At 59.8% G+C, this 55886-nt stretch carries 57 protein-coding genes (2 of these 57 cut by a window edge); 22 read left to right on the top strand and 35 right to left on the bottom strand.

What is annotated here, in order from left to right:
* The 4 genes in view from KGB14_RS22540 to KGB14_RS22525 are tightly spaced (at most 33 nt apart) and all read left to right on the top strand, a layout consistent with a single transcriptional unit that may run on beyond the window.
* A protein-coding gene (locus KGB14_RS22540; RefSeq protein ID WP_223488894.1) for an Lrp/AsnC family transcriptional regulator crosses the window boundary here: on the top strand, positions 1-398 show its 3' portion. 106 nt of this gene lie to the left of the window's left edge; only the last 398 of its 504 coding nucleotides appear in the window; the start codon falls outside the window, past its left edge; its stop codon occupies positions 396-398.
* A 26-nt stretch (positions 399-424) separates the two neighbouring features.
* Positions 425-1603, top strand: coding sequence for a heme d1 biosynthesis radical SAM protein NirJ (gene nirJ, locus KGB14_RS22535; RefSeq protein WP_223488893.1), 1179 nt, complete (start codon positions 425-427; stop codon positions 1601-1603).
* Between the two features lie 33 nt (positions 1604-1636).
* Positions 1637-2476, top strand: coding sequence for a uroporphyrinogen-III C-methyltransferase (gene cobA / locus KGB14_RS22530; protein WP_223488892.1), 840 nt, complete (start codon positions 1637-1639; stop codon positions 2474-2476).
* The gene (locus KGB14_RS22525) at positions 2473-3966 is read left to right on the top strand and encodes a cytochrome D1 domain-containing protein (RefSeq protein WP_223488891.1); all 1494 of its coding nucleotides are present in this window, start codon (positions 2473-2475) and stop codon (positions 3964-3966) included. Before cobA ends, KGB14_RS22525 begins: the two co-directional genes overlap by 4 nt.
* Positions 3967-4855: 889 nt before the next feature.
* On the opposite strand, the gene KGB14_RS22520 is transcribed toward KGB14_RS22525, so the two are convergent.
* The 12 genes from KGB14_RS22520 to KGB14_RS22465 all read right to left on the bottom strand — a co-directional run bounded on the left by KGB14_RS22520 (position 4856) and on the right by KGB14_RS22465 (position 18855).
* The gene (locus KGB14_RS22520) at positions 4856-5599 is read right to left on the bottom strand and encodes an SDR family NAD(P)-dependent oxidoreductase (protein ID WP_223488890.1); all 744 of its coding nucleotides are present in this window, start codon (positions 5597-5599) and stop codon (positions 4856-4858) included.
* 115 nt (positions 5600-5714) lie between these two features.
* A complete protein-coding gene (locus KGB14_RS22515; RefSeq protein ID WP_223488889.1) occupies positions 5715-6242 on the bottom strand; it encodes a nitrous oxide reductase accessory protein NosL in 528 nt (175 codons plus the stop codon).
* Positions 6243-6273: 31 nt separating this feature from the next.
* Positions 6274-7104, bottom strand: a complete 831-nt coding sequence (locus KGB14_RS22510) for an ABC transporter permease (protein ID WP_223488888.1) — start codon at positions 7102-7104, stop codon at positions 6274-6276.
* Positions 7101-8024: an ABC transporter ATP-binding protein gene (locus KGB14_RS22505; RefSeq protein WP_223488887.1), complete on the bottom strand. Its 924-nt coding sequence runs from the start codon at positions 8022-8024 to the stop codon at positions 7101-7103. The genes KGB14_RS22510 and KGB14_RS22505 overlap by 4 nt, the downstream gene beginning before the upstream one ends.
* Complete coding sequence (locus KGB14_RS22500; RefSeq protein WP_223488886.1) at positions 8021-9313, bottom strand: nitrous oxide reductase family maturation protein NosD; 1293 nt, start codon at positions 9311-9313, stop codon at positions 8021-8023. The genes KGB14_RS22505 and KGB14_RS22500 overlap by 4 nt, the downstream gene beginning before the upstream one ends.
* Before the next feature lie 27 nt (positions 9314-9340).
* Positions 9341-11260 carry a TAT-dependent nitrous-oxide reductase gene (nosZ, locus tag KGB14_RS22495; protein ID WP_223488885.1) on the bottom strand — a complete coding sequence of 640 codons (1920 nt, stop codon included), beginning with the start codon at positions 11258-11260 and terminating at the stop codon, positions 9341-9343.
* A 54-nt stretch (positions 11261-11314) separates the two neighbouring features.
* A complete protein-coding gene (gene nosR / locus KGB14_RS22490; RefSeq protein WP_223488884.1) occupies positions 11315-13495 on the bottom strand; it encodes a transcriptional regulator NosR in 2181 nt (726 codons plus the stop codon).
* A gap of 109 nt (positions 13496-13604) precedes the next feature.
* Positions 13605-14993: an oxygen-independent coproporphyrinogen III oxidase gene (gene hemN / locus KGB14_RS22485; RefSeq protein WP_223488883.1), complete on the bottom strand. Its 1389-nt coding sequence runs from the start codon at positions 14991-14993 to the stop codon at positions 13605-13607.
* 22 nt (positions 14994-15015) lie between these two features.
* Positions 15016-16362, bottom strand: a complete 1347-nt coding sequence (locus tag KGB14_RS22480) for a coproporphyrinogen III oxidase (protein WP_223488882.1) — start codon at positions 16360-16362, stop codon at positions 15016-15018.
* Positions 16363-16477: 115 nt separating this feature from the next.
* Positions 16478-16921, bottom strand: a complete 444-nt coding sequence (locus tag KGB14_RS22475) for a CopD family copper resistance protein (protein WP_223488881.1) — start codon at positions 16919-16921, stop codon at positions 16478-16480.
* Positions 16922-17100: 179 nt separating this feature from the next.
* Positions 17101-18000: a proline iminopeptidase-family hydrolase gene (locus tag KGB14_RS22470; RefSeq protein WP_223488880.1), complete on the bottom strand. Its 900-nt coding sequence runs from the start codon at positions 17998-18000 to the stop codon at positions 17101-17103.
* Positions 18001-18093: 93 nt separating this feature from the next.
* Positions 18094-18855, bottom strand: coding sequence for a LuxR family transcriptional regulator (locus tag KGB14_RS22465; protein ID WP_223488879.1), 762 nt, complete (start codon positions 18853-18855; stop codon positions 18094-18096).
* A gap of 180 nt (positions 18856-19035) precedes the next feature.
* Here KGB14_RS22465 and KGB14_RS22460 point away from each other — a divergent pair, with 180 nt between their 5' ends.
* From KGB14_RS22460 to KGB14_RS22430, 7 genes are all read left to right on the top strand, one after another.
* A complete protein-coding gene (locus KGB14_RS22460) occupies positions 19036-19923 on the top strand; it encodes a proline iminopeptidase-family hydrolase (RefSeq protein WP_223488878.1) in 888 nt (295 codons plus the stop codon).
* 3 nt (positions 19924-19926) lie between these two features.
* Positions 19927-20874, top strand: a complete 948-nt coding sequence (locus KGB14_RS22455; RefSeq protein ID WP_223488877.1) for an ABC transporter permease — start codon at positions 19927-19929, stop codon at positions 20872-20874.
* The gene (locus tag KGB14_RS22450) at positions 20871-21725 is read left to right on the top strand and encodes an ABC transporter permease (RefSeq protein WP_223488876.1); all 855 of its coding nucleotides are present in this window, start codon (positions 20871-20873) and stop codon (positions 21723-21725) included. The genes KGB14_RS22455 and KGB14_RS22450 overlap by 4 nt, the downstream gene beginning before the upstream one ends.
* Positions 21722-22708, top strand: a complete 987-nt coding sequence (locus tag KGB14_RS22445) for an ABC transporter ATP-binding protein (RefSeq protein WP_223488875.1) — start codon at positions 21722-21724, stop codon at positions 22706-22708. Before KGB14_RS22450 ends, KGB14_RS22445 begins: the two co-directional genes overlap by 4 nt.
* Entirely contained in the window at positions 22705-23676 is a 972-nt protein-coding gene (locus tag KGB14_RS22440) for an ABC transporter ATP-binding protein (protein ID WP_223488874.1), read from the top strand. The genes KGB14_RS22445 and KGB14_RS22440 overlap by 4 nt, the downstream gene beginning before the upstream one ends.
* Positions 23677-23708: 32 nt before the next feature.
* Positions 23709-25223 carry an ABC transporter substrate-binding protein gene (locus tag KGB14_RS22435; RefSeq protein WP_223488873.1) on the top strand — a complete coding sequence of 505 codons (1515 nt, stop codon included), beginning with the start codon at positions 23709-23711 and terminating at the stop codon, positions 25221-25223.
* Between the two features lie 376 nt (positions 25224-25599).
* A complete protein-coding gene (locus tag KGB14_RS22430) occupies positions 25600-26535 on the top strand; it encodes a glycosyltransferase family 2 protein (protein ID WP_223488872.1) in 936 nt (311 codons plus the stop codon).
* 770 nt (positions 26536-27305) lie between these two features.
* On the opposite strand, the gene KGB14_RS22425 is transcribed toward KGB14_RS22430, so the two are convergent.
* Positions 27306-27500, bottom strand: coding sequence for a hypothetical protein (locus tag KGB14_RS22425; RefSeq protein ID WP_223488871.1), 195 nt, complete (start codon positions 27498-27500; stop codon positions 27306-27308).
* 188 nt (positions 27501-27688) lie between these two features.
* Between KGB14_RS22425 and KGB14_RS22420 the strand changes: the two genes are divergently transcribed.
* Positions 27689-27883: a hypothetical protein gene (locus tag KGB14_RS22420; protein ID WP_223488870.1), complete on the top strand. Its 195-nt coding sequence runs from the start codon at positions 27689-27691 to the stop codon at positions 27881-27883.
* A gap of 250 nt (positions 27884-28133) precedes the next feature.
* Here the strand turns inward: KGB14_RS22420 and KGB14_RS22415 are convergent, their stop codons facing one another.
* The 4 genes from KGB14_RS22415 to KGB14_RS22400 form a co-directional block, all read right to left on the bottom strand.
* A complete protein-coding gene (locus tag KGB14_RS22415; RefSeq protein ID WP_223488869.1) occupies positions 28134-28364 on the bottom strand; it encodes a hypothetical protein in 231 nt (76 codons plus the stop codon).
* Between the two features lie 114 nt (positions 28365-28478).
* Positions 28479-28814: a hypothetical protein gene (locus KGB14_RS22410; protein WP_223488868.1), complete on the bottom strand. Its 336-nt coding sequence runs from the start codon at positions 28812-28814 to the stop codon at positions 28479-28481.
* Between the two features lie 76 nt (positions 28815-28890).
* Positions 28891-29127 (bottom strand): hypothetical protein, encoded by a 237-nt coding sequence (locus tag KGB14_RS22405; protein ID WP_223488867.1) that lies wholly within the window; start codon positions 29125-29127, stop codon positions 28891-28893.
* A 103-nt stretch (positions 29128-29230) separates the two neighbouring features.
* Positions 29231-30457: an RtcB family protein gene (locus KGB14_RS22400; protein WP_223488866.1), complete on the bottom strand. Its 1227-nt coding sequence runs from the start codon at positions 30455-30457 to the stop codon at positions 29231-29233.
* Positions 30458-30549: 92 nt separating this feature from the next.
* Between KGB14_RS22400 and KGB14_RS22395 the strand changes: the two genes are divergently transcribed.
* Positions 30550-30789, top strand: a complete 240-nt coding sequence (locus KGB14_RS22395; protein WP_223488865.1) for a hypothetical protein — start codon at positions 30550-30552, stop codon at positions 30787-30789.
* Positions 30790-30800: 11 nt separating this feature from the next.
* Entirely contained in the window at positions 30801-31160 is a 360-nt protein-coding gene (gene osmE / locus KGB14_RS22390; RefSeq protein ID WP_223488864.1) for an osmotically-inducible lipoprotein OsmE, read from the top strand.
* 51 nt (positions 31161-31211) lie between these two features.
* Here the strand turns inward: osmE and KGB14_RS22385 are convergent, their stop codons facing one another.
* Positions 31212-31430, bottom strand: a complete 219-nt coding sequence (locus tag KGB14_RS22385; protein ID WP_223488863.1) for a DUF2188 domain-containing protein — start codon at positions 31428-31430, stop codon at positions 31212-31214.
* Between the two features lie 221 nt (positions 31431-31651).
* Here KGB14_RS22385 and KGB14_RS22380 point away from each other — a divergent pair, with 221 nt between their 5' ends.
* Positions 31652-32014 (top strand): NUDIX hydrolase, encoded by a 363-nt coding sequence (locus KGB14_RS22380; protein ID WP_223488862.1) that lies wholly within the window; start codon positions 31652-31654, stop codon positions 32012-32014.
* Between the two features lie 44 nt (positions 32015-32058).
* Here KGB14_RS22380 and KGB14_RS22375 read toward each other — a convergent pair whose 3' ends face one another.
* From KGB14_RS22375 to KGB14_RS22340, 8 genes are all read right to left on the bottom strand, one after another.
* Entirely contained in the window at positions 32059-32832 is a 774-nt protein-coding gene (locus KGB14_RS22375) for a 1,6-dihydroxycyclohexa-2,4-diene-1-carboxylate dehydrogenase (protein ID WP_223488861.1), read from the bottom strand.
* Between the two features lie 198 nt (positions 32833-33030).
* Positions 33031-34044 carry a benzoate 1,2-dioxygenase electron transfer component BenC gene (benC, locus tag KGB14_RS22370; RefSeq protein WP_223488860.1) on the bottom strand — a complete coding sequence of 338 codons (1014 nt, stop codon included), beginning with the start codon at positions 34042-34044 and terminating at the stop codon, positions 33031-33033.
* A 10-nt stretch (positions 34045-34054) separates the two neighbouring features.
* Positions 34055-34543: a benzoate 1,2-dioxygenase small subunit gene (benB, locus tag KGB14_RS22365; RefSeq protein ID WP_223488859.1), complete on the bottom strand. Its 489-nt coding sequence runs from the start codon at positions 34541-34543 to the stop codon at positions 34055-34057.
* Positions 34540-35904, bottom strand: coding sequence for a benzoate 1,2-dioxygenase large subunit (gene benA / locus KGB14_RS22360; protein ID WP_223488858.1), 1365 nt, complete (start codon positions 35902-35904; stop codon positions 34540-34542). Before benA ends, benB begins: the two co-directional genes overlap by 4 nt.
* 241 nt (positions 35905-36145) lie before the next feature.
* Positions 36146-37105, bottom strand: coding sequence for an AraC family transcriptional regulator (locus tag KGB14_RS22355; protein WP_317851047.1), 960 nt, complete (start codon positions 37103-37105; stop codon positions 36146-36148).
* Between the two features lie 118 nt (positions 37106-37223).
* Positions 37224-38153, bottom strand: coding sequence for a catechol 1,2-dioxygenase (catA, locus tag KGB14_RS22350; RefSeq protein WP_223488857.1), 930 nt, complete (start codon positions 38151-38153; stop codon positions 37224-37226).
* A gap of 51 nt (positions 38154-38204) precedes the next feature.
* Positions 38205-38495 (bottom strand): muconolactone Delta-isomerase, encoded by a 291-nt coding sequence (catC, locus tag KGB14_RS22345; protein ID WP_223488856.1) that lies wholly within the window; start codon positions 38493-38495, stop codon positions 38205-38207.
* 10 nt (positions 38496-38505) lie between these two features.
* Positions 38506-39654, bottom strand: coding sequence for a muconate cycloisomerase family protein (locus KGB14_RS22340; protein ID WP_223488855.1), 1149 nt, complete (start codon positions 39652-39654; stop codon positions 38506-38508).
* A gap of 127 nt (positions 39655-39781) precedes the next feature.
* On the opposite strand from KGB14_RS22340, the gene KGB14_RS22335 reads away from it, so the two are divergent.
* Entirely contained in the window at positions 39782-40687 is a 906-nt protein-coding gene (locus KGB14_RS22335; RefSeq protein WP_223488854.1) for a LysR family transcriptional regulator, read from the top strand.
* Positions 40688-40809: 122 nt separating this feature from the next.
* Here the strand turns inward: KGB14_RS22335 and KGB14_RS22330 are convergent, their stop codons facing one another.
* From KGB14_RS22330 to KGB14_RS22315, 4 genes are all read right to left on the bottom strand, one after another.
* Positions 40810-41709, bottom strand: coding sequence for a polysaccharide deacetylase family protein (locus KGB14_RS22330; protein ID WP_223488853.1), 900 nt, complete (start codon positions 41707-41709; stop codon positions 40810-40812).
* Positions 41710-41976: 267 nt separating this feature from the next.
* Positions 41977-42135 (bottom strand): hypothetical protein, encoded by a 159-nt coding sequence (locus KGB14_RS22325; RefSeq protein ID WP_007895518.1) that lies wholly within the window; start codon positions 42133-42135, stop codon positions 41977-41979.
* Positions 42136-42203: 68 nt separating this feature from the next.
* Positions 42204-42515: an AzlD domain-containing protein gene (locus KGB14_RS22320; RefSeq protein ID WP_162830927.1), complete on the bottom strand. Its 312-nt coding sequence runs from the start codon at positions 42513-42515 to the stop codon at positions 42204-42206.
* Positions 42515-43213, bottom strand: a complete 699-nt coding sequence (locus KGB14_RS22315) for an AzlC family ABC transporter permease (protein ID WP_223488852.1) — start codon at positions 43211-43213, stop codon at positions 42515-42517. Before KGB14_RS22315 ends, KGB14_RS22320 begins: the two co-directional genes overlap by 1 nt.
* Positions 43214-43349: 136 nt before the next feature.
* Between KGB14_RS22315 and KGB14_RS22310 the strand changes: the two genes are divergently transcribed.
* On the top strand, positions 43350-43736 hold the full coding sequence (locus tag KGB14_RS22310; RefSeq protein ID WP_223488851.1) for a DUF2784 domain-containing protein: 387 nt from the start codon (positions 43350-43352) through the stop codon (positions 43734-43736).
* 12 nt (positions 43737-43748) lie between these two features.
* Here KGB14_RS22310 and KGB14_RS22305 read toward each other — a convergent pair whose 3' ends face one another.
* Both KGB14_RS22305 and KGB14_RS22300 read right to left on the bottom strand, forming a co-directional pair.
* Positions 43749-45323, bottom strand: coding sequence for a sensor domain-containing diguanylate cyclase (locus KGB14_RS22305; protein ID WP_223488850.1), 1575 nt, complete (start codon positions 45321-45323; stop codon positions 43749-43751).
* A gap of 150 nt (positions 45324-45473) precedes the next feature.
* Positions 45474-46001 carry a DUF3087 domain-containing protein gene (locus KGB14_RS22300; protein ID WP_223488849.1) on the bottom strand — a complete coding sequence of 176 codons (528 nt, stop codon included), beginning with the start codon at positions 45999-46001 and terminating at the stop codon, positions 45474-45476.
* A 215-nt stretch (positions 46002-46216) separates the two neighbouring features.
* Here KGB14_RS22300 and ppnN point away from each other — a divergent pair, with 215 nt between their 5' ends.
* Positions 46217-47590, top strand: coding sequence for a nucleotide 5'-monophosphate nucleosidase PpnN (gene ppnN / locus KGB14_RS22295; RefSeq protein WP_223488848.1), 1374 nt, complete (start codon positions 46217-46219; stop codon positions 47588-47590).
* Between the two features lie 156 nt (positions 47591-47746).
* Here the strand turns inward: ppnN and KGB14_RS22290 are convergent, their stop codons facing one another.
* From KGB14_RS22290 to KGB14_RS22280, 3 genes are all read right to left on the bottom strand, one after another.
* Positions 47747-49171 (bottom strand): FAD/NAD(P)-binding protein, encoded by a 1425-nt coding sequence (locus KGB14_RS22290; RefSeq protein WP_223488847.1) that lies wholly within the window; start codon positions 49169-49171, stop codon positions 47747-47749.
* A gap of 202 nt (positions 49172-49373) precedes the next feature.
* On the bottom strand, positions 49374-49787 hold the full coding sequence (locus tag KGB14_RS22285) for a hypothetical protein (protein ID WP_223488846.1): 414 nt from the start codon (positions 49785-49787) through the stop codon (positions 49374-49376).
* Between the two features lie 130 nt (positions 49788-49917).
* Positions 49918-50481 (bottom strand): helix-turn-helix domain-containing protein, encoded by a 564-nt coding sequence (locus KGB14_RS22280; RefSeq protein WP_223488845.1) that lies wholly within the window; start codon positions 50479-50481, stop codon positions 49918-49920.
* Here KGB14_RS22280 and KGB14_RS22275 point away from each other — a divergent pair.
* The 4 genes from KGB14_RS22275 to KGB14_RS22260 form a co-directional block, all read left to right on the top strand.
* Positions 50476-51504, top strand: a complete 1029-nt coding sequence (locus KGB14_RS22275; RefSeq protein WP_223488844.1) for a DMT family transporter — start codon at positions 50476-50478, stop codon at positions 51502-51504. The two genes, KGB14_RS22280 and KGB14_RS22275, sit on opposite strands and share 6 nt — an antisense overlap.
* A 226-nt stretch (positions 51505-51730) precedes the next feature.
* Positions 51731-54661, top strand: coding sequence for a monovalent cation/H+ antiporter subunit A (locus KGB14_RS22270; RefSeq protein WP_223488843.1), 2931 nt, complete (start codon positions 51731-51733; stop codon positions 54659-54661).
* The gene (locus KGB14_RS22265) at positions 54661-55005 is read left to right on the top strand and encodes a Na+/H+ antiporter subunit C (protein ID WP_007895429.1); all 345 of its coding nucleotides are present in this window, start codon (positions 54661-54663) and stop codon (positions 55003-55005) included. The genes KGB14_RS22270 and KGB14_RS22265 overlap by 1 nt, the downstream gene beginning before the upstream one ends.
* Positions 55002-55886, top strand: the 5' portion of a protein-coding gene (locus KGB14_RS22260) for a monovalent cation/H+ antiporter subunit D (protein ID WP_223488842.1). It continues 801 nt past the right edge of the window; only the first 885 of its 1686 coding nucleotides appear in the window; its start codon is at positions 55002-55004; its stop codon lies off the right edge, out of view. The genes KGB14_RS22265 and KGB14_RS22260 overlap by 4 nt, the downstream gene beginning before the upstream one ends.

The following is a 55886-nucleotide window of genomic DNA, read 5'->3' as shown; positions in this document are numbered from 1 at the left end:
AACAGCTGGAGCTGAGCATCGAATCCACCCTGGACTTGCTCAAGCGTTTGCAGGCCGAGGGCGCGATCCGGCGCATCGCCGCCGTCCCCAACCACTATCGCCTGGGCTATCGCTACAACGGCATGACGGTCTGGGATGTGCGCGACACAGACATGCCGCGCCTTGGCGCGCTGATCGGTGCGCAGCCCTTCGTCAGTCATTGCTATCGACGCCCGCGACGAACCGCGTGGCGCTACAACCTGTTCGCCATGGTCCACGGCCGCAGCCGCGAGGAAATCGACAGCTACCGCGAACACCTGCGCTACTTGCTGGGAGATGCCTGTGCCGCCGACGAGATGCTGGTGAGCAGTCGCATCCTGAAGAAAACCGGTTTACGGCTACCACCAGCGCCACGCTGAACACACGCTTGTTCAAGGAGATTTGCATGTTGAGGATCAGCCAATACCTGCGTGCCCTGACCGGCCAGGCGCCGGCCCCCAGAACCAGCCCACCGGGCAGCAACCGGCCGCCAGTGGTGATCTGGAACCTGCTCAGGCGCTGCAACCTGACCTGCAAACACTGCTACGCCACTTCCGCCGACAGTGTCTTTCGCGACGAACTGGATACGCCCGCCGCGCTGACCGTGATCGACGACCTGCACGATGCCGGGGTGAAGGTATTGATTCTTTCCGGCGGTGAACCCTTGCTGCGCGACGATCTGTTTGTGCTCAGCGCCTACGCCCGCACCAAGGGTTTCTTTGTGGCGTTGTCCACCAACGGCACGCTGATCAATGAGCAGAACATCGCGCAGATCCGCGCAGCGAATTTCGACTATGTCGGGATCAGCATCGATGGGCTGGAAGCCACCCATGATGCCTTCCGCCAACTCAAGGGCAGCTTCGCCAGCTCCATGCGGGCGATCCGCCTCTGTCGCGAACAGGGTATTCGTGTCGGCCTGCGCACCACCCTGACCCAAGAGAACCATCAACAACTGCCCCAATTACTGGCGCTGATGCGCGAGTACGACGTGCAGAAGTTTTATCTGTCGCACCTCAACTACAGCGGTCGCGGCAAACGCAGCCGCAAGCTTGACGCCCGGCAGCAGATGAGCCGCGAGGCAATGACATTGATCTTCGAACAGGCCTGGGAAGACATCGAGCAGGGTCGCGACAGCGATTTTGTCAGCGGCAACAACGATGCCGACGCGATTCTCTTGCTGCAATGGGTGGGCGTGCATTTCCCCGAACATTCCCCGCGCCTGGAACACATGCTCCGGGCCTGGGGCGGCAACGCCTCGGGCAGCGGCATCGCCAATATCGACAACACCGGCGAGGTACACCCCGACACCTATTGGTGGCAGCACTCGGTAGGCAACGTCCGGCACACGCCGTTTCGCACGCTCTGGCTGGACCAACCGGACGCCTTGTTGCAGCAACTGCGTGAACATCCGCGCGCCGTCGGTGGCCGCTGTGGCCAATGCCGCTGGTTGAACATCTGCAATGGCAATACCCGCACCCGCGCCTGGGCCGAAGGCGACCTCTGGGGCCAGGACCCCGGCTGCCACCTCAGCGATGAAGAAATCGGTATGCCGCCATTAACGACCATCCCTTGCGTGGTGCACTGAAGCACCCGCCTGATGAAACACCAAGGACGTCCCATGCACCCATCGATAATTTTACCGGCCGCACTTGCGTCCCCGTTCAGACCGGGCGAAGTGGCCCTGGTCGGCGCCGGCCCCGGCGATCCACGCCTGCTGACCCTGCGTGCCTGGAGCCTGTTGATGCAGGCCGACGCCGTGGTTTACGACCGTCTGATCAGCCCCGAGCTGCTGACGTTGATCCCCCTCACCTGCGCCCGGCATTACGTCGGCAAGGCCAGCGGTTGCCACAGCCTGCCCCAGGAACAGATCAACGAACTGCTCGCCGACCTCGCCGATCGGGGGCAGCGTGTGGTCCGCCTCAAAGGCGGCGACCCGTTCATATTCGGCCGTGGCGCCGAGGAGCTGGATTATCTGCTGCAACGCGACATCGACTGCCAGGTGGTCCCCGGGATTACCGCCGCTTCCGGGTGCAGCGCTTACGCCGGCATTCCGCTGACTCACCGGGATCTGGTCAACTCCTGTCGATTCATCACCGGCCATCTGCAACACGATGGCGAGTTGAAACTGCCCTGGCTCGACTTGGCCGACAGCAGCCAGACCCTGGTGTTTTACATGGGGTTATCGAACCTCGGAATCATCGCCCAGCGCCTGATAGAAGCCGGAATGCCCGCCGATACGCCGGCGGCGCTGATCAGCAATGGCACCCGCCCCGACCAGCACGTCGCCCGAGGCATGCTGCACCAGTTACCGAACCTGGCGCTGGATTGCCCACCGGGCATTCCGACGCTGACGGTGATCGGCACAGTGGTTGATCTGTTCGCTACCCATCAGCAGGAATACCCGGCACGCTTTTACTCCGCGCAAGCGCTGCAACGCCACAGCAAGGTGGCGATATGAGGCGCATGCTGCTTGCCCCATTGTTATGGGTCGCTGCAGCCCATGCCGGTGCAGCGGTTCCGTCCTCCGACGCGGCCGCCGATCTCTACCAACAGCATTGCCAGCGCTGCCATGGCGCCAACCGTTTCGGCGGTACGGGGCCGGCCTTGCTGCCGGAGAGTCTGAGCCGGATCAAACCCGACGAAATCCGCAGCGTCATCCAGAACGGTCGCCCCGCGAGTCAGATGACCGGGTATGCCAACCTGTTCAACCCCGCGCAAATCGATGCGCTGGTGGATTACCTTCAGCAACCACCCGCCACCCCACCCACCTGGAATAACGACGACATTCGCAGCAGTCATTCCATTCTCGCCGACATCAGTAAACTGCCCGCCACGCCCCAGCATGGCGCCGATCCGCTGAACCTGTTTGTGGTGGTGGAAGCCGGCGACCATCACATCGACATCCTCGACGGTGATCGTTTCGAAGTACTGGCGCGGTTTGCTTCGCACTTTGCGGTGCATGGCGGGCCGAAGTTCTCGCCGGATGGACGCTTCGTCTACGTGGCCTCACGCGATGGCTGGGTCAGCCTGTACGACTTGCACAACCTGAAGCTCATCGCCGAGGTCCGCGCCGGGCTCAATACCCGCAACCTGGCGGTGAGCAAGGATGGCCGCTGGGTGCTGGTGGGCAACTATCTGCCGGGCAATCTTGTGGTGCTCGATGCCCGCGATCTGTCGCTGGTCAAAACCATCCCCGCAATCGGCCTGGACGGCACCGCGTCACGGGTCAGCGCGGTCTACACCGCGCCGCCAAGGGACAGTTTCATCGTGGCGCTCAAAGATGTGAAGGAAGTCTGGGAGCTGTCGAGCGCCGGCACGCCGGACTTCGAACCGCGCCGCATCCAGGCCGAGGATATGCTGGACGACTTTTCCTTTTCACCGGACTACAAGCAACTGCTGGCGACATCGCGCAAGGCCAAGGGTGGTCAGGTGATCGACCTCGACACCGGCAAGGTGGTCACCAACATACCGTTGCCGGGCATGCCGCATCTTGGGTCCGGGACCTACTGGAAACGTAACGGTGAATGGGTGTTCGCCACGCCGAACATCAGCAAGGGACTGATCTCGGTCATCGACTTCAAGACCTGGAAGTTGATCAAGGAAATTCCGACCCTGGGGCCGGGTTTCTTCATGCGCAGTCACGTCAACTCGCGGTATGCCTGGACCGACGTGTTCTTCGGCCCCGACAATGATGCGATCCACCTGATCGATAAACAGACCCTGGAAATTGCTCACACCTTGCGCCCGATGCCCGGCAAGACGGCCGCCCACGTTGAGTTCACTCGCGATGGTCGCTACTTGTTGCTGAGCATCTGGGCCACCGATGGCGCGCTGATTGTGTATGACAGCAATACCCTCAAAGAGATCAAGCGACTGCCGATGAACAAGCCGTCGGGCAAGTACAACGTGGGCAATAAGATTGAGTTTGTGGAGGGGACTTCGCATTAGGGCTTCGGCTTGGGCTTGGGTGTATATCCGTTTCTGCGGTCACGGCGGCTATTGGTTCCGCTCTTACAGCGGGTTACTTGGAAAAGCGCCAAGTAACCAAGCGCTTTTGCCCCTGACGTTCGGTGGCTCGCCCAGGCTCGCCATGCCCTCGCTCCGGTCCTGCTCCGTGGGCCCGCCGCCATCGGCCATCCATGGCCGGGGGCGGCTAACCCGGCATCCATGCCGGGTTGCCCACTGCGCAGAACCTCCTCTCGGCCTCTCGAGGGGGCGTGCACCGCAACGACACTGCGAGGCGGCCTACCGGCCGGCCTCTCTCTTCCAGCGTACGCATTCCCCTGTGGGAGCGAGCCTGTTCGCGAAGAGGCCCTGTCAGTCGACATCAATGTTGAATATAAGTCCGCCTTCGCGAGCAGGCTCGCTCCCACAGTTGGATTTTTGGCGGGCATGACATAGGTGTCCACCGCCGCTGACCTTGACGGACATCAGGTCGGCTATCAGGCCGCCTCGCTTTGGCTTTGGCTTTTGATCTTGATCTTGATCTGCCCCGTCGGAAGGCCGAGTGGAGGTTCTGCGCAGTGGGCACCGCGGCAAGGATGCCGCGGTAGCCGCCCCCGGCCAGGGATGGCCGATGGCGGCGGGCCCACGGAGCAGGACCGGAGCGAGGGCATGGCGAGCCTGGGCGAGCCACCGTACGTCAGGGGCGAAAGCGTTTTGGTTACTTTGGCGCTTTTCCAAAGTGACCCGCCGCAAGGGCGGAACCAATAGTAGTCGTTACCGCAGCAACGGATATGTACACCATCAAAACCTATGTCACCCGACACGCCGCTTTCGCGAGCAAGCCCGCTCCCACAAGGTTCCGGGCTCATCCGCAAAATTGTAAGTTCACCCATCACCCCAACGTATAACCATTATCGACCTTCCAATCCTGCCCATAGACACCCCGGGCGCCTTGGGACAGTTGAAAGATAATCACATTGGCCACCGCCGACGCATCGAGAAAATGACCAGGCAGCAGACGTTTGCCAAGGGCATCAGCGACGTCATCAAGCTCACCATCGCTCAACCCCAGGTTGTCCCACATCGAGGTCGCGGTCGGCCCCGGCGAAACAAGGTTGATGCGCACATCGTAACGTGCAAACTCCACCGCCAGGGTGCGCGCCTGTGCCGCCAACGCGGCCTTGCTGGCGATGCAGGCAGCCAGACCAGGAAAGCTCGAACCCGTCAGGAAACTACCGACAAACACCACCGAGGCCGGGCTCGCCAACTCACCGCGCAACGCCGCCAGCGTGTTCAACGCCCCGGCACCGTTGACCGCCCATTGGCGTTCGAAGGCGGGCATGTCCAGGCTGTCGGCCATTTCGGCAATACCCGCGTTGGGCACCAGATAATCCACCCGCCCTAGCGCCGCCGCCCGGCGGGCCAGCTCCTGCAAATCTTCTTCGCACGTGACACTCCCTGCAAACCATTGCAGCCGCTCACCGTAGATCTGTTGCAAGGTCGGCAAATCACCGATAGTACGTGACATCGCCAGCACCTTGACGCCACGCGGCAATAGCGCGGCGCACAACGCCAGGCCAATCCCGGAGCTGGCGCCGGTAATCACCGCCAGACGATCCTGAAACTCGGTTTGCATCATGTTCTCCTGGGCATCGTGAATGCCAAGCACTGGGGACGTTGTGAGCCCCTATCTTTGAACAGACGCAGAAATACTGACTTGACGGCGATCACTTTTCTCGAGGGGGCGCCGGTCAATGAGTCGAGTGCGACATTGCTGGCTGCTGCTGAAGTACCGCCTGATCGATCTCGCTGAAGCGCAGTACACGACCGCCCTGGTCGGCGGCCAGTTTTTCCGCAGCCTGCTGGCTGGAGAAGGACGCCAGCACCACCCCCATGGCGCCTTTGAGTCGGGTGCCGACCACGTAAAACGCATCCTTGGCATCGATCAGATGGGCATCATTGGGGGCGCTCCACAGACTGCGGCCCATATCGTGGACATACAACCTGGCCTCGCCATGATGATTTTCCGGCTGCAGCCACCAACCGATCATTTCCGCCGTGGAGCAGAATTTCTTGATGCCGCTGCGCTCGACCACTTCGCCCTTGGGCCCGGGGAAGCCGTCGATGATCATGCCGCAAACATGGCATTCATCGCTGGGATGAAAGGCAGCGGGGGCGTCGCTGTAGGTGGCTTGCACGGGTTTGTCGCAGGCCGCCAGCAGCAGACAGACCATCAGGCCCGCCACGGCGCGTACCGTCGTCGAATACAGATTACTCATCGTCAGGTGCTCCAAAAACCAAAGTGTGAATTCATGTCGCCCGTCGACGGAACAGCAACCAGGCCAAGCCCAAAGGCACCGCCACCCATAGCAACAGGCACAACCAGAGCATCGAGCCCGGCACAGGCAAATCGCTGCCCAGGGTCAGCACGCCAGCGCTACCGGCGCCGGGCTCGAAACCGGAGAGATTGATCAGGCGATAGACGTCGGCGGGGTTGAGCAGCAGTAACCACGGCAGCACCTTCGGGTTGAACTGCCCTTCGCTGAGCACCAGCAGTGCCAGCAGCGCCAGGTCGAACACCAGCACGAAGAAGAACCACACCCCCAGCGCCAGCCCGGCGGCGGTGGATTTCTCGGCGGACACGCTGCTCAGCACATAGGCCAGCCCAAGAAAGCCCCAGCCCAGTAACGTCGACGACAGCATGAATCGTCCAAACGCCCAGAGCAGCAGGTTCAGTTCGACGTCTTCCACCAGCACGGCAATCGCCAGCATCGCGCAGCCAAAGCCGATGAGGGTCGCCAGGGCCAGGATCAATCCGTGGCCGACGAACTTGCCGAGCAGGATGTGCCCGCGTCCCAACGGATAGGTCAGCAACAGCAACAACGTGCCGCTTTCGTCTTCGCCGACGATGGCGTCATAGGCCAGCAGCAAGGCAATCAGTGGCATCAGGAATGTCGCCAGGCTGGCCAGGCTGGCGATGGTGGCGGGCACCGAGGTGAAGCCCAGTTGCCCGGAAACCGCCGCACCCAACCAGGCGATGCCGGTCGCCAACACGGCGAACAACAGGCTGATCGCCAACAACCAGCGGTTGCGCAAACCGTCATTGAATTCCTTGCGGGCCATGTTCCAGATCGGGTTCATACGGTCTCTCCACTGGGGGTCGCACCGGCCCGGCCCATGTAATAGCGGTAGATGTCCTCCAGGGACGGTGGGTCGATTTCCACGTCGGCCGGTTCGTGTTCATTGAGCAATTGGCGCAACAGGCCCAATTTGCTGCCATTGAGCGCGGCCACTTCAAGGCCCTCCACGCCCCAGCGCTGAGTGACGTGCCCGGCGTTGTTCCAGGCTCGCTGCAACGGCCCGGCGTGCTTGAGCCCGTTGGCGCGAATCAGCGTCGGCAACCCGGCTTCCTCGCGCAGACTGCGCAGACTGCCGAGGGCCAGCAGGCGCCCCTGGGTCAAAATCGCTGCACGGTTGATATGCGCCTCGACCCCCGGCAATACGTGGGAACAGAGAATGATGCTGGTGCCCTGGCTGCGCAGCCGGTCGAGCAACCGATACAGGTCTTGAGTGGCAATCGGATCGAGGCCAACGGTCGGCTCGTCGAGCAGCAATAAGCGCGGCTCACCGAGCAAGGCTTGCGCCAATCCCAGGCGCTGGCGCATGCCCTTGGAGTAGGTCTTGACCCGTCGATGCGCCGCATTTGCCAGGCCGACTTCCTCCAGCAGCACATCCACCTGGGCGAACGCGGCGCCTTTGAGTCGGGCGAAATGATGCAAGGTCTCCAGGCCGCTCATCTGCGGATAAAAGGTCACGTTCTCCGGCAGATAACCCAGCAAACGCCGAACCTGCGGATCACTGGGCAAGCGACCGAACACCCGGACCGATCCTTCACTGGCCTGAAGCAGGCCGAGCACCAGTTTCATGCTGGTGGTCTTGCCCGCACCGTTGTGCCCGAACAAACCCAGCACTTCGCCTTCGGCCAGGCTCAGGTTCAACTGATGCAACACGGTGGTGTGCCCATAGCGCTGGCTGACGCCTTCCATGTCAATGACGTTCATGCGGTGGGCTCCTGGGTCAGGGGTTGGGTGGTGGGATTCATCAGCGGATGGCGGTCCAGGACGCCCGGCGATTTCATCACCGGAAAGGCCCGTTGCACCCAGCGCAGCAACTCGATCCCGGGGCTGTTCATCAACAGCCGCACCTGCGGGTACAGCCACAGCAGGCGGTCGACGTTGTCGTTGGGTTCATAGGCGATATCGCCCAGGCCATCGTTGTTGCGATCCCAGCCCAGGTAATCGCTCCAGTAATTGCCCCGGCCATCCGCCGACCATTCCTGCAAGCGGGTGGCGACGTATTTGACCTGCCGTTGGTTGCCGATAAACGCGTTGTCGGCGATGCGGTTGTCTTCGGAGCCGGCGGTGAGGTGAATGCCCACGGCGCTGTGCTCGAAGTGGTTGTGTTCGATGGTATTGAACAGCGAGTTGTAGATGAACAGCGCCTTGCCTTCGGCGCCGCTGATCATGCTGTCGCCGGTCGAGCCGTCGCGCACGTCCGTGACGAAGTTGTCGCGCAAGGTTGAATAGGTGATGTAGTTCATCAGGATGCCGTAGTTCTGATCCTGTTCGGAGCGGTTGCCGATCACCGTGAGCTTGCGGCTTTGCATCAAGGCGTAGCCGGTGCGGGTGCGGCGAGTGGTGTTGCCGATCAATTGGTTGTCGTTGGCGAACATGTAATGCACGCCGTAACGCAGGTCCTCCAGGGTGTTGCCCTGCAGCAAGTTGCCGTTGGAGGTGTCGATGTAGATGCCATCGCGGGTGTCGCGCACCTGGTTGCCGATGACCCGGGCGCCATGCACCGCATACAGATGAATACCGTTGCCGCGATCCTGGGAGCGCAGCGCCGGATCCCCCTGGATGCGGTTGTCGATCAGGCTCGCATCCTGCGTACCGTCGACCCAGATACCGAAACCCTGGCCCTGCAGGCGATTGCCTTTGATCACCGCGCCACGGGCCTTTGGCTGAATAAACACCGCCGCATTCATGGCGGTGAGGTCATGCCCCCAGTCCAGAAAAGTGCAGCCCTCGATCCGCACATCAGGCGCGCTGACGATCACCCCGTTGCCCTGCCCTTGCGCCTGAAACACCGCGCCGGGCTCGCAAACAATCTGCATCGGTTGATCGACGCTGAACGAACCACGGTACTCGCCCGCCGGCAGGTGCCAGCGTTGTTCAGCGTCAACCCGCAACGGCAAGGTGGTGATCGGTTGCACCGCCGCCAGCGCGCCGCCTGACATCAACAGGAGCACAAAGGCCATGACCTTCACCGGGTTTTCCTTGATATCGGTCATCGGCTCACTCCCGTTGATTGGTAACCGTCAGGCCCGCTCGACCTTCATGCGCCCGACCATCTCCATGTGCAGCGCATGGCAGAACCAGCTGCAGTAGTACCAATGCAGGCCGGCCTTGTCGGCGGTAAAGGTGATGGACGAGGTTTGCTGCGGGCTGATCTCCATGCTGGCGCCATGGTTGGTCATGACGAAACCGTGGGTCACGTCCTCAATCTGGTCGATGTTGGTGATGGTCACGGTCACTTCGTTGCCCTGCTTGACCGTGAACTCATTCAGACCATAGGCCGGCGCCATGGAGGTCATGTAGACCCGCACATGATTGCCGTCGCGGATGACCTTGTTGTCGGTCTCCAGGTTGATCCCGTCTTTCTTGGCCAGCTCCACGGTGGCGGCGAAGAACGGGTCGTTGCGGTTCCAGATTTTTTGGGTCTTGATCTGGTCCCGGCGCGCCAGGATGCAATCGTGAGGTTCGGCAAACGCAGGACCGTCGTGCACCAGCTTCATCTCTTCGCCGGAAATATCGATCAACTGGTCGTTTTCCGGGTGCAGCGGCCCGGTCGGCAGGAAGCGGTCCTTGGAGAATTTGCACAACACCACCAGCCACTTTCCATCCGCTTCATTGGTTTCGGTCAGCGAAGCATGGTTATGGCCAGGCTGGTACTGCACGTCGAGCTTCTGCTTGATGTAATTGACCTTCTCGCCCTTGTAGGCACGTATCGCTTCCTCCATGTTCCACTTCACCACCTGACTGTCGATGAACAACGTGGTGTAGGCGTTGCCGCGACCGTCGAAGGTGGTGTGCAGAGGCCCCAGGCCCAGTTCCGGCTCGGCGACGATCACCTCGCGCGGGTCCTTGAATTTGTCGGCGAACAGGTCGTCCAGGCGGTCGATGGCAATCATCGAGACCGTTGGCGACAGCTTGCCGTTGGCAATGAAGTACTTGCCATCGGGTGAGGTATTGAGGCCGTGGGGGTTCTTCGGCACCGGGATGTAGCGAGTGAATTCGGAGTCTTTGCCATCGGTTTTACGACCGTCGACCACGGGCACTTTCGAGTCTTCCAGGGTGATGAACTTGCCGGCCTTGATCGCAGCCTCGATGCGCGGGATGTTGAACACCACGACCCAGTCGCGCTCGTTGCGCATCATGCCGCCAAGGTCGTAAGCCTTCTCCGAGTTGTAGCAGGTGGACGCCGCGTACTTGCCGGTGTAATCGGCGTCGGAGTTATCCAGGTTGCCGTCGACGATCACCTGGAAAGCCATCTCCATTTTCTCGGCATCGATGGCGTTGAACATGGTGAAGCTGTTCTTGTCTTGCAGGTCGAAGGTGCGGCCGTCATTGGGGTGCGGAATGACGAACTCGGCATTGGCGAACACGTACTTGGTGTAGGGCACTTTTTGCAGACGCAGGCCGTGAATGGCTTGTACGTTCGGCACGGTGAGGATCTTGTCGCACTTCATGATGTCCAGGCGGATGCGCGCGACCCGGGAGTTGGCCTTGTCGTTGATGAACAGGTACTTACCGTCGTACTTACCATCGGTCATGGAGATATGCGGGTGATGGCAATCGCCATTCTGGAATTTTGCACTGTCGCCCAGGATCCGTTTGCTTTCGTTGGTCAGGCCCCAGCCGGTGGCCGAGTCGACGTTGAACACCGGAATACGCATCAACTCCCGCATCGACGGCACGCCCAGCACTCGCACTTCGCCCTGATGACCACCGCTCCAGAAGCCGTAGTATTCGTCCAGCTCACCGGGGCCGACATGGATTTTCGACTGCGCATCCTTGACCGCCGCGGCCCAGGACTCACGGCTGAACACCGCGCCGCCGAGGGTCGTGGCGCCCGCCAGCACCGCACCGGTGACGGCACTGCTGCCCAGAAAACCGCGACGGCTGAGTCCCGCCGGCTCCGCTTCCTGCACGGGTTTTGTGGATTCTGTGTCAGTCATGTTGCGTACTCCTTGAAGGGATTAAAACGGTCACTGCAGACGTGCTCGCGAGCTTCATTCAGCCGCCGGCACTTCCACGACAGGTATCAGCTGCACCGCCACGGGGGCCGGTTTGCCGCGCTTCTTGCGTTTGTTGATCAGCGGCGGGCATTTGTCTTCGTTGTGGTAGGTCATCTGGCAATCGAGGCAGTAGTGACACTCGTTGGCATTGATCCGGCCATCGGGATGAATCGCCTGGATCTCGCATTCCTTGGCGCACAACTGGCAGGGGCTGCCACATTCCTTGCGGCGCTTGAGCCAGTCGAACAGGCGCAATTTGGTCGGAATCGCCAGCGCCGCACCCAAGGGGCAGATGTAGCGGCAATAGACTTTTCGCGTGAAAAGATTGATGACCAGCAGCGCCACCGCGTAGAGCACGAACCACCACTGGCGGTCGAACTTGAGGGTGATGGCGGTCTTGAACGGTTCCACCTCGGCGAACAGTTCAGCGGTGGACATCGATTCCAGGGAGATGCCAAAAAGCAGGAGCAAGATGATGTATTTGATCGCCCACAGCCGCTCATGGACCGCGAACGGTAATTCGTACTGGGGAATTTTCAATTTGCGCGCGGCTTCGTTGATCAACTCTTGCAAAGCGCCAAACGGGCACAACCAGCCGCAAAACACGCCACGCCCCCACAGCAAAACACTTGCGGCGGTGAAGACCCAGAGCATGAAGATCAGCGGATCGGTGAGAAACAACTCCCAGCGAAAATGCTCGAACAGCGCGTGCACAAAGGTCAGGACATTGACCACCGACAACTGCCCCAGGGCGTACCAGCCCAGAAAGACTACGGTGAAGAGCAAGTAACCACGGCGCAGCCAGTGCAGAAAGCGTGGCCGGCGAGTGAGTTTGTCTTGCAGGAACAGAATGGCCGTCAGCAGCAGCAACGCGCTCGCGAGTACGGCGATCTGGAAGTGTTTCTGGTACCAGATGGTCAACCACATCGGCCGGCTGGCTTCCTCGATGGCCGCCCGTTCTTCGGCACTGGGCGCGGGTCGCTCAAGGTAGGGTTCGGGCAGTTGATAAGACAGTTCGAAGCTGCTGAAGGTGCCGCTGACCGGGCCGGTCTGACGCCGCACCAGAAGCTCCAGGGACCAGGGTGATCCCGGGTCGAATCCGGCCGGTTTGCGCACAATGAAAATCGACATTTCATTGAACTCGGGCATGCCCTCGGCAAACACGTCGGAGAGCCGCTGATGGTCCATGTCGCGAAAGCTGATGACGTTGCCGAACTGGCGCAATTGCACCCGATCGAATATCCCGCCGCGCACATAACCCGAGCCTTTATAGGAAAACAGCCCACGACCCAGCACCACGATGGCTTGCTCGCCGGGTTTGAGTTCCTGCATGAGGAAGCGATATTGATTGTCGCCCAGCAGCGCGCGGCCAATGGTCGGTGGGTTCAAGTCGGCGGTGTACAGCTCGATAAAGGTGTCATCGACTTGATCCGGGCCGGCGTTGTCGACGCCTTCGGCTTCGGTGCCCTTGAAGGCTGCATCGACCTGCCCACGGGTCAGGTTCAACCGGCGAATGGCGCCGTTACCGGTCAGTTGCTCCCAGGTGGCAGGCTGGAAATAATCCTGGCGCACGATGGCGGGCTTGTTCACCACCCCGCCCCTGTCCTCGATCAGTTTCAGCGATACGGCCACCTCATGGGCGGCACGCATGATGACCTCATTGACGACCATGGCGGTGACGGTTGCGCCGGCGATGGCATCCACGGTGACCGCACTCGGGTCGCTGGAATGGCCGACCACCACCCGCTGGCTGACCTTGATCCCTTTGTATCGGGCGCTGAAGCCGTGAAGTTTTTCTTCAGGAATGCCGATCAGCAGAATCGGTTCGTGGTGCTCCAGCACATAGGCGTCCTGAATCACGCCAGCGGTGTCGAGGATCACCTGAGTGTTGATGGGTTTGCCCGAGTAGGCCGGAATGTCCACCACATCCAGGCTCTGGAACACATAACCGATGGCCTTGCCGGCCGCCGACAGCGTGCGCACCTTGAATTGGCCTTCGGGTGCGGACACTGAATCGGTTTGCGGGAAGACCTTCTCGATGCGCTGCTGCTCGATGTCGCCGTATGACTTGGCCTGCACCGTCGCGAACATCGCGATCATCAGCAAGACCATCACCACCAGCCCGATACTCCAGAGGCGCGGGTTGCCATGTATCGAAGGCTGATGGATTGTCATGAGCTCGCTGATTTCAAAGGGGCTTGCGGCCATGTTAGGGAGCGTTGTGTGCCCCGCCCTTGATTGAAATCAACTTGAGAAAATACCCCTGAAGGCCACGCTACAGGTCTCAAACAGTGCGTGAAAACTGCCCTTTTTGCTCCCCTCCCAGATAGGCGTCAAATGCCATCGCGGCACTGCGCATCATCAAATGCCCTTGCGGCAACAGCACCAGTTCATCGCTGTGAATCTGCAGGAGCCCGTCACGCACATGCTCGTCCAACTGCGCCAGCGCCTCGGCAAAATACTCGGTAAAGCGAATATCATGACGCGCTTCAAACTTACCGAAATCGATCCGCCCGTGGCACATCAGGTCGCTGATCACCTCACGGCGCAACAGGTCGTCGGCGCTCAATCGGTACCCTCGATGCACCGGTAACAGGCCTTGATCGATACGGGCGTAGTACTGCGAAAGCTCCTTGACGCTCTGGCTGTAGCTGTCGCCAACCTTGCCGATTGAAGACACCCCAAGGCCGATCAAGTCGCAGTCGGCATGGGTCGAGTAGCCCTGAAAATTGCGTTGCAGGGTGCCATGGGTGCGGGCCAGCGCCAGCTCATCGTCCGGCAAGGCGAAATGATCCATGCCGATATAGACATAACCGGCTTCGGTCAGACGGCGGATGGTCAGCTCCAGCAACTCCAGCTTGCGCTCCGGTGGCGGCATGTCCGCCGGGCGAATCAACCGTTGCGCGCGCACCAGCTCGGGTAAATGGGCGTAGCTGTAGGCGGCGATCCGGTCCGGGCGCAGGGCGATGATCTTGCCCAGGGTAACGTCGAAACTGTTCACGGTTTGCAGTGGCAGGCCGTAAATCAGATCGACGCTGATCGACTTGAATTGCGCCTCACGCGCCGCAGCAACCAACGCATAAATCTGCTCTTCACTTTGCTGACGATTGACCGCCGCCTGCACGTCGGGATCGAAGTCCTGCACGCCAAAGCTCAAGCGGTTGAAGCCCAGTTGGCGCAGTGACTGGATCTGCTCGGTGCTGATGGTGCGCGGATCGACCTCGATGGAAAACTCATGGGCATTGCTGTCGTCCATGTCGAATGCCTGATGCAGGCAGTCCATCAGATCCGCCAGTTGTTCACGGGTCAAATAGGTGGGCGTACCTCCGCCCAGGTGCAGTTGCGTGAGTTTGCGCGTGCTGTCGAACAAGGCTGCCTGCATGACGATTTCACGCTTGAGGTACGTCAGGTATTCAACGGCCCGATGGGTTTTCTGGGTAATGATTTTGTTGCAGGCGCAGTAGTAGCAAAGGCTTTTGCAGAACGGAATGTGGATATACACCGACAAGGGCTTGGGCACCGCCGCCAGGTTGCTGTCGGAGGCGGCACGCTGATAGTCGTCGACGGCAAACGCCTGATGAAACTGCGGCGCCGTGGGGTAAGAGGTATAGCGCGGCCCGGGACGGTCATACTTTTCGACCAGGGCTCGATCGAAATCGAATGCAGGTTTCATGATCAATCGACTCGCAGGTGGGTTAATGCCTTGCACTGCCCAAATCCTTTTCGAACAGGTTGCAGATGGCATCCACTTCCGGCCGGCCGGCGGGAAGAATGCTGATGAAACGGTCCGACAACTCAATCAACCCCTCGCGACTCAATTGCTCCAGCAACGGCCAGACCGATGAGAAGTACTGGGAAAAACTCAGCCCATAGCGCCGCTCGATGGCGCGGATATCCAGCTCTTGATCACACGCCAGTCGCTCCATGACCATGTGCCTTATCTGATCCCCCGCCTCAAAACGCCAGCCACGGCACGTTGGCAATTGGCCCCGGTCCAGCTGCTGCTGATAACGCTCGATGGCGTCGGTGTTTTGCGTGTACAAATCGTCGATCTGACTGATGGCCCCCAGACCGAACCCGATATGGTCGCAATAGCCGTGGCGGGTAAAACCGTCACAGGTGCGACGCAACCGGCCCCGCTCCTGAGCGATCGCCAGATCATCATCGGGCCGCACGAACTGCCCCATCCCGATGTAGTGATAACCGGCGCCCATCAACTGTTCGAAGCAGATCTGGCGCATCGCGCCTTTATCGTCCTGGCTGCACGATTCTCTGGCCTGGTCGCCGAGCATCGGCCGATAGCGGCGTGGTGGCCGGGCATAGTCGAACACCATCAGCCTGTCCGGCTCCAGCTCGATAATGGTCGTCAGTTTCAGCGCGAAGCTTTCTGGCGTCTGCCAGGCATGGCCAAAACCCAGATCGACGTTGATGGATCGATAACCAAAAGTGCGGGCCGCATCGATCAGTGAATGAACGGGGGCCGGGTTCTGGTAGCAGGCCACGGACATGCCGCAGTCGCTATCGATATCCGGAACGCCGATGCTGACATGAGTGAACCCTTGGCCGCGCAACGCACCCATGGTCGACCAATCGGTGTGGTGAAGGTCGACGTCAACGCTGTAGTCGCCGCACTCATGCTCGAGAAAGTTGAACCGGCCACGCAGATGACTCATCAGCCGCTCGAGATGAGCGATGGTGGGTGTTCCGCCACCCAGATGAAATTGCTCGACCCGCTGCTCCGAACTCAAGTGGCAACCGACGAGGTCGATCTCCTGTTCCAGGCGCTGAAGGTACTGTTCGATGTCGCCGTGCTCGCAGGAGGCATCGCGCGGGGAACAAAAGGATGGCTTGAGCCTGGAAGGCAGCTGCACGTTCAGGGCTATCGGGCGTCGTTTCTGGCGGCTGACGCGCAAGGCACGCAGCAAATCCAGAGAGCCGATGCCGTCATGAAACTTCTGCGTATCGGCATGACCGTTGGGGTCGAGTACGCCCTGATCGCACCGAGCGATCAGCTCGCCAGGGGGGTGAGAAAAATCGAGCATGACAGGTCTCCGAGACTGGCTGCGGATCAGCAGTGTCCGGGATTGGCGATCAATGCTCCTTGATTTGCATCAAGCGCGAGCCAAGTGCTGCAGGGCAGACCTCTGGGCAGGCCGGTCACCACGTCAGGTAAAACATCCCCTTGGCCAGCAACACGATGACGACCATATGGCAGAACACACTGCCATGGATGAAATGCAGGTATCGAGCGTTCATTCGGCCGCTTTTGAACAAAAACATGGCCGCCAGGAAGTGCAGGAGCACGCTCACGGCGACCACGATTTTCAACAGCAACAAGGTGCTGAACGATGAGGCCATTGGTGTTGCAAGGACGGGCAAATAGCGCAGCCAGACCATGCCCAGCCCTGCGCCGAACAATACCAGCAGCACCCACGGCATCAGGGTGCGGGCGCGGCGGCCAATACCCTCCTCGACCAGCAGCATCACTTTGGCGGGCAACTGTTTGCGGATGCTTTCCAAAAAGAGGACTTCGAAGAACACCGTGCCGATAAAGATCAGGGCGGCAAACAGATGAAAGGTCAGCAACAGTGGATAGAGCATGGGATTCTCGCCCTCCATTCAGACCGTTGCTCAATACCTCATCGAGCCCACACATGCCGGGCCAGCCTGGCCCTTCGAGCGGTCGGTGTCTTGCGAGAATACAGAGCAGGCCGGCTCACCCGGTTGACCTCAATCAAGGAACCCGAAAATCCCGATTCACGCACAAACAAGAAAGCCGCCTACAAGCACTCATCCAGGAAACTCACCACCGTCCCCATGCAGCCGACCCGCTCCTCGACATGAGGCATATGGCTGGAATTTTCGAACAGCGCCCAACGCACATTCGGGATCTGCTCCAGATAGGGTTTGACCACCGTCGGCGTGGCTTCATCGTAGCGACCCGAAATCACCAGTGTCGGCACATTGATGTGCCGCAAGCGGTCGACAATGGTCCAGTCTTTCAGGCTGCCGATTACATGAAACTCCGTCGGCCCGCTCATGGCGTGGTAAACGGTGGGGTCGGCATCGACCTGGGCGAAAGTACGCGCCACCTCATCGGGCCAGGGAATGACGCGACACACATGGTTGTCGTAAAAAACCCTCGATGCTTCCTGATAGGCGAGCGCTTGAAAATCCCCTGCCCGTTCGTGCTCCAGCAATGTTTCATGTACGCCGCCAGGCAGCAGTTTGCGTAAACGGTTGGCTTCCTCAACCCAGACGCGCATATCCGAAGGGGAATTGGCGGCGATCAAGGCCCGTAACCCCGCAGGTTGCCGTACGGCGTGTTCACTGGCGAGCATGCCCCCCCAGGATTGCCCCAGGAGCGCGTAATTGTCGCTGATTTCCAGATGATCCAGCAGGTTGTCCAGTTCATCGAGAAACAGCGCGACAGTCCAGAACGAGGCGTCTTTTTCCGGCAGATGGGTCGAGCGACCGTTACCCAGTTGGTCGTAATGAACCACCGGATACCCGCTCGCGGCGATGTCCTTGAATGCGTCGACGTAATCATGCGTGCAGCCCGGACCGCCATGCAGAATCACCAGTGGCGTGCGTTTACCGTCGAAGTGACCCGTGATGCGATACCAGGTCTGATAGAGACCAAAAGGTGCGAAGCCTTCGCGTATTCCGATAGATTCCATTTCTTTGTGCCGTTCCTGAAAAACCATACGGCACACGATAGCGGGATCGGCTCCTCGAAATAACTAGAGAAACAGATAGGTTTCTGCCCTGTTTCAACTGTCGAGCAATCGATAGTGGGTAGCCCGAACCACGGCCTGGACCCGATTCTTGGCCCCAAGCTTATGCATGGCCGAGGTCAGATGGAGGCTGATGGTGGCCAATGAGCGATTCAGTTGTTTGGCAATCTCGGCGGCGGTCAGGCCTTCAGCCGCCCATTTAAGGCACTCGCGTTCACGCTTGGTCAGGTGAATGGGAGGCGTGTGAGTCTCCTTGCCAAGCAACGGATAGGCCGCTTCCTGCAAGGCATGGGAAATCAGGCTGAAATCCGCCAGGGTCTGCCGGGCATCGCTCAGCATACTGGTGCTGTTGCCGGTACGCAGCCCCGTCAAGGACGCAAAACCGCCTCTGGGCAAATGAATCGGGACCGATACCCCACAGGTCATCTGTGAGTCTTCCAGATAATTCACCACAGGCGCATGGCATTGACTGATGACCGGCTCCAACAGGGTGTCAGTCCCGGGTTTATAGGACCAGACAAAGGGTGAAACACAATTGAGTGCTACCTGCTGAACGGGGTCGATCTGGTAGTAACCCTCTGCGCACCAACGCGTATGCCAATCGTCTGGCGTATTGCGCAATTTGAGCACCGACGGCGTGATCAACTTGCCTTCGTGGTCCAGCGGCACCGGGCTGTAGTCGTACACCAAGGCATCAAAGCCCAGCTCATTAGCCAGTAGCAAGGCATTGTCCAGTTGCTCATCCAGGCTCTTGCCCGACAACAGACGGAGATTGAGGTCAGACAGCTTGCTCTGCATCCATTGCGCTCCCTAAATAATTTCAATCCTGAAATTCAGCACGTAGAATGCCACGCCTCGGCGAGGGACTGCCAGACCAAACCTATAACAAATACTAGCTTTTGGGCACATGACTTACTCAGTAAGGTAAGCAGTTTAGTCAGCATCCGAACCGGTCAGCATCATCAAGGGAGAGTTGCGATGTGGCGTGAAATCGAGCCGGACCAGCAGTACAACGTCGAGGTCGATGGCCACAATCTGGTGGTTTACAGCTTTGGCGAGGGCGATGAGGTCCTGCTGTGCCTCAATGGCGGCCCGGGGCTTCCCTGCGATTATCTGCGTGACGCCCATGGCTGGCTCAAGGACCAGGGGTTGCGGGTTGTCGCCTTCGACCAACTCGGCACCGGAGCGTCCGACAGACCTGAAGACCCGTCCCTCTGGGACATCACCCGTTATGTCGCTGAAGTGGAAACCGTGCGTCAGGCCCTCGACCTGGGCCGAGTGCACTTGATGGGGCACTCCTGGGGCGGCTGGCTGGCGATCGAATATGCCATTCACCACCCTCATGCACTCAAAACCCTGATTCTGGAAAACACGGTAGGCGACATCCCGCATCTGTCGCAGGAACTGGAGCGTCTGCGTGGCGCGTTGGGCAGCGAAACCGTGGCCATGATGCAACGCCATGAAGCCATGGGCACCCTCGATCACCCGCAATACCAAGCGGCGATCACCCTTCTCAACTACCGCCATGTCTGCCGCCTGGACGAATGGCCGGCACCGGTCACGCGCTCTCTGGGCGACTGGAACATGGGGCCCTACACAACCATGCAGGGGCCAAACGAGTTTCTTTACATCGGCAACCTGAAAAACTGGAACCGTCTGCAGGAAATGGCCGACTTCACCATGCCGGTGTTGATTACCACCGGCCAGCACGACGAACTCACGCCGGCCTGTGCCATGCGCATGAAAATGGCGCTCAAGGATGCCTCACTGCATGTGTTTCCCAACAGCAGCCACATGCCCTTCTACGAAGAACCTCACGCCTATTTTCCGGTGTTGCTGGATTTCCTCCAGCAGCACCGAGGTTAGTCGATGAATCTGTCGCGTTACCGTTTCATCCTGTTACGGCCTCTGCAATTGCTGCCGGTGCTGTTCGGCATCAGTCTCATCACGTTTGTGCTGGTGCGCTCGATTCCCGGCGACCCGGCCCGCGCCCTGCTCGGCTCACGCAGTACGCCAGAGGGGTTGATCAGGATTCGCGCTCAGTTCGGCCTCGATCAGCCGCTGTGGATGCAGTACTTCTACTTCCTGAAAAACCTGTTCAACGGCGACCTCGGCCAGTCGTTGCTGTACAAGGTCGACGCCTTGAAACTGATCAGCACACGCATCGAGCCCACGCTGTTTCTGGTGCTTGGCAGTGTGCTGCTGGCCATGTTGATCGCCGTGCCCCTGGCCACCGTTGCGGCCCGTGACAAGGGCGGCTGGGGCGACAACCTGATCCGCCTGTTCACCACCGCCGGCCTCGGCATGCCGGCGTTCTGGCTGGGGATCATGTTGATCCTGCTGTTCAGTGTGCAACTGGGCTGGTTCCCGGTGTCCGGCTATGGCCGCGACTGGCTGGACAAACTGCACCACATGGTCCTGCCCTGTCTGACCATCGCCCTGGCGTTATCCGCCGTATTGGTGCGCAATCTGCGGGCGAGCATGCTGATTGAATTGCAAGCCGACCACGTCACGGCGGCCCGGGCTCGCGGCTTGTCTGAAGGCGCGGTGTTTCGTCGCCATGTGCTGCCCAACTCGCTGGTACCCGCGGTCAACTTGCTTGCGGTGAACATCGGTTGGCTGATCAGCGGCACGGTGGTCATCGAAAGTCTGTTCGCCATTCCCGGGATTGGCCAGTTGCTGGTCCGAGGCATCTTCACCCGTGACTATATGGTGGTCCAGGGTGTTGCAATGGTGCTGGCCTGCGCCACCGTGGCGGTGAACTTTCTCGCCGATGTGATCACAGTCGCCATCGATCCACGGGTGAACATCCGATGAGCAGTCCGGCAACCACGGGCCCCCGACTGAACCTCGGCCTGGGTGTGCGCAACCGTCGTTTGGCCATGGGGTCGGGTTTGGCGATCCTGCTCGGCTGGCTGTTGCTGGCCATCTTCGCCCCCTGGATCGCGCCCTACGATCCGATCGCCCAGAACACCGATATTCGCCTGCTGGCGCCCCATCTGGCCCACCCGTTCGGCACCGACAATTTTGGCCGCGACGTCTTGTCTCGAGTGATCTGGTCGGCCCGCATCGATTTGCAGCTGGCAGTGATCGGGGTGATTTTCCCGTTTCTGATCGGCACCTGTGTCGGGGCCTTGTCCGGCTACATCGGCGGGCGTTTCGACACGTTCTGCATGCGCCTGATCGATATCATCCTGGCCTTCCCGTTCCTGGTGTTGATGCTGGCGATCATGGCAATCCTCGGCCCCGGCCTGATGAGTTTCTATATCGCCATGGCCCTGGTGGGTTGGGTGTCCTACGCACGGTTGATCCGCTCGCAGATCCTGATACTCAAGGAAAGCGATTTTGCCCTGGCCGCCAAGAGCCTCGGTTTCGGCCATAGGCGCATTCTGTTTCGGCACCTGCTGCCGAACGCGATGTTCGGCTCGATCGTGTTTTCCATGTCCGATGCGGTGCTGGTATTGCTCAACGGCGCGGCGGTCAGCTACCTCGGCCTCGGGGTTCAACCACCGACCGCCGAGTGGGGCACGATGGTCGCCGAGGGCCAGAGCTTCATCACCTCCGCCTGGTGGATCTGCACCTTTCCGGGGTTGGCGATCGTGACGCTGGCCATGGGTTTCAGCCTGCTGGCTGACGCGGTTGCCGAATACCTGGGTGAACGCTCATGAGTACGCCGGTGCTGAAGGTCGAAGGACTCAGCGTCATCGCCCGTAAGGGGGAGCACGAGGTGACCCTGGTGGATCGTCTGTCCTTTGACCTGGCCGAGGGTGAAGTGCTCGGACTGGTGGGGGAAAGCGGCTCCGGCAAAACCATGGCCTGTCGCGGTTTGATGCGCCTGCTGCCGTCGCCAGACCTGCGAGTCGAAGGCACCACCGTGCAGTTGGCCGGGGAAAATCTGTTGCGCCTGGACGAGGCCGGCATGCGCCGCATGCGTGGGCGCCAATTGGGCATGATCTTCCAGAACCCCAGCAGCCATCTTGACCCGTTGATGCGTATCGGCGAGCAGATTGGCGAAGGCATTCGTCTGCATCAGGGCGCCAGCAAGCGCGAAGCCCGCGCCCAGGCCATCGACGTACTTCGGCAAGTGGGTATTCCCGATCCGCAGCGGCGAGTCGACAGTTACCCTCACGAATTTTCCGGCGGCATGCGCCAGCGAGCGATGATCGCCGTGGCCCTGGGTTGCAACCCGAACGTGCTGATCGCCGACGAACCCACCACCGCCCTCGACGTTACGGTGCAAGCACAAATCCTGCGCTTGCTGCTCGATCTGCGCGACCAGCGTGGCCTGTCGATCATCATGATCACCCACGACTTGGGGGTCGTTGCCCAGACCTGCGACTCGATGGCCGTGATGTACGCCGGCCGCTTGTGCGAGCACGGCAACAAACATGAGGTGCTGGCCCATCCGCGCCACCCTTACACCGCTGGGTTGATCGACTGTCAGCCAGCCACCAGTCACGGTCACGCATTGCTCAAAACCATCGCCGGGCAACCGCCCCTGCTCGACGCCCTGCCCCAGGGTTGTCGCTTCAATCCGCGCTGCCAGCAAACCGGCAGCCAATGCACAACACTGATGCCGGGGTTGCAGCCCGTCACCCACGGACACCGCATCGCTTGCCATTACCCCTTGGCCGTCGGAGGCCGCTCATGACCCTGCTCAAGGTCAAGGATCTGCAGGTGCGCTTCGCCGCTCCGGGCACCGGTCTGCTGGGCATGAACCGGCAATGGCTGACAGCCGTCAACAGCGTTTCGCTGACCCTCTCGGCCGGTGAAACGCTCGGACTGGTCGGCGAGTCGGGCAGCGGTAAAAGCAGCCTGGGCCGAGCGATCCTGCACCTCAATGAGATTTTCGCCGGGCAAGTGCTGTTCGATGGCGTCGACATGGCTCACGCCGGGAAGATCGATATCCAGAGGCTGCGTCGTGAGACGGCGATGGTTTTTCAAGACCCTTACGCCGCCCTCAATCCACGCCTGAGCATCGGTCAGACCCTGGCGGAAGTGCTCCGGGTACAGCGCAAGGTAGCGGAACCGCTGATCGCCGCCCGAGTCGATGAACTGCTGACCCTGGTCGGTCTGCACCCGGAATTGGCCTCGCGCAAACCGCACGCCTTGAGTGGCGGCCAATGCCAGCGTGTCGGGATCGCCCGCGCGCTGGCCGTGGAGCCGCGCCTGATCGTTGCCGATGAATGCGTGGCCGCGCTGGACGTGTCCATCCAGGGGCAGATCATCAACCTGCTGCTGGAGCTGCGTCAGCGCATGAACCTGGCGATTGTGTTCATCGCCCATGATCTGGCGATCGTTCGCCGGCTCTGTGATCGGGTGGCGGTGATGTACCTGGGCAAGATCGTCGAAGAAGGACCGGTGGAAGCGGTGTTCCGCTCGCCGCGACATCCTTATACCGCCGCACTGATCCAGTCGATTCCGGAAATCGACCCGACCCGGTCGCTACCCGTCGACCCTTTGCCCGGTGAACCACCCAGCCCTTTGCAGCTGCCATCCGGTTGCGCCTTTCACCCGCGCTGTCGCTACGTTCGTCCCACTTGCAGCCAAGTGGCGCCCCCTACCCGTCAACTCGACGCTCGCCGTTACGACTGCGTGCTCGAAGAGCCACTGCTTTAAATACAACGCACTCATCAAGAAGGAGTTTGACCATGCGAACCCGGCATTTGAAATTGCTCACCGCAGCCACATTGACCGCTTGCACACTTGCCAGCGGTATTGCCCAGGCGGCCGGTGTACTCACCATTGGTTGCCGTGAAGAAAGCACCACGTTCGACCCGATCAAGAGCGCGCAAAACCGCGATACCTGGGTGTTTTCCAATGTCTACGACACGCTGATCCGGGTCGACAAAGCTGGCAGCAAGATGGAGCCCGGCCTGGCTGAAAGCTGGAAAGTCTCCGACGATGGCCTGACCTACACCTTCAAAATGCGCGCGGCGAAATTCTCCGACGGCTCGCCGATCACGGCCGATGATGCGGCATTCAGTCTGTTGCGCACTCGCGATAACAAGGCCTCGCTGTGGAGCGATGCCTACAAGCTGATCGACACGGCGAAAGCGGCCGATCCGCAAACCCTGGTGGTCACTCTGACCGCCCCGTCGGTGCCGTTCCTCTCGCAACTGGCCTCGCCGACCGTGTCGGTTCTGTCGCAGAAGGCCATCGACCGCATGGGCGAAGATGCCTATGCGCAGGAGCCTGTGGTGTCCGGGGCATTTTTCGTCAAGGAGTGGCTGCGCGGCGATCGCGTGAAGCTGGAGAAGAACCCGCACTTCTGGCAGGCCGACACGGTCAGCCTGGATGGCGTGGAGTGGATTTCCATTCCCGACGACAATACCCGGATGCTCAAGGTGCAGGCAGGCGAGCTGGATTCAGCGATTTTCGTACCCTTTTCGCGAGTCGATGCGTTGCGCAAAGACCCCAACCTGACCATTCATTCCGACCCTTCCACTCGGGAAGATCACCTGTTGATCAACCATGAGCACGGATTGCTGAGCAAGCCTGAAGTACGTCAGGCACTGGACATGGCCATCAACAAAAAATCGGTGGTCGATACCGTCACGTTCGGTCATGGCCAGGAGGCTTACTCCTACATTCCCAAGGGCTCGCTTTACCACTACGCCGACAACTTGAAGCGTCCATACGACCCGGCCAAAGCCAAGCAGATGCTGAGCGATGCCGGCGCAGCGGGCATGAAGCTCAATTACGTAGTCAACGCCGGCAATGAAGCCGATGAGCAGATTGCCGTGCTGGTTCAACAGCAGCTGGCGGCGGTCGGTGTGACCGCGAACCTGCAAAAGGTCGACCCCACCCAGAGCTGGCAGATGCTGGTCGACGGTAATTACGACCTGTCCGTGATGTACTGGACCAATGACATCCTTGACCCGGACCAGAAGACCACTTTCGTTCTGGGCCATGACACCAACATGAATTACATGACCCGCTACAAGAACGACAAGGTCAAGAATCTGGTGTCGGCTGCCCGAGTGGAGGCGGACCCGGTCAAGCGTGAACAGATGTACGTCGACCTACAGAAGATCGCCAAACAGGACGTCAACTGGATCGACCTCTACTACAGCCCGTACATCAACATTTCACGCAAGAACATCGAAAATTTCCAGCAAAACCCACTGGGACGTTTCTCTCTTGAGGAGACGGTGAAGAACTAAGCAACAGTGGCGCTGGAGCAAGCAGCTCCAGCGCCACCAGACTACCCACTCCAGAGCAATGACCGAAGTGCAGACTCACCGAGGATGAACACCATCATCAGCAGCCATGATAGTTACAGCCAGCCAAACTCAAGGCTATGGCTACGTCGGCGCTCAGAAACCCTGAATATTTGCTTTGTTTAGCCAAAACCCGGCGGACCATTCGTCAGATGGGCACTTTATTTAATAAACCTATGGTTTTGTAGAAGCCTCCATTGACTACCCACCTGAACCGAAAAGGAAGGGTGAGGTAGCTGTTTGCGCAGTCCCCCCTGTTTCTGGACTCCGTCTCGCTCAAGGACGTACTCGCCGAGGCTATGCCCAAGGAGAGAAGTACGTGTTTAACGACGTCGCTCAACCACCTTGTTCGGTGTGTGTAGTCATTCCGATGCACAACGCCGCGGGCAGCGTCCAACAGATGTTGGAATCGCTGAGCAATCAAACCCGCTTGCCCGACAACGTCATCATCGTCGATGACGGTTCCACCGACCTCGGACCGCAAATCGTCAAACACTATACGGCGCCCTTTCCCTTGACGCTCTTGCAGCAGGCCAACGAGGGGCCGGCCAGCGCGCGAAACAAGGGCGTGTCAAGGGCCGAAGAAACGCTCATTGCCTTCCTCGATGCCGATGACCAGTGGCATCCGCAAAAACTGGAACAGCAGTTGGCTCTGTATGCCGAACTCTGTCGCCTGGGGCACCCGGTCGGGCTCATCGACTGCTATCAGTTGAGTGAATTCACCGACGGGAAACGGCAGCTGGAAGACCGACGCAAATGTGGCAACCATTTCTTCGACTTCATCCACGCCAACATCGTCAACGGTACGTCTGGCGTGCTGGTGCCACGGGAGATCATTGTCGCCCTGGGCGGTTTCGAACCCGCCATTCACTTTGCCGAAGACCGCTTGCTATGGACCCGGATCGCCGAGCAGTGGGAGATTCATACAGTGCCGCAGGTATTGGTGAAGCGTGGGGTCAACAGTGGCAACATCACCGCGCAACCGCAAAAATATTACCCGTACAAAGTCAAATTCATCGAGCTGTACCTGGCGCGCTATGGAGCAATGCTGACCAAACAGCAGCGTATTCACTTCGTGCTGGCCAATCATGTCGATTTTCTCAATGCGTTTTCCAGGCGCGGCGAACATGCGCAAGTCATCAGTGTGTTCAGGCGAATGCTTGAGTATTCGTGGCAAGCCCTGATTTTCTTTAATGGCAAACCGACACTGCGCTATCTCTATGCGCGGATGAAAACACTGCGCACAGCGTCCTGAGGAGGCGCTCTTTCATCCCGACATTGAGACTCTCTATCAGCCGGGTTCGCGCGCGTTCGGTGTCGTAGGTTTTTCCTTCAGCCAAGGTATGCAGGGTTGATGAAATCCGATAGAAACCACCACACGGCTCGCAATAAACACGTAATCCGCCCCCGAACGATAGATCCTCCAGCGCATTGGTGTTTCCACACAGCGGACAGTTCATAGCCACCTCCTGATCATTCAGCCGTAGCCGCTTCTGCCCGCCATAAACCAATGACCTGCCGCTGGAAAATCCTTAAGCGGGTGTCGGGTGATTCTAATCCGAAGTCAACGGCTGCCTTGAGCGACTCGGCGGGATGGTCGACCGCTCCTCGGCGTCGCGATGCAATAAGGAAACGTGGTAATCATAAGTTGAGATCAATGGCACTGGCTCGTCATTGCGAGACATCTTTAGCCATCGTCTTGTGCGTTCAATGTCAAAAAATTCGTTCCTGAACTTCATTTTCGCCACAAGGTTTGCCGAGACCCTGAAGCGTCCACATCCGGCCGGGCATTTGACTTCTGTCCAGTCTCCATCACCATGAACATTGTTAGAGGCAGCCTGACAAATTAAGCACTTCATGTTCGATCTCCCTATCAATGAACTAGCAACTGTAGTTGATCCATGATCAAGAGGCTCCGTGCCTCCCGCAAAAAAAAATGATCACCCGTCGCATCACCGGCAAGGACGGCCTGGCCAGGTGAAACCGTCGAAAAATGAAAAGCCCAGCGCAATGGCTGGGCTCAGGTTATTTTCGGTTTTCCATCATTTTGTCGGCGAGCGCTTTGGCCCTTTCCACTAACAGATTCTGCCTGTCTTCGTGGGTGGCCATTCCTACCACCGGGGCCGTCAGATTGCTTTCCGCAATCAGTGCAGCGCAGAAGTATTGATCCCAAACAGCGCTTTGCTCCGACGCTTGTTGGTTCATTTGGTCGGCGATCATATGCTGCTCCTTTTGATGAGGTAGCACCGCCAGTGTACGCCCGTATCGCGAACAACCCGCGTCGAGGGAGATAATCGGGCGCCTCATTGCACAGCCAATTGCTGGCGACAAACCGTTTCCTCAACTAGGATTTTTAGCGTACAGGACTTCGCCCACTGTGTTGTCGGGCGATCATCAAGGAGAGATTGATGACTTCAACTCGCGTCTCCGAACAAATCTACCGCAGGTGGTCCAACCCCATCTTGCTTGAACTCAAAGAGAGAGAACATCAGCTAGACCCTTCAGCTCGCCAGGCCCTGCAAAACGTCCTGGTGGAGAGAAGGCTTGTTAACATCGGCAACCCCTCTGGCGCAGACCGGCGCAAGCCCGACCCGGCCCAGTAACGACAGGCATCAATCGCTTTCAACCGACGCTGCTGGCGCTCTGCCGGCAGCGTACTTATAAGCAATGACCAAATTGCAGACAAAAAAAAAGCCCAGGCAGCTGATGGACGCCTGGGCTTTAAAAATGCATAAACCGTGGTGGTGAACGCGGGGCAATATTACCCAATAGAAAGACTTGTAACAAGATATTCTGATTCACCATTCAGTTACTAAACCTCCTAAGCTATTAAATATCCACACTATTTTTAAGTCATCTACCGAGCAACCCTCTCCCGACACCCTCGATTTCAGGGGAAAAAGCCCCTCGTGCTTCGCGCACCAACTCACGCCATTCTGCGTTATCGATCAGCCCGGCCCCTTCCATGTCATCAGCCGCCTTCAGCAACTTGTCGTAGTGTTCTTCACAATCCATCCCGGCATCCGGCTCTCTCAAAAGCTTGTACCAGGTATCAATGGCTGCTTTTTTTCGATCATCATTCATAGCCAAACTCCCAGGGCCTGTCAGCTCTTGGAAATTTATTGATGAATGACCGTTCCTCGATTCCGACATACGGCAAGGGCGGCGTTCACCAACACAGCGCGAACGAAGCAACCGTTACAAACACTCCCGAACAGCCTTGCGTAGCGCTCCTGACTTGGCCCATGGCGGGCCCTGATAAAGCGATACCCGGCTGCCATCTTTCGATTTCACGATGTCCAGAATTTCGTCGGCCGTGATAACACTCGGTGCGGTAATCCGGTAACCATTGGAAATCGTCGATTGAGTCGCCCCGGGAATTTCCTGACGCCACAACGGCAGTACACACGCGGCGTATTCCTTGGGGGGCTTATTGCTGTACTTGCTGACATTGGGCTCGCCGGGCACCAGGGACGCGGGCAACGAACAGCCTGCCAACACAGCCACTGCCATTCCCGCTATCAACATGCGCATGACGCTTCCCCATTCTGAAAAACGGGAAATGTAGCGTGTACCTGCCCAGACATCCAGCGGACAACCGGCGATGTCTCTATAGAGGCGCTTCGCCCTGCCCCGGTTCGGCCCTCGAACCGGAATCGGGATATGACCTCGCATTCAGGTACGTCATCCATCGCTCGTACGCTTCATGCTGCCATTTCGTGACTCGCTCCCATTCCGGGCCACTCAGCTGATGGGCCGAGATCAGTTTCATCATTTCTGTGGTTGCCGCATCCAGGTCAACCATCAGCTCATGCGCATGGTGTCTGAAATCATCGGTAGTCGTCATTTGAGATGGGCCTCGCCCGAGTGAAAAAAATCACTACTTCAATACGACAGCAGAGCTGTTCACTCGCGTGAAACTTCCCGACCAGCGGAAGCACCTTCCATCCCTACCCTTTCACGCACACCACCTGACGCAAGGTATGCAGCACTTCCACCAGATCACGCTGGGCATACATGACTTTGTCGATGTCCTTGTAGGCCATCGGAATCTCATCGATGACCGCAGCGTCCTTGCGGCATTCCACGTGGGCAGTGGCGCGGATCTGATCGGCGACGGTAAAGGTGTTTTTGGCTTTGGTGCGGCTCATGGTACGACCGGCGCCGTGGCTGCAGGAGCAGAATGATTGCTCGTTGCCGAGGCCACGAACGATGAAACTTTTGGCCCCCATGGAGCCAGGAATGATCCCCAGCTCGCCCTGCTTCGCCGAAACCGCGCCCTTGCGGGTAACCAGCACGTCTTCACCGAAGTGCCGCTCTTTCTGCACGTAATTGTGGTGGCAGTTCACCGCCTCCAGTGCAACCTCGAAGGGTTTGCGGATCACTTGCCGGGCAGCCTGAATCACCGCTTGCATCATCAAGGCCCGGTTCTGCCGGGCGAAGTCCTGAGCCCAGCCCACCGCCTGGACGTAGTCATCGAAGTGTCGGCTGCCCTCTTTGAAGTAAGCCAGATCGCGGTCCGGCAGATTGGCGATGTGCTGGCGCATGTCGGCCTGGGCCAGTTGAATGAACAGGGTGCCGATGGCGTTGCCAACCCCGCGAGAACCGCTGTGCAGCATGAACCAGACGCGGTCGGCCTCGTCCAGGCAGACCTCGATGAAATGGTTACCGGTACCGAGGGTGCCCAGGTGCTGACGGTTGTTGGTGCTGGCGAGTTTCGGGTACTTGTCGGTGATCGTCTTGAACCGTGGGCTCAGCGCCGCCCAAGCTTGATCGGCCTGCTTGGGAACGTGGTTCCAGGCGCCTTCATCGCGGCGGCCACGGCTTAACGTGCGGCCATGGGGCACGGCCTTTTCGATGGCGCTGCGCAGCCCGTGCAGGTGGTCTGGCAAGTCGTTGGCGGTCAGTGAAGTGCGCGCGGCAATCATGCCGCAGCCGATGTCCCCCCCCACGGCCGCCGGAATGATCGCGCCCACAGTGGGGATCACGCTGCCGATAGTGGACCCTTTACCCAGATGCACGTCCGGCATCACCGCCAGGTGCCTGAAGATGAACGGCATCTTGGCGATATTGATCAATTGCTGCCGGGCTTCGCTTTCGACCGGCACACCCTCGGTCCAGAGTTTGATCGGCTTGCCGTTGGCGACTTCCAGCAGTTGATAGACAGGCTGTTGCATGATTTCGATTCTCTTGCGATCAGACGAACATAACGCTCCATGCCGGTAAATGGGACTACTATTTCGTAGCGGGGAATTTGCAGGAGGTCATCATGTGGCTCAATGAATATGAACAGCAACTTCGGCGCGACCTGCAAGGTGTAGCCTCGGACCTGAGATGGTCGGCGGTAGAGCTTTTGCGCATTGCAGAGCAGTTGCGTCTGGCCGGAAATGATGTGGACGCAGAGGCAACGCTAAGGCTGTGCGAGCTGTTTCAGGGCGATGAGCAGCGACTGGCGGGCTATGCTGAAGAAGTGAAAGCAAAGAGCATCAGTCGAACGAAAGCTCACTAGAGAGTGCTGTCATGAACAAGCCTCTATGCGCCTTGATTACCGTGCTGGCGGCGTCAGGTGGTTGCAGCAGCGATTCACATATCTACCAGGACCAGCCGCTGGTCGCCAAGGTCGAGACCGGCATGAGCAAGGATCAAGTCCAGCAGATTGGCGGTCAGCCTTTATCAGTAACGCCGCGTACCGTGGAACCTGGCACCTGTTTTGACTACAAGCTGACGCAGGCCGGCCATCAGCAACCGTATCATGTCAGCTTCGATGGCACGGGCAAGGTCGACCACAAGAGCTTCATGACCTGCGCGGAATGGAGTCACGTCCAACAAAAAGCCAGAGAGTACTCCCCCTCCACGGGCGGGATGGGCGGCGGTTACTAGTCCATTATCGACCGTTATCAAAAGCCCCGGCGTACCGGGGCTTCAAGCGCACTATTTGTCTGATTTGCGGCTTTCTGATGTGTGGCTGCGCGACGCTTTACCCGACCGGGCTCGGCAGGCGGGAAGCGCAGCGGCATAGGCCAGTGCTTCCTCTCTGCTGCCAAAGGCGCCAAGCCGGTCACCTTTGGTGCATACCCGCCAGGGGCCGTTGTTCACGCTGAGTACGTCATAGCCGTTCATGTGCATTTTGGTCAGCATCGGAACGCTCATAGTCACCTCCATTTCGGCAGTGAAAGTCCTGAATCGACTCAACCACCTTACACCCGACCCTCACTGAAGTGCCAACCAGACGTCGCGTCAGGATTCCGGCATTGCATTGCACTTTCAGCCGCCTTATCGACTCCAACCCTTGAGGCAGGCACTTGTGCGGATTTCGGTCTGAATATTGCATTTTTATGACTGTTTTATGACAAGCAACAATCGGGTAATCCATGAAAGTACGTGCAACCGTCATTTGCGAGCAGGATCGGCATATTCTTCTGGTGCGCAAGCCCAGGTGTCGCTGGACCCTGCCAGGCGGAAAAGTAGAGCCCGGCGAAACCGCTGCGGGCGCGGCCATACGAGAGCTCTACGAAGAAACAGGGCTTGAGGTCGATGACATGCTGTACTTGATGGAATGGGAAACGACCAGCACCCGGCACCATGTCTACGAGGCGTCGGTCGTTAACCTGGCAGCGGCCAGGCCACAAAATGAAATCTTCGACTGCATCTGGCATCCGCTGGACGCCGTGCACAATCTGAAAACAAGCGACGCCACGCTCAGAATCGTCAAAGCGTTTCAGCGTCGCTTGTAGGTCGCAGGCTATCGAGAATCGGGCCAATGTTGCTTGCGAGCCCGTCAGCCCAGATCGCCGCCACCGACCGGCATGACCATGCCGGTGATGTAGGAGGCTTCGTCGCAGGCCAGAAACAGGATAGCGCTTGCCTGCTCATCCAGCGTGCCATAGCGCTTCATCAAACTGCTGTCGAGGGTCTGGTCGACAATCTGCTGATACCACAGCTTTTCCTGAGCGCTCTGCTGCGCGGTGTTGCGCGGGATCAGCCGCGGCGGCGCCTCGGTGCCACCGGGAGCGGTCGCGTTGACCCGCACGCCACGACCGGCCGTTTCAAACGCCAGGCAAGCGGTCAGCGCATTGACCCCGCCCTTCGCCGCGCCATATGGCACGCGATTGACACTACGGGTCGCGATGGACGAAACGTTGACGATGGCGCCACTGCCTTGTTCGAGCATGAACGGCAGCGCGGCATGGCAACACCACAACGTCGGGAACAACGAACGGCGGACCTCGGCTTCGATCTGTTGCTCTTCATAGTGCTCGAAAGGCTTGGCCCAGATCGTGCCGCCCACGTTGTTGACCAACACATCGAGGCGGTCAAAACGCTCGACAGCGGTGCTCATCACACGGCTGCATTCGCTGTACTGCTCAAGGTCGGCGGTCAGCGCGAGCACCTGACTGCTCTGCCCCAGTTGCTTCTGGAGCTCGAACACCAGATCGGAGCGGTCGACCAGAATCAGCCGCGCGCCTTCAGCGGCCATGCGTTCAGCCACACGTCGGCCGATACCTTGCGCAGCACCGGTAATCAGCGCGACTTTTTCGTGAAATCTGTTCATACATACCTCGTGACGACGGATGCCGGTCAGTTAGTCCTGTGGGAGCGAACCAGTGTGGCGAGAAGCCCCAATGCCGGTTAGTTAAGATGCAGAACCTGTGGGAGCGAGGCTTGCCCGCGAAGAACGATGACGCGCAATGCCTGAAAAACCGCGGTGCATTCTTCGCGGGCAAGCCTCGCTCCCACAGGATTTCATCGCTCAAGCCGCGCTGGCGGCAAATTTCTCGTAGTAGAAGTTCGCAGGCGAGATGCCTTGCTCGCGGATGAACTGGCTGACTGCCTCGACCATGGGCGGCGGGCCGCACAGGTAGACGTCGACATCGCCATCGTTCAAATGCCGTGGCTCTATGTGTTGGGTCACGTAGCCCTTGAGCGGGTGCTGGCTGTCGGGGTTGGCCACGCAGGCGCTGAAGCTGAAGTTCGGAATTCGCGCGGCGAAGGCTTCGAGTCGATCAAGTTCCACCAGATCGAAATCGTTGGTCACGCCGTAGATCAGATGCAGCGGATGTTCGCTGCCCTGCTCGGCGATTCTTTCCAGCATCGCCGTGAACGGCGCCAGACCAGTGCCACCGGCCAGCAGCAACAATGGACGGCGAATGTCGCGCAGATAAAAGCTGCCCAACGGGCCCGCCAGGCTCATGCTGTCGCCGGCCTTGGCCATGCCGGTCAGGAAACTGCTCATCAAGCCGCCGGGTACGTTGCGAATCAGAAAACTGACTTCGCCGTCACGCTGCAACGAGCTGAACGAATAGGCGCGGGTCTGCTCGCTGCCGGGCACCCCGAGGTTCACATACTGCCCCGGCAGAAACGCCAGTTTGCTCAGGGCCTCGCCTTTGATCGACAGCGCAATGGTGCTGTCGGACAACTGACGCACCGCGCTGATGGTCGCGTCATAGCTGGCCTGACGAGTGCGACAGACATCCGATGAAACCGGCACCCGCACCACGCAATCGCTCTGGGCACGCATTTGGCAGGTCAGGACAAAACCCTGCTGCGCTTCGTCAGCGCTGAGGGCGTCTTCGATGTAGTCCTCGCCCAAATCGTAGCGGCCGGCCTCGGCGAAGCACTTGCAGGTTCCGCAAGCGCCGTCGCGGCAATCCAGGGGAATATTGATGCCCTGGCGGTACGCGGCATCGGCCACGGTTTCCCCCGCATTGGCGTCGATGAATCGGGTGACGCCGTCTTCGAAATTGAACGCAATGGAATGAGTCATGACGGCCGCCTCAGAGGTGGTAAACATCAATGACCTGGCGAACGTAGTCGTTCTTCAGGATCACTTTCTTGGTCTTGATCAACGGGTTTTCACCGCGCACATCCAGGGTGTAGAAACTGCTGCCGAAATAGCTGTCGACGGTCTTGTAGCGAAAGCTCAGGGTGTGCCAGTTGAAGCGCACCTTGCACAGGCCGTCGGCCTGTTCGATCAGCTCGATATTGCTGAGGTTGTGCGAGGTGCGGGTGTCCGGCACGCTGGCGCTGGAACGTTCGGTCTTGATGCGGAAGATGCGGTCTTCCAGGCCGGTGCGGTTGCCGTACCAGATCAGCGAGATTTCCCGCTGCGGGTCTTCAGTCAGCTCGTCGTTGTCATCCCAGGACGGCATCCAGAAGGTGGCGTCCGGCGCGTACAACTCCAGCCAGTCGTCCCATTGCTTGTCGTCGAGGTAGCGTGCTTCGCGGTAGAGAAAGTCGCGCACGGCATCATAGGTGATGGTCATTGCACGGCCTCCACGGCAATCAGTTCGGCGTGTTCAGCGGCCAAGGCCTTGAGCATCGTCTCCTGCCAATACTTGTGTTGCAGCACGAACAGGCCTTCGTCTTCGGTGCGCACGCCGCTGAGCAGCGGACGCAGGTCGATTTCCTTGGCCGCGTTATCCGCGCCTTCGACCCAATGCTCGGCGCCACGGGACATGTCGTTCCAGGCAGTGACGCTGCCCTGGTAACCCGTCTGGCAGGAGCGAAATTCCTCCAGATCATCCGGGGTGGCCATGCCGCTGACGTTGAAGAAATCCTCGTACTGGCGAATCCGGCTCGACCGGGCGCAGTCGCTTTCGCCTTTGGGGGCGATGCAATAAATGGTGATTTCGGTGCGGTTGACCGAGATCGGCCGGGCGATGCGAATCTGCGAGCTGAACTGGTCCATCAGGTACACGTTCGGGTACAGGCACAGGTTGCGCGAGTTCTCGATCATCCAGTCGGCGCGGGCCTGGCCGAAGTCCCGGGCCAACTCGTCGCGTCGCTCGTACAGCGGGCGATCCTCGGGGTTGGACCAACGGGTCCAGAGCAGCATGTGGCCCTTGTCGAAGGAATAGAAACCCCCGCCTTGCTTGGCCCAGGTGCCGGCGCTCATGGTGCGGATGTCTTCGCCGGCTTCGCGCTGCTTGCGCTGGTTCTGGGTTGCTGCGTAGTTCCAGTGCACCGAGCTGACGTGATAGCCGTCAGCGCCGTTTTCAGCGGTGAGCTTCCAGTTGCCTTCATAGATGTAACTGGAGGAACCGCGCAGCACTTCCAGGCCATCGGCGGACTGGTCGACGATCATGTCGATGATCTTTGCCGATTCGCCCAGGTGCTCGACCAACGGCACCACGTCGGCCTTGAGGCTGGCGAACAGAAAACCGCGATAGGACTCAAAACGCGCGACTTTGGTCAGGTCGTGGGAGCCTTCGCAATTGAAGCTCGACGGGTAGCCGGCCGCCGCCGGGTCTTTGACCTTGAGCAGCTTGCCAGAGTTGTTGAAGGTCCAGCCGTGGAAGGGGCAGGTGTAGGTGCTCTTGTTGCCGGTCTTGTGCCGGCAGAGCATCGCTCCACGGTGGCTGCACGCATTGATAAAGGCGTTCAACTCACCGTCCTTGTTGCGCGCGATGAAGATCGACTGGCGCCCCATGGTGGTGGTGTAGAAATCGTTGTTGTTGGGGATCTGGCTTTCGTGGGCCAGGTACAGCCAGTTGCCTTCGAAGATGTGTTGCATCTCGAGGTCGAACAGCCGCGGATCGGTGAACATCTCGCGCTTGCAGCGATAGATGCCCTGCTCAGGGTCTTCTTCAAGCAGGGAGTGAAGGTATTCGGGTCGCAGGGTCATGGCCGCCGCCTCCATTGTTTTTGTTCAGGCAGGGCCATGCTAGGACGTGGGGATGGGGCGGACTATCCGCCGGGTGCAGACCTGTATCCGTTTTGTGCAGAGGGTATCGCGCACGCCCGTGACCTATCGGGCGGACACAAAACCGTAGGAGCTGCCGAAAGCTGCGATCTTTTGATGTTGTTTTTTAAAGACAAGATCAAAAGATCGCAGCCTTCGGCAGCTCCATGGATTGGGGGCACGTTCAGTGGCGGCGTTTGAGGGTGTCCGACGGCAACTCGCCGAACTGTTTGCGGTAGCTGTCGGAGAACCGTCCCAAATGCAGAAAGCCGTAGTCCATGGCCACTTCCGTGACGTTGCGCACGTTGCAGGTCGGGTCGCTCAGGTTGGCGTGAATGCGTTCGAGTTTTTTCTGCCGGATGTAGCTTTTCGGCGTGGCTCCCGCATTGCGTTCGAACAACCCATACAGCGAACGCAGGCTCATCCGCGCCTGGCGCGCCAGTTCTTCGCTGTCGATGTCTTGCTTGAGGTTGCAGGCGATGTAATCCGCAATCGTCTCGAACGTGGCCGTGGATGCGCCGAGCCCCGTGCGGATGACGTTGGTTTTCATCAGGCTGAGCATCTTGCTGACAATGATCTGCGCGTAGTGCTCCTGCACGCGGGGAATCTGTTCGGTAGCCTCGGCTTCCTGGCAAATCATCGCCAGCAGACCGACAAAACCTTCCAGTTCATTGAGCTGATAACGGTTCTCCAGAAACCGCACGCCCTGCCCCGGATACCGCCAGCGCTGCTCTTCGCACACCGACTCCAGCAGCCGCGTGGGGACTTTCAGGATGAATTTTTCGCAATCATTGGAATAGGTCAGATCCACCGGATCGTCGGGGTTGATCAGCAGCAACTCGCCGGGGGCGAAGTAATGTTCCTGGCCATGGCCACGCCACAGGCAGTTGCCGCGCAGCAGCACTTGCAAGTGATAGATGCTGTCCAGCGCGCCAGACGTGACCCGCACGCTGGCGCCGTAACTGATGCGGCACAGGTCGAGGCTGGCGAACTTGCGGTGGTCGAGACTCGCCAGCGGACGACCGGCCCTGGGCATCTGGAGGCAATGATTGCCGACGTGCTGATTGACGTAGCCCGACACCGCGTACGGGTCGGCGTGGTCGAAGACTCTGCTGCGATGACTCAACCATTGCGCTTGCATCATCGGATCACTCTCATTGTTGTTATCGGTGGCGCCGCCATTCTAGTGTCCTGGCCGAAACACAGAAGGCCTCAAGATAAACGGTCGGTTATCTTGAGGCCCGGATCAGCTTGCGGTTTCGTCAGTCCTCAAGCGCACGGACCCGCTCGTGGCGTTGCTGCTCCTCAGGCTGTGCAGACGACTGCAGCGTGAAGTCAAAGTCGATTTCGGCAAAACGACCGCTGACGCCATGGGCCGCCGCACGCTGCGGATCGTCACTGAAGGTGATTTTGGCGATCAGTTCATCACGGGTGGCGTAGGCGAAATCGTCATGCAGGTACTGATCGCCGTCGAGGTTGATCTGGGTGGTCAGGTGACGATGATCCGCTGCCGAAATGAAGAAGTGGATGTGCGCCGGCCGCTGACCATGACGGCCCAGTTGATCGAGCAATTGCTGGGTCGGACCGTCCGGCGGGCAGCCGTAGCCCGACGGCACGATGCTGCGAAAACGGTAGCGACCCTCGGCATCGGTGACGATGCGTCGACGCAGGTTGAATTCCGACTGAGCGGTATCAAAGTACGAATAGGTGCCGCCGGTGTTGGCGTGCCAGACATCCACCACGGCGCCGGCCAGCGGTTCGCCGGCGGTGTTGCGCACCTGGCCTTGCATGAACAGCACGACACCCGGATCGACACCGTCGTCCAGCCGCGCTTCGAAATTCGACAGCGGCGCACCCGCCACATACAGCGGCCCTTCGATGGTCCGCGGTGTGCCACCGGCCTTGCCGGCCTGCTCGTCTTCGGCGTCCATCAACAGGTCGAGGTAATGCTCCAGGCCGAGCCCGGCCACCACCAACCCAGCCTCCTGGCGCGCGCCCAGCACGTTGAGGTAATTGACCGCTTTCCAGAATTCTTCCGGGGTCACGGCCAGGTCTTCGATGATGTTCACCGAATCCCGCAGGATGCGGTAAACCAGCGCCTTGACCCGCGGATTGCCGGCTTCGTTATGCAGGCCGCTGGCGTCCTCGAGAAACTTCTGGGCACTGGCAGTGTGGGAAATCTTGACGTTCATGGTAGTTCCTCATCTTGTAATTATTAGCGTAGCGAACTGAACAGGCTGGGCTCAGCGGTCATCGTCGCGAATGGAAGAAGGATGCCGGCACAGCGCGTTGACCTCGATGGCCATGTACGGGTACAGCGGCAATTGCATCAACAGGTCGTGCAGTTCCTGAACGCTGTCGACATCGAACACGCTGTAATTGGCATAGAGCCCGGCGATGCGCCACAGATGACGCCACTTGCCTTGCTCTTGCAGGCGCTGGGCCAGGGCTTTTTCGTCGGCCTTGAGCTGAGCGGCGCGCTCCAGGTTCATGTCGACCGGTAAATTCACCGTCATTTTTACGTGAAACAGCATGATGCCCTCCTCAGGCTGGATGAACGGCAGTGGATGTCTTGTCCCTACGGAAAAACGCCAGGCGCTCTTCATCCAGGATCAGGCCCAGCCCCGGTGTTTGCGGGACGTGCAGTTGAAAATCGCGATAGACCAGCGGCTCGCTGAGGATGTCTTCGGTGAGTAGCAGCGGGCCGAACAACTCGGTATCCCAGCTCAGTGTGTTGAGCGTGATGAAGGCATGGGCCGAGGCCAGCGTGCCGATTCCGCCTTCGAGCATGGTGCCGCCATACAGGCCGATACCGGCCGCCTCGGCAATGGCGGCGGTTCGCAGCACGGCGCGTGGGCCGCCGTTCTTGGCGATCTTCAGGGCGAATACCGAAGCGGCGCCCTCGCGCGCCAGGTTGAAGGCGTCCTCTACACATTCGATGGATTCGTCGGCCATGATCGGCGCCGGGCTCATGGCATTCAGGCGCACCATGCCAGCGCGGTTGTTGCGTGAGATCGGTTGTTCGATCAGGTCGATGCCGTTGCTGCCGAGGATCCGGCAGGCCCGCAGGGCAACCGCTTCGTCCCAGGCCTGATTGACATCGACCCGCACGCTGGCGCGATCGCCCAGCGCTTTTTTGATCGCAATGACGTGGGCCAGGTCGCGGTTGACCTCGCCAGCGCCGATTTTCAGCTTGAAGATCCGGTGGCGACGCAGGTCGAGCATTTGTTCCGCTTCGGCGATGTCCTTGGCGGTGTCGCCGCTGGCCAACGTCCAGGCCACCGGTAATGCATCGCGAACGCGGCCACCCAACAGCTCGCTGACCGGCAGGCCAAGACGCTTGCCCTGGGCATCGAGCAAGGCACTTTCAATACCCGATTTGGCGAACGTGTTACCCCGAATGCTGCGCTCCAGTCGCAACATCGCGGCATTCACATTGCCGCTGTCCTGGCCGATCAGCAGTGGCGCGAAGTGTTTGTCGATGTTGGTCTTGATGCTGTCCGGGCTTTCATTGCCATAGGCCAGACCGCCAATGGTGGTCGATTCACCGACCCCTTCAATGCCATCGGCACAACGCAGGCGAATGATTACCAGGGTCTGGTTCTGCATGGTGTGCATCGCCAGCTTATGGGGGCGAATGGTTGGCAGATCGACGATGATCGTCTCGATCGATTCAATGGCAGTTGCACGCATGTCGATACCCGTCAGGTTCTTAAAGTTCTGGAACGGATTCTCGTACGGCTTTTTCCGGGCGGCCAATATAGAATTGGTCTGGCTCGATACCTTTAAGGTATTCAACAGATCGACGTCCGGAGGCCCCATGGAACTGCGTCACCTGCGGTATTTTCAGGTGTTGGCTCAAACCCTCAACTTCACCCGCGCCGCCGAACTGCTGCACATCGCCCAACCGCCGCTGAGCCGGCAGATTCAGCAGCTGGAAGATGAACTCGGGGTGCTTCTGCTGGAGCGCGGCCGACCGTTGAAGCTGACCGACGCCGGACGGTTTTTCCATGAACATTCCACCGCCCTGCTCGAGCAATTGGGCAAAGTTTGCGACAACACGCGGCGGATCGGACTGGGCGAAAAGACCTGGCTGGGCATTGGTTTTGCGCCCTCGACACTCTATGGCGTGCTGCCGGAACTGATCCGCCGACTGCGCAGCGGCGAACCGCTGGCGCTGGAGTTGGGACTCTCGGAAATGACCACGTTGCAACAGGTGCAAGCGCTCAAGGCCGGGCGCATCGATGTCGGCTTCGGCCGCATCCGCATCGATGACCCGGCCATTCTTCAGACCGTGCTCACCGAAGACCGACTGGTCGCCGCCCTGCCCGCCGGCCATCCGCTCCTCGCCAGGCCCATCAGCCTTCGCGAGCTGGCGAAAGAACCCTTTGTGCTGTACCCCGGCAATCCACGCCCCAGCTACGCCGACCATGTGATCGCGTTATTCGAATCCTACGGCGTGCACATCAAGGTGGCGCAATGGACCAATGAGCTGCAAACAGCCATCGGTCTGGTGGGTGCGGGGATCGGGGTGACGCTGGTACCGGCCTCAGTGCAGTTGCTGCACCGTGACGACATTGGCTTCACCCCGGTGCTGGAAGACAACGCCACCTCGCCGATCATCCTCAGCAGGCGCGTAAGCGATGTATCGCCGGGGTTGAATCATTGCTTGCAGATGATCGATGAACTACTGCCACGCAACAGGCTCGAAAACCCGGTCAGTTAAACCGTCAGCTGGCGAAGCCTGCAATCTTTTGATCTTTGGCATTTTCAAAACCGCTGAAAATCAAAAGATCGCAGCCTGCGGCAGCTCCTACGCCACTACACAGTCAATCATCCCAACGTCGTTCAGTGAGAATCCCCGTCCCATATCCAGTTCCAGATCCCCGGCAAATGAACAGGCTCTGAACTGTCCAGGACAGTACGCGCCATGGCCGCCCGCTGCAGCGCCGTCGTGTCGTCGTAAAACGCTTTCTGTGCCGTGGTCACTCCCGTGGCGCGGGCGCTGTCGAGGAGGATTTGCAGGTATTCGCGGGTATGCCGGGCGGTATAACGATTCAGGTCATGAAAGGTCACCACCACCGGAATCACCCCGTCCACCGTCGGCAACTCGCCAAGGGCGATGCGCTCGCGAACTTCGGACAGCTGCCGCAGCATATTGGCCCGCCGCCGAGGGCTGGCGTTGAAGCCCCAGATCTTGCCGTCATTGGCGCTCAGGTCGGTCAGCAGTACGTGCATGCCATGCTGTTGGTAGGCGGCAAAGGTGCGCTTGTCGTAGTTCCAGAACGGCGGGCGCACCAGGGTCGGCGAGGCGCCAGTGATCGCGGCAATGTCTGCGCTGCCGTTGGTCAGCGACTGTTCCAGTTGTTCCGGGTCCAGGGAGCGATGGTTGGTGTGGTGGGGAGTGGCCGTGTGGAAGGCCAGCAGATGACCTTCGCTCTGTTCGCGCCGCATGAGTTGGCGGCCCACGTCACTGCCGCCGGCGCCTGAGGCGCGGGTCTGCACGAAGAACACGGCTTTGATGTCGGGTTGCAGCGGGTTACGCGCCAGGCTGTCGAGTACGGTGGCGGTCGGGTTGTAAAAACCGGACGCGCTGGGCCCGTCATCAAAGGTCAGCAGAAAACGAATCGGCGGTTGCGCCTGCAAACGCTGTTGCGTCTGCGGCGTCATTTCGATGGGCGCGGCGATGCAGCCAAACAGGCCGACTGCGATGGCGAATACGGATAAAACCTTGATCAACTGCTTCATGTTTTGCCTTGGGCCAGACCTTGCGGCCGTCACGTTTAATGGCAAAAACCCCTCGCCCATTTATCCTTCGATCGACCCGCCAATTGCTGCGAGCCGAGGTTGGATAAGGGTACACAGTGTTTGGTTCCAGCGCCTGTTCCCGAACTCGCGTGCCCGTCAGACTGTTTTGCCCCAAAAATCAAAAGATCGCAGCCTTCGGCAGCTCCTACATTAAATGGCGTAGGAGCTGCCGAAGGCTGCGATCTTTTGATTTTGATTACCAGCCGATCAGGGCTTCAGCGGGCGCTCCTGGTCACGGTCCGACAGCTCTTTACCGTCGTCGGGGTGTTTCCAGTCCGGCGTCGAGCGCCTCTGCTGTTCGAGCTCTTCTTCAGTCGGTTCATCGATGTCCTCATCCGGATCCGGACGCTTTGGTTCTGTGGCCATGTCCACCTCCCTTCCTCAAAGGATCAGTCATCTTTTTTTAAGCGTAGAACAGTTTCGGACGGGACGACTCAGAGCCACCACCGCAGCAAAAAGAAGAACCCCATGCTCAACAACATGCTGAGCAAAGTATTGCGGGTGTAAAGCACCAGGCCCACGGCCACCAGCGAACTGATCAGGTAGGGGTTATCCCACTGCAGGTTCAGCTGTTTGTCGGGCATGAACACAATCGGTCCGCAGATGGCGGTGAGCATGCCCGGCACCGCGAAACCGAGGAACTGCCGGGCATTGCTGCTCAAGCGCACTGGCAGTCGAGGCTCGAGAAATACGTAGCGGTTCAGGAACACCAGCAGGCCCATCCCGATAATCACAGCCCAGACCATCATGTGCGCCCCACGTAGAGTTTGTTGCAGATAAAGCCTGCGGTCATGCCCGCCAACCCCGACAGCACCAGCGCCGAGCCCCATTGCCAATAACTGAACAGCACCGAACAGAACAGAGAGACCGCCACGCAGACCACTGTCGGAACGTTGCGCACCACCGGCGTGATCAACGCGATAAAGGTCGCCGCGATGGAGAAGTCCAGCCCCAGGTGTTCAAGCCCAGGAATACTGCTGCCCAGCACAATGCCCGCCAGGGTAAAGAGGTTCCACGCGATGTAAAACGTCAGGCCCACACCCAGGGCGTACCAGCGATTGAATTGCTGTTTGTCATGCTGGCTGGTCAGGGCGAACAGTTCATCGGTGAGTAAAAAGCCCAGACCCACTCGCCAGCGGCCCGGCAATGGTGCAATCACCGAACGCATGCTCATCCCGTAAAGCAAATGCTGGGAAGTCAGCAACAACGTGGTCAGCAGAATCGAAAAGACTCCGGCGCCGCCCTTGAGCATGCCGATGGCGACCAGTTGCGCGGCACCGGCAAACACGATGCTCGATAAGCCCTGGCCTTGCAGGGGCGTGAGATTGGCTTCGATAGCCATGGATCCGGCCAGCAACCCCCAAGGCGCGGTCGCCAGGGACAACGGCATGATGGCTACGGCGCCGCGAAGGAACGCACTGCGCGATATGAGTGAGTTGGACATAACGCTCAACAACCAGAGGAAGACCTCCAACTGTGCCAGCACTCGTGACAGAAGGCATGAACAATTTTGTGCGCTTTTGGCGATCATCCCGCCCGAGTACCATGAAGCCATTCACATGACACGTCAGGGAGTCGACATGCTTTACCGAATCGCCGCCGACGGGCTGGTGCTGTCTCACTTGCTGTTCATTGTGTTCGTGCTGTTCGGCGGGCTGCTGGTGCTCAAATGGCATCACCTGGCCTGGTGGCATCTGCCCGCCGCCGCATGGGGCGTGATCGTGGAAGTGTTCCACCTGATGTGCCCGCTGACCGAATGGGAAAACCTCATGCGCCATGCGGCCGGGCAAACCGGTTACGGCGGCGGTTTTATCGAACATTACGTGTGGCCGATTATCTATCCGGCCGGGCTGACACCTGCGATTCAGCTGGGGCTGGGCAGCGTGGTGCTGGCGATCAACGTGCTGATCTACCTGCGGCTGATCCGGTTATGGAAGTTGCGGCACCCGACTCGGTCAGAGCAGTGATCCTGGTTGAATTCAATTGGCAATGACGCTCATGTTCCGACCGCTGGCCTTGGCCACATACAACGCCTTGTCGGCGGCACCGATCAGGTCTTCGGGCTGGCTCTGCGACGTCTGGTTGTAGGCGCAGACCCCGATACTGACCGTAACGGTACCTTCGGGACTGTCGCTGTGCTTGATGTCGGCTTGCTGAACCGCGCGACGGATCTTTTCCGCCACCAGAAATGCGCCCACATAGTCGGTGCCGGGTAGCACCACCGTAAATTCCTCGCCGCCAAAGCGGGCAGCCAGATCGCCGGGGCGCTTGATGTTGTCCGTGATGATGGCGCTGATCTTGCGCAAACACTCGTCCCCCGCCAAATGACCATAGCGATCGTTGAAGCTCTTGAAGTGATCGACATCGATCATCAGCAGCGCAAGGCTGGTGTGGGTACGTCTGGCGCGGCCCATTTCCGCCAGGATGAACACATCGAATTGCCGCCGGTTGGAAAGTCCGGTCAGCGCATCCTCCAGGGCCAGCAACTCAAGGCTGCGATTAACCTCAATGAGTTTTTCCTGAGCCCCCAGCAATTCGCTCTGAATAGTGTTCTGCTGCCTCATGAGACGAATCAGGCGATAACCGAGAACGCCCAGGAACCCCAGCAGCAATACGACGATGCCTGCGTTCAGCATTGACTCCTGCCGCCAGCCGGCCAGGACTTCATCCTTGTCGAGCGCGGTAAAGACGACAAGCGGATAACCCTCGACCCGCCGAAACCCCGCAACTCGCTCCACCCCGTCCATGTAGGACTTGACCACGGCCGTACCGGAATCGCCCTTGGGCAACAGTTGGGTAAACAGCGGCCCATTGGCGACGCTGGTGCCCATCTCAGCGTCGTTGAACGGGCGGCGAACAACGATGGTGGCATCGTCGGCGATCAGGTTGATCACGCCGTTCCTGCCCATGTCGATGCCGTTGTACAGATTCAGGAAATGGTTGAGATAAATCGTCGCCAGTGCCACACCGGCAAACCGGCCATCAGCGTGATTGATCCTGCGCGATACGGTCATGATCCACTCACCGGTCGAGCGGCTTTTTATCGACGGACCGATATGAGGCCCCCGGTCGGGATGATCACGGTGGTAGATGAAATATTCACGGTCGGCGTTATTGGCATTGGGCAGCACAGCATTATTGGAGTTGGCGAGCCAACGGCCTTCTTCGTCGTAAACGAACAGCCCATGGATCTGCGCCAACTCACCGCGCTGGGCGTGGAGCAAACGTTGCAGTCTGGGAAATTTCTCCGGTTCCATGCCATCGTTCTCGAGACGATCCACCAGAGCAAACAGCAGCGTATCGGCCTGCTTGATCGAGGCCTGAGCCTGCGAGGCCAGGGTTTGCGCCAGATTGGACATCGCCACTTCGCTGTTGCGCAAATGATACTGGCGCGAGTTCCAGCCTTCCACGATCACAACGGCCATCAAGGACAGGCACACCGCGAGCAGAAAAACCGCGTATCGAACCTTGAGCATCGATTCAAGCTGCTCGGGTACCGAAGGCGCGGCGAGCCGAGCGTTTTCAATACGATCGTTGACGGACGGATGTCCCATGACGCTCCCTGTTTTCTTGTTCCGTGGCGAATGTTCCCGTTCGCCCTTTTAGCGCCATCCAGCCGTGCCTGGCGCTCAGACCACTATGACCCATCAACGAATACGATAGGTGATTTACACGAAAACGCTCATCGAAATCATTCGTGCCCGTTACAGCGGCGCCTGCTTCATTGCCTCAAGCCAGGACGGATTCAATTGCGTCTGTTCGGTATCAATGCCCAGCGCTTGCATCCGTACCTTGTGCTGGTCCATCTCACGGGTCAACTGGCTATGGTCGCTGGAGTTGCCATCGAGCTGATGCATCTGGCTCAGTCCCAGATGATAAAAGCGCAGCAGCTTCATGGCGCTCGGATCACCCTTCTCTACCGCCGCCGTCACCTGGTGCATGATGTTGGTGATGCTCATCAGGCTGCGTTTGAGCTGCCAACCGTAGACCGCTGGCGCCATCCACGCCTGGGTCCAGAACGTGCCGCGTATCAGCGTCACCATCAGCAACAACGCGGCAAACACGCCGCCCACGTTGAAACGCAGATTATCGCCACCAGGCTCACCGAACAGCGCCACCGCCGCCGTGGACAGCACCATCGCCAGCGCCAGGAACATCAGGGCGATGATCACCGTGCTGCGCCGCGTCTGGCGTCGATAAGTTTCGGCATTCATCGGCTGGATTTCGAACATCGCGGCAGGCTTCCTTGGGTGTGTGAGCAAAAAGAGCGCAGGGCATTATCGCCTCCTCGAAAGATTTAGCTATGCTGGAGCTCCTTTTCATCTTTTCATCGTCAAACGGGGGACATGGCGATACAGCGCAGTTCGTGCCATCTTCATCATGGATACACACTATTCGGTTGCCATGCGCCGTTGCCGGCGGGTGACATCGTTTTAAGGATCATTGAATGACCCAACGACAAGTAATCAATGCCTCGGTCAGCCCTAAAGGCAGCCTGGAAACACTGTCCCAACGTGAAGTACAGCAACTGAGCGAAGCCGGAACCGGTCTCACCTACACCCTATTCCGCCAGTGCGCCCTGGCCATCCTCAATACCGGCGCCCACGTCGATAACGCCAAGACCATCCTGGAAGCCTACAAAGACTTCGAAATCCGCATTCACCAGCAAGACCGTGGCGTACGCCTGGAACTGCTGAATGCCCCGGCCGACGCCTTCGTCGATGGCGAAATGATCGCCAGCACCCGCGAAATGCTCTTCAGCGCACTGCGCGACATCGTCTACACCGAAAACGAACTCGACGCCTTGAGCATCGACCTGAGCACCTCCCAGGGCATCAGCGACTACGTCTTTCACCTGCTGCGCAACGCCCGCACCCTGCGTCCCGGCGTCGAACCGAAAATCGTGGTGTGCTGGGGCGGTCACTCGATCAACACCGAAGAATACAAATACACCAAGAAAGTCGGCCACGAACTCGGCCTGCGCAGCCTGGACATCTGCACCGGTTGCGGCCCGGGCGTGATGAAAGGCCCGATGAAAGGCGCGACCATCGCCCACGCCAAGCAGCGCATCCACGGCGGCCGCTACCTTGGCTTGACCGAGCCCGGGATCATCGCCGCCGAAGCGCCGAACCCGATCGTCAACGAACTGGTGATCCTGCCGGACATCGAGAAACGTCTGGAAGCCTTCGTGCGAGTCGGCCACGGCATCATCATTTTCCCGGGCGGCGCGGGCACGGCCGAAGAGTTCCTGTACCTGCTCGGCATCCTGATGCACCCGGACAACGAAAGCCTGCCCTTCCCCGTGGTCCTCACCGGGCCGAAAAGTGCCGCGCCGTATCTGGAGCAGTTGCACGCCTTCGTCGGAGCGACCCTCGGTGAAGCCGCGCAGCAGCACTACGAGATCATCATCGACGACCCGGTTGAAGTGGCGCGGCAGATGACCCAGGGCCTCAAAGAGGTCAAACAGTTCCGGCGCGAGCGCAACGACGCGTTCCATTTCAACTGGCTGCTGAAGATCGACGAAGGCTTCCAGCGCCCGTTCGACCCGACCCACGCCAACATGGCCAACCTGCAATTGAGCCGCAACCTGCCGTCCCACGAACTGGCCGCCAACCTGCGCCGCGCGTTCTCCGGCATCGTCGCCGGCAACGTCAAGGACAAGGGCATCCGCCTGATCGAAGAACACGGGCCGTACCAGATCCGTGGCGATGCAGCGGTCATGCAGCCGCTGGACAAATTGCTCAAGGCCTTCGTCGCCCAGCACCGGATGAAACTGCCGGGTGGCGCGGAGTATGTGCCGTGCTACCAAGTGGTGGCATGACGTAGCAGACCTTGTGGGAGCGAGCAGGCTCGCTCCCACAATTTTTACATTTGGGGGCTGGGTCAGTCCGTCGTGTTAAAAATGGACTCACAGTAAATCCCCTGTGGGAGCGAGCCTGCTCGCGATGAGGCCCGAAAGCCCCCCTCCAACTGTCGGTCAACCCGCCAATCGCGCCGCAAGAGACTTCGCCTGGCTCGCCACATCAGTCACCGCCGTGCTCTCCCACCACATCCCGCGCAACGGTGGGCCCATGGCGAACAAACGGCTGGCGACCTGCCCATCGGCGCCGAGTACCGCGCCGTCATCCGCCGCCGCAATCCCCAACGCCAGTGGCCCCGGCCGCACCAGCCCGCGCGCCAATAGCTGCTGCGGCAATGGCCGCGCCACCCGCCGCCAGTCATATTCGATACCGCTGGAGTTGATCAGCGCCGCGCCGTGTACCACGCAGGTTTGCGCCTCGCCACGCCGTCGAATGCGGATACTCACCCCGTTCAATGAAGGCTCCAGCCCTTTGAACGATGCAGCATGAATCCGCAACCGCCCTTCCCCATGCAGCCGCGCCACCAACTCGGCGCTCAATGGCGGCGATCGATGGTGATGACTCTCCCACCACGGCCGCACATGCCGCACAAACTGCCGACGCTGCACATCCGTCGCCTGACTCCACAACCGCCCGATGTGCGCCCGCACGGTGTCGAGTGGCGCTTGCCAATCAATGCCCTGCGCGATGGCATCGAGGCAATGCCGACGCAGTTCGCGCATCAGCTGACGCGGTGTGCGAATGCTGTGATCCTCGGCCAAAAAATCCGCCCAGGCCGGAGGCTGTCGCCGCACATGCGGCAGCAGGCCATGACGGGAAAACACTTCGATCGGCCCGCGATGCCCGGCCTGCTCCAGCGACACCACAGCATCGACCATGGTCAGGCCCGAGCCGATGATCAGCACCGTCGACTGTGGATCAAGCTGACGCATGGCGGTCACATCCCAGGGATCAAGCGCCGCTGCGTTCAAGCCGCTGGATTCGGTTTGCGGCGTGCGCGCGGCGGCGAACATGCCCGTGGCCAGCACCGCATAGGCGCCCCGCAAACGCTGGCCATCGTTCAAGGTCAGGCGCACCGAATCGATATCGATCTGCACATCAACCACTTCCGCGCGCACATGCTCCACCGTCGAACCGTACCGCGCGCCAACCGCCTGGGCCTCGGCCAGACGCTGCTGCACATAGACGCCAAACAACCCGCGCGGCGGGAACAGTTCGCTGATCGGCACATGCTGCTCATCCGATTCCGGCCAACCGCCAGCCGCGATGTATTCGGTCAGCCATTGAGTCAAATCATCAGCGTTGTCCGGGTCAACGCTCATCCGCGCCGCGTTGCCGTTGAGCGTATGGCCCAACTCCACCGCGCTGTACGCTTCGCCCCGACCGAGTTCGGCGCGAGGTTCGATCACCAGCACCTGACGCTTGCCCGGCAAGCGCAGCAACTGCACCGCCAGCATCGCGCCGCTGAGGCCGCCGCCGATGATCAGGATGTCCGCGTGGCGAATGGCGTCGGTCGCCTGTCCGCTTGGGGTGTCAGTCATGGCGTGCTCACTGATCAATGTTTCCCTGGATAGAAGTCGTGCAGATCGCTCCGTGCCAAGCCATCGCTGAAGGCAAGCCCAAAACACCCCCTGTGGGAGCGGGCTTGCCCGCGAAGACACCGGCCTATTCAGCATGGGTATCGTCAGTCACACCGACATCGCAGGCAAGCCCTCGCTCACCAGGACGTGTGTTGTATTTAAGTCATTCAGGCAGACGCTGCATTTTTTGTTTTGAGCAACGAAGCAACTCAATCAAAAGAATGGAGGATGGAGGATGGAGGATGGAGGATGGAGGATGGAGGATGTCATAGAGCATTGGATCGGAATGAACAGGATTACCAGCTGAGTTCCAGATGATGTATCTGAATTCCTTCTGCCGCCCTGTGCTCTTCAGTAAGACTGTTTTTGGCACCCTGCATACGTAAAAGTCTCCGGGCGGGTTACTACTCGAAGCCTGCGCAACCATTTGATCGTCAATCAATACCTCGATTGAGTCGTCCGGTTGAGTGTTGGGCGGGACAGGAATAAGGGCAGTGGCACCGGCAGTTGGGACATCTATCAGCTTAATGACCTTACCTATAGCCTCTTTTATTATTAGCGGTTCCAAAACTGCCATTTTCTGCATCCCTATATAGACGGTCGGATCTCGGCAACGAGCCGAACTCCAGTTAGAGGTCAATCTCGCTCCATGTCTACTATCAGAATTAACAGGTATTGCACGTTTCCCTATGAATAGTGCTGCCCGCTCAAATCACCACATTGCGCACAAACCGCGCCGCCACTTCCCCGTCATTGCGATAGGAATGCGGCTGGTTGCTGGCGAACATGAAGAACTCACCGGCGCCGATGTGTTGCTGCTGATCGCCCAGAACCAGGGTCAGGCAGCCTTCGAATACGTAGAGCTGTTCACTCCAGCCATCGGCGTCCGGTTGCGACGGGTAAATTTCGCCCGGTTGCAGGCACCATTCCCATTGTTCCACTTCACGGGTGGCGGTGGCTTTTGACAGTAAAACGGCTTTGCTGCCGGGGATCGTTCCGGCCCATGCGACTTCGTTGATGCGACTCGGGTCGCGGGCATCCGGGGCCTGAATCAGATCGCTGAAGGCGACATCCAGCGCTTCGGCCACGCGGTCGAGGGTGGTCAGGCTGACGTTCTTCTCGCCGGCCTCGATGGCCACCAGCATCCGGCGGCTGACCCCGGACTTTTCGGCCAAGGCGCTCTGGCTCATGTCGGCGGCGTGGCGCAGACGTCGAACGTTCTGGCTGACGTGCTGGAGGACCGACGCCCGTTGGGTGGAATCTTTGTGCACTATATTGCTCACTTGGTGGTGTTGCGCAGTATACTGCCCAACTTCCGGCGCATTGTGCGTCTCCCTCAGGTAGCGCGCAAGGTCATGACGTCGGTGAACTCCTCCCCTGCTTCCTCCCGTTTCTCACGGTTCAGCAATGCCGAATGCGTGCTGGTGCTGATCACCATGATCTGGGGTGGGACCTTTTTGCTGGTGCAGCATGCGATGACCGTCAGTGGGCCGATGTTTTTCGTCGGCCTGCGTTTTGCCGCGGCGGCGACTCTCGTGGCGCTGTTCTCCTGGCGTCATCTGCGCGAACTGACCCTGTTCGAACTCAAGGCCGGATCGTTTATCGGCGTGGCGATCATGCTCGGTTACGGCTTGCAGACCGTGGGTTTGCAGAGCATTCCCAGCAGTCAATCGGCGTTTATCACCGCGCTGTATGTGCCGTTCGTGCCGTTGCTGCAATGGCTGGTACTGGGGCGGCGCCCGGGGCTGATGCCGAGCATCGGGATCATGCTGGCCTTTACCGGGTTGATGTTGCTGTCGGGCCCTTCTGGCGCTTCTCTCAATTTCAGCCCCGGTGAAATCGCCACCTTGATCAGTGCCGTGGCGATTGCGGCGGAGATCATTCTGATCAGCACTTATGCCGGCCAGGTCGATGTGCGCCGGGTGACGGTGGTGCAACTGGCGGTAACTTCGGTGTTGGCGTTTCTGATGGTGGTGCCGACTCAGGAAGTGATTCCGGGGTTCTCCTGGTTGCTGTTGTGCAGCGCACTGGGCCTGGGCGCGGCGAGTGCGGCGATTCAGGTGGCGATGAACTGGGCGCAGAAAAGTGTTTCGCCGACGCGGGCGACGCTGATCTATGCCGGGGAACCGGTGTGGGCCGGGATTGCCGGGCGGATTGCCGGAGAGCGGTTGCCGGCGATTGCCTTGCTGGGGGCGGGGTTGATTGTAGCGGCGGTGATTGTCAGTGAGTTGAAGACCAAGGGTAAGGTGGCTGCCGAAGTTGATGAAGCCTTGGAGAGCGAAAGCGGCAATTAACAGCAAGATCAAAAGATCGCAGCCTTCGGCAGCTCCTACAGGAATACACGTTCCCCTGTAGGAGCTGCCGAAGGCTGCGATCTTTTCGGGGATCCCCCCTCTCCCTTGAAACAATGATAAACAAGAACTTTCCGCCTACCTTGTAGGATTCTGCGACAGCTTGGCGTTTGGTGATCCGGGAGCTGGCACGTATGATGCTTCACAAACTTCCGCAGATTAGAAGCCTATGTCTCTGATAGTTCTACTGCTTCTGCCTTTTATCGGCAGCTGTCTGGCAGCCTTGCTGCCGCACAACGCGCGTAATACCGAATCGCTGTTGGCTGGCTTGGTGGCCCTGATCGGCACCGTCCAGGTCGCCCTCTTGTACCCGCAAATCGCCCATGGCGGCGTGATCCGCGAAGAATTCTTCTGGCTACCGAGCCTTGGCCTGAACTTCGTCCTGCGCATGGACGGTTTCGCCTGGCTGTTCTCGCTGCTGGTGCTGGGCATCGGCACACTGGTTTCTCTGTACGCCCGTTATTACATGTCACCGGACGATCCGGTGCCGCGCTTCTTCGCGTTTTTTCTGGCGTTCATGGGCGCCATGCTGGGGCTGGTGATCTCCGGAAACCTGATCCAGATGGTGTTTTTCTGGGAGCTGACCAGCCTCTTCTCATTCCTGTTGATCGGCTACTGGCACCACCGCGCCGATGCGCGACGTGGCGCCTATATGGCGTTGATGGTCACCGGCGCCGGTGGCTTGTGTTTGCTGGCGGGGGTCATGCTGCTCGGCCATGTGGTCGGCAGCTATGACCTGGATAAGGTCCTGGCCGCCGGCGATCTGATTCGCGCCCATGCCCTTTACCCCATCCTCTTGCCCCTGATCCTGATCGGCGCCTTGAGCAAAAGTGCGCAGTTCCCCTTCCACTTCTGGCTACCCCACGCCATGGCGGCACCGACACCGGTTTCGGCGTATCTGCACTCGGCAACCATGGTCAAGGCCGGTGTTTTCCTGCTCGCACGCCTGTGGCCATCGCTCTCGGGTAGCGAAGAATGGTTCTACATCGTCGGCGGAGCCGGGGCTTGCACCCTGTTGCTCGGCGCTTACTGCGCGATGTTCCAGAATGACCTCAAGGGCCTGCTGGCCTACTCGACCATCAGCCACCTGGGGCTGATCACCCTGCTGCTTGGGCTGAACAGTCCGCTGGCTGCCGTGGCCGCGGTGTTCCACATTCTCAACCACGCTACGTTCAAGGCCTCGCTGTTCATGGCCGCCGGGATCATCGACCACGAAAGTGGCACCCGGGACATTCGCAAGCTCAGCGGCCTGATCAAACTGATCCCGTTCACCGCCACCCTGGCCATGGTCGCCAGCGCCTCCATGGCTGGCGTGCCGCTGCTCAACGGTTTCCTGTCGAAAGAGATGTTCTTCGCCGAAACGGTGTTCATCAACGCGACGGCCTGGATCGAGATGACTCTGCCCATCGTTGCGACCATCGCCGGGACGTTCAGCGTGGCTTATTCCCTGCGCTTCACCGTCGACGTGTTCTTCGGCCCGACCGCCACCGACCTGCCGCACACCCCGCACGAGCCGCCACGCTGGATGCGCGCGCCAGTGGAATTGCTGGTGTTCACCTGCCTGGTGGTGGGGATTTTTCCCGCTCAAGTGGTTGGTCCGTTGCTCGCGGCGGCGGCATTGCCGGTGGTGGGCGGCACGCTGCCCGAGTACAGCCTGGCGATCTGGCACGGGTGGAACGCGCCGATGATCATGAGCCTGATCGCCATGTCCGGCGGCATCACGCTCTATCTGCTGCTGCGCAATCAGCTCAAGCGCGGACGCTTCAACTCCCCGCCGCTGATCAGCCGTTTCAATGGCAAGCGCCTGTTCGAGCGCGGGCTGGTGATCATGATGCGCCTGGCCCGTCGTCTGGAGCGGCGGATCAGTACCCGGCGCCTGCAAACCCAACTGTTTCTGGTCGTCCTCGCCGCGGTGCTGGCCGGGTTGATCCCGATGCTGCACAGCAGCCTGAGTTGGGGCGAAAGGCCGAAAATCCAGGGCTCGATCGTGTTCGTGATCCTCTGGCTGCTGGCGATTGCCTGCGCCCTTGGCGCGGCGTGGCAAGCCAAGTATCACCGGCTCGCGGCCCTGACCATGGTCAGCGTCTGCGGCCTGATGACCTGCGTGACCTTCGTCTGGTTCTCGGCGCCGGATCTGGCCCTGACGCAACTGGTGGTCGAGGTGGTGACCATGGTGCTGATCCTCCTCGGCCTGCGCTGGCTACCTCGTCGGATCGAAGAAGTGTCGCCATTACCGAGCAGCCTGCGCAAGGCGCGGGTACGAAGGGTTCGCGACTTGCTGCTATCGACGGTGGTCGGTGGCGGCATGGCGCTGCTGTCCTACGCGATGCTGACCCGCCAGACGCCCAACGACATTTCCTCGTTCTACCTCAGTCGCGCCCTGCCCGAAGGCGGCGGCAGCAACGTGGTCAACGTGATGCTGGTGGACTTCCGTGGCTTCGACACCCTCGGCGAAATCACCGTGCTGGTGGCCGTGGCCCTGGCCGTGTTCGCCCTGCTGCGACGCTTCCGTCCACCGAAAGAAAGCCTGCAGCTGCCAGCCCAACAGCGCTTGCTGGCGCCCGACGTGGTCACCGATCTGGTCAACCCGCGTCACGCCAGCGACACCGCGCTCGGTTTCATGATGGTGCCAGCGGTGCTGGTCCGTCTGCTGTTGCCGATTGCGCTTGTGGTGTCGGTCTATCTGTTCATGCGCGGCCACAATCAACCCGGTGGCGGTTTCGTCGCAGGCCTGGTGATGTCGGTGGCGTTCATCCTGCAATACATGGTCGCCGGCACCCAGTGGGTCGAGGCGCAAATGAGCCTGCGACCGCTGCGCTGGATGGGTACCGGACTGCTGGTCGCCACGGTCACCGGGCTCGGGGCGATGGTGGTCGGCTATCCATTCCTGACCACTCACACCTGGCATTTCGAATTACCGGTGCTGGGGGATATTCACATCGCCAGCGCGCTGTTCTTCGACATCGGTGTTTACGCCGTAGTGGTCGGTTCGACCCTGTTGATCCTGACCGCCCTCGCCCACCAATCGGTACGTGGTCATAAAACCAGCGCACAACCCAAGCCCCTGGCCAAAGCGGCTGCCACGCAAGGAGCCATCTGATGGAAGAAGTCATCGCAATCGCCATCGGTGTGCTGGCCGCGTCCGGCGTGTGGCTGCTGCTGCGACCCCGAACGTTCCAGGTGGTCATGGGCCTGTGCCTGCTGTCTTACGGCGTCAATCTGTTCATCTTCAGCATGGGCAGCCTGTTCATCGGCAAGGAGCCGAACATCAAGGACGGCGTGCCTCAGGATTTGCTGCACTACACCGACCCGCTGCCGCAAGCACTGGTGCTGACTGCGATCGTCATCAGCTTCGCCATGACCGCGCTGTTCCTGGTGGTGCTGCTCGCTTCCCGGGGCCTGACCGGTACCGACCATGTGGATGGCCGGGAGCCTAAAGAATGAATCCGATGGCGCACCTGATTGCCGCCCCGATTTTGCTACCGCTGCTGACCGCCGCCGTGATGCTGATGCTGGGCGAGAAACACCGCCCGTTAAAGGCCAAAATCAACCTGTTCTCCAGCCTGCTGGGGCTGGGCATTGCCGTGATGCTGCTGCAATGGACGCAAACCACCGGCGTGCCCGGCTCCATCGGTGTGTACCTGCCGGGCAACTGGCAGGTGCCGTTCGGTATTGTGCTGGTGGTCGATCGTCTGTCGGCACTGATGCTGGTGCTGACCGGGATCATCGGCGTCAGCGCGTTGCTGTTCGCCATGGCCCGATGGGACGGCGCCGGTTCGAGTTTCCACGCGCTGTTCCAGATTCAGTTGATGGGCCTGTACGGCGCCTTCCTGACGGCGGACCTGTTCAACCTGTTCGTGTTTTTTGAAGTGTTGCTGGCCGCCTCTTACGGGCTGATGCTGCACGGTTCGGGCCGGGCGCGGGTGTCGTCGGGGCTGCATTACATCTCGATCAACCTGCTGGCGTCGTCGCTGTTCCTGATTGGCGCGGCGTTGATCTATGGCGTCACCGGTACGCTGAACATGGCCGACCTGGCGCTGAAAATCCCGTTGGTGCCGGAAGCCGATCGCGGCTTGCTGCATGCCGGCGCGGCGATTCTGGCGATAGCCTTCCTGGCCAAGGCCGGGATGTGGCCGCTGAATTTCTGGCTGGTGCCAGCCTATTCCGCGGCCAGCGCACCGGTGGCAGCGATGTTCGCGATCATGACCAAGGTCGGCGTCTACACCTTGCTCCGCTTGTGGACGCTGCTGTTCTCCGGGCAGGCCGGTGCGTCGGCATACTTCGGTGGCGACTGGCTGATCTACGGCGGCATGGCGACTATCGTC

Origin of the sequence: Pseudomonas sp. A-RE-19 (assembly GCF_019956555.1) — a bacterium.
GTDB lineage: Bacteria > Pseudomonadota > Gammaproteobacteria > Pseudomonadales > Pseudomonadaceae > Aquipseudomonas.
This window is presented reverse-complemented; position numbering and strand designations above follow the sequence as displayed.

Bases quoted from the DNA above. Each gene is read 5' to 3' on its own strand.
- nirJ (WP_223488893.1), top strand. From the start codon at position 425: ATGTTGAGGATCAGCCAATACCTGCGTGCCCTGACCGGCCAGGCGCCG.
- cobA (WP_223488892.1), top strand. From the start codon at position 1,637: ATGCACCCATCGATAATTTTACCGGCCGCACTTGCGTCCCCGTTCAGA.
- KGB14_RS22525 (WP_223488891.1), top strand. From the start codon at position 2,473: ATGAGGCGCATGCTGCTTGCCCCATTGTTATGGGTCGCTGCAGCCCAT.
- KGB14_RS22520 (WP_223488890.1), bottom strand. From the start codon at position 5,599: ATGCAAACCGAGTTTCAGGATCGTCTGGCGGTGATTACCGGCGCCAGC.
- KGB14_RS22515 (WP_223488889.1), bottom strand. From the start codon at position 6,242: ATGAGTAATCTGTATTCGACGACGGTACGCGCCGTGGCGGGCCTGATG.
- KGB14_RS22510 (WP_223488888.1), bottom strand. From the start codon at position 7,104: ATGAACCCGATCTGGAACATGGCCCGCAAGGAATTCAATGACGGTTTG.
- KGB14_RS22505 (WP_223488887.1), bottom strand. From the start codon at position 8,024: ATGAACGTCATTGACATGGAAGGCGTCAGCCAGCGCTATGGGCACACC.
- KGB14_RS22500 (WP_223488886.1), bottom strand. From the start codon at position 9,313: ATGACCGATATCAAGGAAAACCCGGTGAAGGTCATGGCCTTTGTGCTC.
- nosZ (WP_223488885.1), bottom strand. From the start codon at position 11,260: ATGACTGACACAGAATCCACAAAACCCGTGCAGGAAGCGGAGCCGGCG.
- nosR (WP_223488884.1), bottom strand. From the start codon at position 13,495: ATGACAATCCATCAGCCTTCGATACATGGCAACCCGCGCCTCTGGAGT.
- hemN (WP_223488883.1), bottom strand. From the start codon at position 14,993: ATGAAACCTGCATTCGATTTCGATCGAGCCCTGGTCGAAAAGTATGAC.
- KGB14_RS22480 (WP_223488882.1), bottom strand. From the start codon at position 16,362: ATGCTCGATTTTTCTCACCCCCCTGGCGAGCTGATCGCTCGGTGCGAT.
- KGB14_RS22475 (WP_223488881.1), bottom strand. From the start codon at position 16,921: ATGCTCTATCCACTGTTGCTGACCTTTCATCTGTTTGCCGCCCTGATC.
- KGB14_RS22470 (WP_223488880.1), bottom strand. From the start codon at position 18,000: ATGGAATCTATCGGAATACGCGAAGGCTTCGCACCTTTTGGTCTCTAT.
- KGB14_RS22465 (WP_223488879.1), bottom strand. From the start codon at position 18,855: ATGCAGAGCAAGCTGTCTGACCTCAATCTCCGTCTGTTGTCGGGCAAG.
- KGB14_RS22460 (WP_223488878.1), top strand. From the start codon at position 19,036: ATGTGGCGTGAAATCGAGCCGGACCAGCAGTACAACGTCGAGGTCGAT.
- KGB14_RS22455 (WP_223488877.1), top strand. From the start codon at position 19,927: ATGAATCTGTCGCGTTACCGTTTCATCCTGTTACGGCCTCTGCAATTG.
- KGB14_RS22450 (WP_223488876.1), top strand. From the start codon at position 20,871: ATGAGCAGTCCGGCAACCACGGGCCCCCGACTGAACCTCGGCCTGGGT.
- KGB14_RS22445 (WP_223488875.1), top strand. From the start codon at position 21,722: ATGAGTACGCCGGTGCTGAAGGTCGAAGGACTCAGCGTCATCGCCCGT.
- KGB14_RS22440 (WP_223488874.1), top strand. From the start codon at position 22,705: ATGACCCTGCTCAAGGTCAAGGATCTGCAGGTGCGCTTCGCCGCTCCG.
- KGB14_RS22435 (WP_223488873.1), top strand. From the start codon at position 23,709: ATGCGAACCCGGCATTTGAAATTGCTCACCGCAGCCACATTGACCGCT.
- KGB14_RS22425 (WP_223488871.1), bottom strand. From the start codon at position 27,500: ATGATCGCCGACCAAATGAACCAACAAGCGTCGGAGCAAAGCGCTGTT.
- KGB14_RS22420 (WP_223488870.1), top strand. From the start codon at position 27,689: ATGACTTCAACTCGCGTCTCCGAACAAATCTACCGCAGGTGGTCCAAC.
- KGB14_RS22415 (WP_223488869.1), bottom strand. From the start codon at position 28,364: ATGAATGATGATCGAAAAAAAGCAGCCATTGATACCTGGTACAAGCTT.
- KGB14_RS22410 (WP_223488868.1), bottom strand. From the start codon at position 28,814: ATGCGCATGTTGATAGCGGGAATGGCAGTGGCTGTGTTGGCAGGCTGT.
- KGB14_RS22405 (WP_223488867.1), bottom strand. From the start codon at position 29,127: ATGACGACTACCGATGATTTCAGACACCATGCGCATGAGCTGATGGTT.
- KGB14_RS22400 (WP_223488866.1), bottom strand. From the start codon at position 30,457: ATGCAACAGCCTGTCTATCAACTGCTGGAAGTCGCCAACGGCAAGCCG.
- KGB14_RS22395 (WP_223488865.1), top strand. From the start codon at position 30,550: ATGTGGCTCAATGAATATGAACAGCAACTTCGGCGCGACCTGCAAGGT.
- osmE (WP_223488864.1), top strand. From the start codon at position 30,801: ATGAACAAGCCTCTATGCGCCTTGATTACCGTGCTGGCGGCGTCAGGT.
- KGB14_RS22385 (WP_223488863.1), bottom strand. From the start codon at position 31,430: ATGAGCGTTCCGATGCTGACCAAAATGCACATGAACGGCTATGACGTA.
- KGB14_RS22380 (WP_223488862.1), top strand. From the start codon at position 31,652: ATGAAAGTACGTGCAACCGTCATTTGCGAGCAGGATCGGCATATTCTT.
- KGB14_RS22375 (WP_223488861.1), bottom strand. From the start codon at position 32,832: ATGAACAGATTTCACGAAAAAGTCGCGCTGATTACCGGTGCTGCGCAA.
- benC (WP_223488860.1), bottom strand. From the start codon at position 34,044: ATGACTCATTCCATTGCGTTCAATTTCGAAGACGGCGTCACCCGATTC.
- benB (WP_223488859.1), bottom strand. From the start codon at position 34,543: ATGACCATCACCTATGATGCCGTGCGCGACTTTCTCTACCGCGAAGCA.
- benA (WP_223488858.1), bottom strand. From the start codon at position 35,904: ATGACCCTGCGACCCGAATACCTTCACTCCCTGCTTGAAGAAGACCCT.
- KGB14_RS22355 (WP_317851047.1), bottom strand. From the start codon at position 37,105: ATGATGCAAGCGCAATGGTTGAGTCATCGCAGCAGAGTCTTCGACCAC.
- catA (WP_223488857.1), bottom strand. From the start codon at position 38,153: ATGAACGTCAAGATTTCCCACACTGCCAGTGCCCAGAAGTTTCTCGAG.
- catC (WP_223488856.1), bottom strand. From the start codon at position 38,495: ATGCTGTTTCACGTAAAAATGACGGTGAATTTACCGGTCGACATGAAC.
- KGB14_RS22340 (WP_223488855.1), bottom strand. From the start codon at position 39,654: ATGCGTGCAACTGCCATTGAATCGATCGAGACGATCATCGTCGATCTG.
- KGB14_RS22335 (WP_223488854.1), top strand. From the start codon at position 39,782: ATGGAACTGCGTCACCTGCGGTATTTTCAGGTGTTGGCTCAAACCCTC.
- KGB14_RS22330 (WP_223488853.1), bottom strand. From the start codon at position 41,709: ATGAAGCAGTTGATCAAGGTTTTATCCGTATTCGCCATCGCAGTCGGC.
- KGB14_RS22325 (WP_007895518.1), bottom strand. From the start codon at position 42,135: ATGGCCACAGAACCAAAGCGTCCGGATCCGGATGAGGACATCGATGAA.
- KGB14_RS22320 (WP_162830927.1), bottom strand. From the start codon at position 42,515: ATGGTCTGGGCTGTGATTATCGGGATGGGCCTGCTGGTGTTCCTGAAC.
- KGB14_RS22315 (WP_223488852.1), bottom strand. From the start codon at position 43,213: ATGTCCAACTCACTCATATCGCGCAGTGCGTTCCTTCGCGGCGCCGTA.
- KGB14_RS22310 (WP_223488851.1), top strand. From the start codon at position 43,350: ATGCTTTACCGAATCGCCGCCGACGGGCTGGTGCTGTCTCACTTGCTG.
- KGB14_RS22305 (WP_223488850.1), bottom strand. From the start codon at position 45,323: ATGGGACATCCGTCCGTCAACGATCGTATTGAAAACGCTCGGCTCGCC.
- KGB14_RS22300 (WP_223488849.1), bottom strand. From the start codon at position 46,001: ATGTTCGAAATCCAGCCGATGAATGCCGAAACTTATCGACGCCAGACG.
- ppnN (WP_223488848.1), top strand. From the start codon at position 46,217: ATGACCCAACGACAAGTAATCAATGCCTCGGTCAGCCCTAAAGGCAGC.
- KGB14_RS22290 (WP_223488847.1), bottom strand. From the start codon at position 49,171: ATGACTGACACCCCAAGCGGACAGGCGACCGACGCCATTCGCCACGCG.
- KGB14_RS22285 (WP_223488846.1), bottom strand. From the start codon at position 49,787: ATGGCAGTTTTGGAACCGCTAATAATAAAAGAGGCTATAGGTAAGGTC.
- KGB14_RS22270 (WP_223488843.1), top strand. From the start codon at position 51,731: ATGTCTCTGATAGTTCTACTGCTTCTGCCTTTTATCGGCAGCTGTCTG.
- KGB14_RS22265 (WP_007895429.1), top strand. From the start codon at position 54,661: ATGGAAGAAGTCATCGCAATCGCCATCGGTGTGCTGGCCGCGTCCGGC.